We start from the raw sequence: 54,324 nt of genomic DNA, 5'->3' as shown, positions 1-54,324 counted from the left end.
CTGGGCCTGGTGCAGGAAGTGATGGCCAGCGAAGACTTGCTGCCCCGCGCCATTGAACTGGCCAGCCGTATTGCCCGCCAGGCGCCGCTGGGTGTGCAGGCGACGCTGATGTCGGCACGCCTGGCGCGCATGGAAGGCGAAGCCGTCGCGGCGCCAGGGTTGCAAGCGGTGGTGGAGAAGCTGCTCAACAGTGAAGATGCCAAAGAGGGCGTGCGGGCGATGGTTGAGAAGCGGCCGGGGGTGTTCAAAGGTATCTGACAGGCTGTGCGCACGGCAACTAAGTGGCCGGCCGAATAGCCTTGATCAACGCCTGCAACGAGTACCCCAACTGCGGCGCCAAGGCTTCTGCGCGCGCCGTTAGCGCCCCCAGGTCCAACTCCTGATCCAACTCCGAAGGCACCAACAAAATCACATTGCCCTCCTTCACCGGCAGCTCCCAGTAATGGCGGTGATACAACCCACGCAGCAGCGCCGCCCCCAGCGGTTTGCCATCGTCGGTGGCCCACTGGTTGATCACCAGCCAACCGCCGGGGTTGAGTTTCTTCTGGCAGTTTTCCAGGAAGGTCCAGGCCAGATGGCCGACGCCGGGGCCGACATCCGTATACAGGTCGACGAAAATCAGGTCGGCCGATTCAGCGCTGTCGAGCAATTGCAGCGCGTCGCCAATGCGGATGTACAAGCGGGGGTCGTCATCCAGCCCCAGGTATTCAATGGCCAGGCGCGGCACATCCGGGCGCAGTTCAATGGCTTCGACGTCTTCCAGCGGCAGGAACTTGAGGCACGCCTGGGTCAACGTTCCGGCGCCCAGGCCAAGGAACAGCGCGCTCTCCGGTTGCTCATGGCACAACGCGCCAACCAACATGGCGCGGGTGTAGTCGTATTCCAGCCAGCTCGGGTCGGCGGTAAATACGCAGCTTTGCTCGATGGCGTCGCCAAACTCGAGAAAGCGGTAATCCGCCACTTCGAGCACACGGATCATGCCGAAATCATCATGGACTTCAGCCAGCAGGCGCTCGACACGCTCCTCGGTCATCACTACTCCTAAAGGGTTTACCGTACGGCAAAGGCGCGATTGTCGGCCAACCAGCGGCAACAGGTCACGCACTAATTGCTGATAACATTGGCGCCCGACCGTCAATCAACCAATCGAGTTCATGATGAGCCAACCCTGGAGCCCCGACAGCTGGCGCGCCCTGCCGATCCAGCAACAACCCCAGTACCCGGACGCTGCACACTTGCTGCAAGTGGAGCAGAACCTGGCCAGCTACCCGCCGCTGGTGTTTGCTGGGGAAGCCCGCGAGTTGCGCCGTCAATTTGCCGAAGTGACCCAGGGCCGCGCGTTCCTGCTGCAAGGCGGTGACTGTGCCGAGAGCTTTGCCGAGTTCTCCGCCGCGAAAATCCGCGACACCTTCAAAGTGCTGTTGCAGATGGCGATCGTGATGACCTTCGCCGCCGGCTGCCCGGTGGTGAAAGTCGGGCGCATGGCCGGCCAGTTTGCCAAGCCGCGCTCGGCCAATGATGAAACCATCGACGGCATCACCCTGCCCGCCTACCGTGGCGACATCGTCAACGGCATTGGTTTCGACGAGAAAAGCCGCGTGCCGGACCCGGACCGCCTGCTGCAGTCCTATCACCAGTCCACGGCCACGCTCAATTTGCTGCGCGCGTTTGCCCAAGGCGGTTTCGCCGACCTGCACCAAGTGCACAAGTGGAACCTGGACTTCATCGCCAACTCCGCACTGGCCGAGAAATACAGCCAACTGGCCAACCGCATCGATGAAACCCTGGCGTTCATGCGCGCCTGCGGCATGGACAGCTCGCCGCAACTGCGCGAAACCAGCTTTTTCACCGCCCACGAAGCACTGCTGCTCAACTACGAGCAAGCCTTCGTGCGCCGCGACAGCCTGACCAACGATTACTACGACTGCTCCGCGCACATGCTCTGGATCGGCGACCGCACCCGTCAGCTGGACGGTGCCCACGTTGAATTCCTGCGCGGGGTGAACAACCCGATCGGCGTCAAGGTCGGCCCAAGCATGAACCCCGACGACCTGATCCGCTTGATCGACATCCTCAACCCGGACAACGACCCCGGCCGCCTCAACCTGATCGCACGCATGGGCGCCGGCAAGGTGGGCGACCACCTGCCCAACCTGATCCGCGCCGTGCAGCGTGAGGGCAAGCAGGTGCTGTGGAGCAGCGACCCGATGCATGGCAACACCATCAAGGCCAGCAGCGGCTACAAGACCCGCGACTTTGCGCAGATCCTTGGCGAGGTGAAGGAGTTCTTCCAGGTGCACCAGGCCGAGGGCAGCTATGCCGGCGGGATTCATATCGAGATGACCGGGCAGAACGTCACCGAATGCATCGGCGGCGCGCGGCCGATCACCGAAGACGGCTTGTCGGACCGCTACCACACCCACTGCGACCCACGGATGAATGCCGATCAGTCGCTGGAACTGGCGTTTCTGATTGCCGAGACCTTGAAACAGGTTAAACGCTGAGATTTTGTGGCGAGTGAGGTTCCCGTGGCGAGTGGGCTTGCCACGACAAGCCCGCTCGCCACAAAAAAGCTAAGCCGCTCGCCACAAAAAACCGCTACAACTCATGTTTGTAGCATTGCCACTCTTAACCGAGCAGCACTGGGCCGCTGGCAATTGAGCTGCACCTGTTCCAGCCCCAGCCAATCAGCCATCTGCCGCAGGTTCAGGGCCAACGCCTGCATGCCTTCCTCATCCAGCCCCGGCTCTTCTTCGTGCACCGCGTGCACCGCCAGGCGCCCGTTGGCGCGTTCGGCACGCAGGTCCACCCGTGCAGCGATTCGCTCGTTGTGCAAAAACGGCAGCACGTAGTAGCCGTACACCCGCTTGGCTTGCGGGGTGTAGATCTCCAGCCGGTAACGGAACGCGAACAACCGCTCAGTACGGCTGCGCTCCCAGATCAACGAATCGAAGGGCGACAGTAAGGCACTGGCCGGAACCTTTCGCGGCACTTTCGGCTCGGGCAGGCAGTACGCCGGTTGTTTCCAGCCTTGCACCTGGCACGCCAGCAACTGCCCATCCTCGACCAGTTCCGCCAGGCGGCTGCGGCTGTCGGCGGGGTCCAGGCGAAAGTAATCGCGCAGGTCTTTTTCAGTACCCACGCCCAACGCGGTTGCGCTGTGCAACAGCAAGCCGCGCTGGGCGCAGGCTTCGCTCAGGGGCGCTTGCTGAAGAATGTCAGCGGGAATCACCCGCTCGGGCAAATCATACAGCCGCTCAAACCCGCGCCGCCCCGCGACCGTGACCAGCCCCGCAGCGAACAGCCATTCCAGCGCGTGCTTTTCATCACTCCAATCCCACCATGGGCCGGCGCGCTCCTCACGGGTCGATAAACTGCCCGCACCCAGCGCGCCCTGCTGCTCGACGGTCTGCAGCACGCGCTGAATGGTGGCCTGCTGCTCGCGCCCAAAACGCGCCATCTGCGAATAGATCCCCTGCCCCAGCTTGGCCCGCTCCATGCGCCAGCGCATCAACGGGTACAGCGCCATGGGCAGCAAGGAGGCCTCATGGCCCCAGTATTCAAATAACGAGCGCCGTCGCCCCTGGCTCCAGGCGGCTTGCTCAAGCATCAAAGGGGAATAATTGCCCAGGCGAGAAAACAGCGGCAGGTAATGCGAGCGCACCACGGCATTGACCGAATCGATCTGCAGCACGCCCAACCGCTCAATCAAACGATTAAGGTGCGCGGCCTTGACCAGTGCCGGCGCCTGGCGCCCGGAAAAACCCTGGGCCGCCAGTGCTATGCGTCGAGCTTGCTTGAGTGAAAAAGACAGGTCGGCGGGCATAGGTTTCTCCGTGTGGGCTCGCCGACTACCCTACTGCATCCTGGGTTACTTTCGCAGCGGGTCTTGCCAGAAATGCAGGTGACGGTCCTGCTCGACATCGCCGCGATTGAGCCCGATGTCCTTGAGCGCGTCATCACTCAAGCTCGCCAATGTCTGACGCTCATGATGCAGCGCCTGCCAACGGGCCACCCGCTGAAACAGCCCGGAAAACGGACGTTTCGCCATCAACACATAACCGTTCTGACCTTTCATCTTCTCGCCCTCCAGTGGGGATGACGAGAGTGTGTGCCTGGCCTTATGATCAATCCAACGAATGTTTCTTATGCAATACATCTCGGAGATTGATCAATTGTCCGGCTACCCCAGCATCGACACCGAAGTACTGCGCACCTTCGTCGCCATCGCCGACCAAGGCGGTTTTACCCGCGCCGGCGAGCTGGTCAACCGCACGCAATCGGCGGTGAGCATGCAGATGAAACGCCTGGAAGAAGACGTGTTGCAGCGCAAGCTGTTCGAGCGCGATGGCCGCCAGGTGCGGCTGACGCCCGAAGGTCAGGTGCTACTGGGTTATGCGCGGCGCATCCTGAAGCTGCACAGCGAAGTGTTCAACACGCTGCGCGAACCGCACATGGTCGGGTTGGTGCGCATCGGTACGCCGGACGATTACGTGATGCGTTATCTGCCGGGCATCCTCAAACGGTTTTCCAAGGCGTACCCGCTGATCCAGATCGAGATGCACTGCGAGTCTTCCACGGTGCTGATGCAGCGGCGGGACTTGGCATTGACGGTTATCAGCCGTGAACCCGGCAGTGAAATCGGCGAGCTGTTGCGCACTGATCGTATGGTGTGGGTCGCCTCGTCGTGTTTCTGCGTGGACGAGCATGAGGCCTTGCCTCTGGCGATTTCCGGCGCTGACTGCCTGTACACGAATTGGGCGCGAACGGCTCTGGACGCGGCCGGGCGCGATTATCGCATGGCTTATCACAGCTCCAACGTGGCGGCGATTCAGGCGGTGGTCAACGCTGGACTTGCAGTCATGATCAGCATGGAAAGCCTGGTCACTGAAGAGCTGCGAATACTCGGCAGCGACGAGGGCTTTCCAGCGTTGCCGTCGATGAGCCTGCGGCTGCTGCGTAACCCGTCCATGAACTCCCCCATCACCGACTGCCTGGCGGAGTACATCCTCGAAGGCTTCAAACTTTAAAGGTCAGCATCAACGCACACACGACCAGAAAGCCACAGAACAGGCCGCGTAATACCCGTTCCGGCAGCGCATGAGCGACTTTCACGCCCCAACTGATACTCAGCAGCCCACCGACCGCAAGAGGCACGCCGATCATCCAGTCCACCTCGTGGTGCCAGGCATAGGTCACGAGGGTCACGCTGGTGCTGGGCAGCGCCAACGCCAGCGACAAGCCTTGGGCGACCACTTGGGAGGTGCCGAACAGGCTCGTCAACACCGGCGTGGCAACCACCGCGCCGCCCACGCCAAACAAACCGCCCATGGAGCCGGACGCAGCACCCAGCACGCCAAGCCATGGCCAGGAATAGCGCATCTGCGCAGTCGGCGGCGCATTGGGGGTGAACATACGCACCAAGTTGTACGCCGAGAGCGTCAGCAAGAACGCGATAAAACCAATGCGCATGGCGCCGGCATCCAGGCCGACCGCCCAGATCGAACCAAGCCAGGCAAAACTGAAACCCATGACCCCCAGCGGCAACGCGTGGCGCAGTTCGATGCGGTTGCGCTGGTGGTAACGCCACAGGGCCAGCATCACATTGGGCACCACCATCACCAGCGCAGTGCCTTGCGCGAGCTGCTGGTCCAGGCCGAACAACACCCCGAGCACCGGAATCGCGATCAGCCCGCCACCAATGCCAAACAGGCCACCGACCGTGCCCAGGGCCGCGCCCAATATCAGGTACATCGCTAAATCCAACACTGCGCATCACTCCAAAAGCCCAAGCCATGCATGCTACGCAGTCGGCTCTGGTGTGGAAACGCACAGCAACGCACAATGGCTGTGCCAATCTCGCATAAGCAAGCGCCCATGAACCCGAATACCCTGACCGACCAACTGAGCCTGTTTCTCGATGTGTTGGAAACCGGCAGTTTTTCCGCGGCCGCCCGCCGCCACCCGCTGACACCGTCGGCGGTGGCACGGCGTATCGACAGCCTGGAAAGCTCGGTGGGCAGCCGCTTGTTCCAGCGCAGCACCCATGCGGTGGTGCCGACACCGGCAGGCCTGGCCTTTGCCGAGCGGGCGCGGCGGATTGTCAGCGAGTTGCAGTTGGCCCGGGCCGAGGCGGTGTCTTTGAGCCATGCGCCAGAAGGTTTGATTCGGGTGGACGCGCCGGCGGCGTTTGGTCGACGGCACTTGGCGCCGGTGATTGCCGACTTTCTGAAGGTGTACCCGGGGCTGGATGTGCACCTGCATTTGATCGATAGCTTCGTCGACATGCAGGGCGCGCACCTGGGCAAGGTCGACCTGGTGCTGCGCGCCGGGCATATCGTCGACACCCGGCTGATCGCCACACACTTGGCCAGCATCGTGCGCATCGCCTGCGCCAGCCCGGCCTACCTGAAAAGCCGTGGCACGCCGACGCATCCGCGAGAACTGAGCGAACACGATGGCCTCGACTGGGACGGCCTGGCGCCGATGTTCGCCTGGCGCTTCGAATTGGATGGGCGCCGTGCCACCTATCGCCCGCAGCGCATCCGCATGAGTGCCAATAACGCCGAAGCCTTGCTCTCCGGCGCCCTGGCCGGGCTGGGCATCGCGCATTTACCCACCTGGCTGGCCAGTGAATACTTGGTGCGCGGCGAACTGCTGCCGCTGTTTTGCGAAAACGGCCTGCCCAGCCCGGAAACCAGCGGTATCTACGCGCTGCGCCTGGAACAACAAGCCAACGCCCGCAGCCGCCTCTTGCTGGAATACCTGAAGGCGCGCTTCAGCCCCATACCGCCGTGGGACCTGGCGTTGCAAAGCGGATTGGTCTGACCCTGCGGACAGAATTATCTGGCGCATTAAACATTTGAACGCTAGATTCCAGCCCAGACACGCTTTTTCGAGGCACCGCCATGAGCAAAAATCCCGCCCCCTGCGAAAACCTGATGCTGGACAACCAGTTGTGTTTCGCCCTGCACTCCACGTCGCTGCTGATGACCAAGGTCTACAAGCCGCTGCTGCAAGCCCTCGGCCTGACCTACCCGCAGTACCTGGCCATGATGGTGCTGTGGGAAGAGGATGGCTTGACCGTCGGCGAAATCAGCAGCCGCCTGCTGACCGATCCGGGTTCGCTGACGCCGCTGCTCAAGCGCCTGGAAGCCGAAGGCCTGCTCAGCCGCACCCGCAGCCGCGAAGATGAACGCGTGGTGGTGGTGGAATTGACCGAGGCAGGCCGTGCCTTGCAGGAAAAAGCCATGGGGGTTCCGCAGTGCATCCTCGGCGCCAGCGGGCTGCAGCTGGAGCAGTTGCGTACGTTGCAAAGCGATTTGATTGCCTTGCGTAGAAATCTGCAGGCTAGCGTCTGACGCCGTAGACCCAACGCCAAATACCCAATGTGGGAGCTGGCTTGCCTGCGATCGCGGTACATGAGTCATGAATACATCGGCTGACACACCGTAATCGCAGGCAAGCCAGCGCCCACATTTGTTGGTGTGGTGTGTCAGGAGATCACTCATCGCAGAATATTTTTGTACATTTACATTGCGCACTAAACATTAGCGCTATACATTCGCCTCACCAACTACTTAGCGCGCAACTATTTAGCGCTAAAATCAAGAGGACGACACCATGCAAACTCTCTACACCGCAGTAGCCACCGCCACCGGCGGCCGTGATGGTCGTGCTGTTTCCAGCGACAATATCCTCGATGTCAAACTCTCCACCCCCAAAGAACTCGGCGGTGCCGGCGGCCAGGCCACCAACCCTGAACAACTGTTCGCTGCCGGCTACTCGGCCTGCTTTATCGGCGCGCTGAAGTTTGTCGCCAGCCAGACCCAACGCAAAATCCCGGATGACGCTTCGATCACTGCCCACGTCGGCATCGGTCAAATCCCCGGTGGTTTCGGCCTGGATATCGACCTGCACGTGAGCCTGCCGGGCCTGGCCCAGGACGACGCGCAAAGCCTGGTCGACGCCGCTCACCAAGTCTGCCCGTACTCCAACGCCACCCGTGGCAACGTCGATGTACGCCTGCACGTGACCGTCTGATTAACAGACGCCCATAAAAAAGCCCGACGCTAGGTCGGGCTTTTTTTCGTATCGGCGGGGCCAGAATTACTTCTTGGCGCGACCTTTGTACGAACCACCTTCGCGGGTGTCGATCTCGATCAGGTCGTCGATTTCGATGAAGTCAGCCACTTGCAGCTCGGTACCGTTAGCCAGCTTGGCAGGCTTCATGACCTTGCCCGAAGTGTCGCCGCGAGCGGAACCTTCGGTGTAGGCAACCTTACGCACGATAGTGGTCGGCAGCTCTACGGAAACCAGGCGGTCTTCGAAGAAGATCGCTTCGCAGACGTCTTCCATACCTTCTTCAACGAACGGCAGAACGGCTTCGATATCTTCAGCGTTCAGCTCGTACATGGTGTAGTCGGTGGTGTCCATGAACGTGTAGGTGTCGCCGCTGATGAAGGACAGGGTCGCTTCTTTGCGGTCGAGGATCACGTCGTCCAGTTTGTCATCGGCGCTGTAGACGATCTCGGTCTTGTAACCGGTCAGCAGGTTCTTCAGCTTGGTCTTCATGATTGCGCTGTTACGACCAGACTTGGTGAACTCAGCTTTCTGAACCAGCCAAGGGTCGTTTTCGAGACGGATCACTGTACCGGGTTTCAGTTCTTTACCAGTTTTCATTGCATATATCCGAAATTTGGATGGGATTTACAAAAATCAAGGTGGCGTATCATATCCAACTTTCATAAAACTGTACCAGCGCCGTCGCAAGATCGGCCTGCAAGCCTTGTTCCAGACACCACGTCTGGGCGTTCTGACACACCTGCGGCCAGTGCTCCAGCAGCATTTTCCACGGTTGTGCCATATCGCCACCAACGTTCCAGGCTTGCCAAAGAGCAACCACGGCGGCCTTGGCGGCGGGCGACAAGGCCGCCGTGTACAGCTGCAGGAAGGCATCGAGCTTATCCAGGTGGATGTCTTCGTCCTGGCGATAGATGTGCCACAGCAACGGCCGCCCGGCCCATTGGGCGCGCACGAACGAGTCTTCGCCGCGCACGGCGTTGAAGTCGCAGCACCACAGCAGGCGGTCATATTGCTCCTGGCGCACGAACGGCAGCACCTGCACGGTCAAGGCGTCGCGCTGATGCACCGCTCCCGCCGCCAGCCCTTCTACACCGAGCCAGCGCTGCACATCGCCAAGGATGCGCCCTTCCGGCACCAACAGATGAGTGGCACGCCCGTCCGTCGCCAGCACGTCCAGCCAACTGGCGAGCCCGGCATTTTCGTAGGCGAACAACGACATCAAACGCGCACCCGCCGCCGGAAACACGCCCAGCGCTTGCAGGAATTGTTGCTGCGCAGCGCGATCCTGCTGAAAGGCCTGACGCTGCGCCAACAACCCGCGTTCGCGTAAAAGCCCACCTGTACCCGGGCGAAAGCCAGGAAAGAAGAAGTACTTCTGCACGCCCTTGAACTTCACCGACGGCAGGCGATGGCAACCCACTACCCAGTCTTCGGCGCTCAGATAATCCAGGTTCATCCACAACGGCGTGCGTTCGCACGCGGCCATGGCTTCCATGTATTCGGGCGGCAATTGGCAGGCAAACGCGGCGATAACCACGTCAGCAGAGGGTGTATCGCGCCACTGCGCCGGCCAGTGACGCACTTCCACGCCCTCCTGCCACTGCTGGTCGCGCTGCACATCAACCTCGGGGCACATGCGCTCGAAGGCCCGCAGGTCATCGACCCACAAGCGCACTTCACATGCGTGCTCCACCACCAGTTGCCGGGCCAGGCGCCAGGTCACGCCAATGTCGCCGTAGTTGTCGACGACGCTGCAAAAAATATCCCAGCGGGCTTTCATTCCGGGCTCCAACGCTCAAAAGCTCGATTGTCCGCATAAATGCGCCGATGCAGAAGGCTTGATCGCGATTATTCTGCACAGTGGCTGTGCGACAATCGCCACCACGCCGTAAATGCCGCCAGGAGGCCATCATGTCTGATCGTTCGTTGTCGCTGTTCAAGCTCAGTATTGCAGTGGCGTTCGGCCTTTGGCTGGGGTTTATCGCCATTGTGCTGACCACCTGGCTGGCGTCGCGCTATGTGTTCCCGCAAAGCCTGGCGCCGGTGGCGCAGGCCGTTCAGCAATTGGGCAAGCCCGCCACCGTTGTGGCGCCTGAGCCGCCGAACCGCATGTTCGAGCAGTACCAGGAAAACCTGCGTAAGCAGGAACAGCAGCAAACCCTGGACCAGGCGCGCAACAACGCGCGCAACCTGGCCAACCCCAAATGCCAGTTCTGGCTGCAACAGGACCAGAACGCGCCCAATGAAAAGAGCAAGGCGAATGTCCTGCAATTCTGCGATTGATGCCCATGAATAAGCACGCTGTCCTCCAGCTGATCCTGGAAAAACTCACTGTCGATCTCGACATCGCTCAACGTGCCGCACAGACCGCCTACGAGACCGCGACCCACGAAGAAAACATCGCCGAAAACAAGTACGACACGCTCGGGCTGGAGGCGTCCTACTTGGCGGCCGGGCAAGCCAAACGGGTCGAGGAAATCAAGCAGTCGCTGGCGCTGTGCCAGAACCTGCAGCTACGGGCTTACGATGAGCACCGCGGGATAGAGGTCGGCGCGCTGCTGGGCCTGGTAGACGAAAACGGTCGCCAGCAATGGCTGTTTCTGGCGCCGGACGCGGCGGGGCTGAAGGTCGATGTGGTTGGGCAACCGGTGACCGTCATCACCCCGCGCTCGCCCCTGGGCAAAAGCCTGTTGGGCAAGTTCGAAGGGGATGAGGTGGAGATTCTAGTGGCGGGCGCTCGGCAACACTTTACGGTTACCGAGGCCAGATAAACCACTCAGTGAACCGGCAGTTCTACGCCGTCGAATAACTCTTCCAGTTCCTGCTTGTTGTGGCACTGGATCGCCTTGGCCATGACTTCGCGGGTCAGGTGCGGCGCGAACTTCTCGATGAAGTCGCACATGAAGCCACGCAGGAACGTGCCACGGCGGAAGCCGATCTTGGTCACGCTGGACTCGAACAGTTCACTGGCGTCGAGCACGACCAGGTCCTTGTCGAGGGTGGTGTCGACCGCCATCTTGGCGACGATGCCCACGCCCAGGCCCAGGCGAACGTAAGTCTTGATCACGTCGGCGTCGGCAGCGGTGAACACCACTTTCGGTGTGAGGCCGCGATGGCTGAAGGCTTCGTCGAGCTTGGAACGGCCGGTAAACCCAAACACGTAAGTCACGATCGGGTATTCCGCCAGGGCTTCCAGGGTCAGTTTCGGCAGCTTGGCCAACGGGTGACCTTGTGGCACCACGACGCAACGGTTCCAGCGGTAGCACGGCATCATCACCAGGTCGCCGAACAGCTCGAGGGCTTCGGTGGCGATGGCGAAATCGACGGTGCCGTCAGCGGCCATCTCGGCGATCTGCATCGGCGAACCCTGGTGCATGTGCAGGGCGACGTCCGGGTACTGCTTGATGAAATCGCGGATCACCGGCGGCAGCGCATAACGCGCTTGGGTGTGGGTGGTGGCGATCGACAGGGTGCCTTTCTTCTCGTTGGAGAATTCCTGGGCGATCTGCTTGATGCTTTCGACTTTACGCAGGATCTCGCCGGCGGTGGTGATGATGCGCTCGCCAGCCGGGGTGACGCGGGTCAGGTGCTTGCCGCTGCGTGCGAACACTTCGACGCCCAGCTCGTCTTCGAGCAGGCGAATCTGCTTGCTGATACCGGGTTGCGAGGTGTAAAGGCTTTGAGCGGTAGCGGAAACGTTGAGGTCGTGGTGCGCCACTTCCCAGATGTAGCGCAGTTGTTGAAGCTTCATATGTATCCCTCAAAGCAGATAGACGCCACGGGTATCAGCGACGGTATATAACTATATTAAAGGTTAGACGGATAAATCTAGAACTTTTTTATCGTTTTTACCGCTCAGATGTCATCACTGCGTCGACGCTGTAACGACGGCACCAGATAAACCGGCACCGTAGACAGCTGCAACACCCGTGCAGCGGTGCGTCCAAGCGGTGTGGCCGCTGCGGTTGCGTGGCTATGACTACCTACGATCAACAGGTCGACGGAAAGTTTGCGCAGTTGGTCGAGAATCACTTCGCACGGGTCCCCCTGGATCACCCGCACCGAGCGAATCAATTCCAGGTCTTGCTCCCCTTCCCCCAACTCCTCGCGAAAACTGTCCAGCACCCGCTGCTCGATCGTCGCCATCACCGTGGTCAGCCCCTGGCTCTGCCATTCACTCAAGGCCTTCTCATCAAGGTAGCTCTGCAACACCGATTCGGCGAACAGCCCAATCGGCTCGACCACATGAATCACATACAAATCCGCCTTGAACGTTCGGGCCAGTGCCAGCGCATGTTGCATGACATAGGGCGCATACAGACCAAGATCCGTGGCGTACAGAATCGAACGAATCATAGAACCTCCTGGAGGGCCAGGATGGCGGGGATTGAATGAGCTTAGCAGCGCCTACGGGAGTTCGGCTTAGCTCTCAGTGTGGATTTTCAACTCATTACTGATGCCATGGGGCACATGCCCGGTGGCCACCACTTCCCTGGCTTTCTCGCAATGACCGGCTTGGTCATCGAAAAACACATCGGCGGCGAACGCCTCCAGAAACGCGGCCTTCTCCAGGCCGCCGAGGAACAGCGATTCGTCGAGGCGGATGTCCCATTCGCGCAACGTGCGAATCACCCGCTCATGGGACGGTGCCGAGCGCGCGGTGACCAGCGCGGTGCGGATCGGGCACGCCTCGTCGGCAAACTCACGCTGCAACAGGTTGAGGGCCGCCAGGAACCCCTTGAACGGACCACCGTGCAAAGGCTCGCGCGCCGACTCGCGCTCGCTGGCCTGGAACGCCGCCAGGCCGCCCGCCTGATAGACACGCTCAGACTCATCGGAAAACAGCACTGCATCGCCGTCGAAGGCAATCCGCAGTTCTTCACTCGAGGCCCGACGCGGGCCGCCCGAGAGAATGGTCGCCGCCGCAAACCCGGCATCCAACGCACTGCGCACATCTTCGGCGTGGGTCGACAGAAACAGGTGGCAACCAAAGGCGGCCAGATAAGGATAAGGGCTGCGCCCGCCGACAAACGCGGCGCGGGAAATGTCCAGGCCGTAATGCTGGATCGAGTTGAACACGCGCAAGCCGGTGTCGGCACTGTTGCGCGACACCAGCACCACCTCGACCCGGGCGCGGCCCAGGCTGGCGTTGAGGCTCAGGAGTTTCTTGACCAGCGGGAAGGCATCGCCGGGCTCGAGAATTTCCTCCTCATGTTCGATCTGGTATTGGCGGTAAGTCTCCACACCTTCGGCCAGGTATATCTTGTGGCTCTCGCTCAAGTCGAACAGTGCCCGCGACGAAATCGCCAGTACCAGCTTGTCGCCCAATCCCTTTGCCATGGTGTTTCCCCCGAATCAACGGTTGTGCCGATCAATAAAACTCAAGGCCTGATACAGCGCCTGCATACGTGGCAATTCGCACCCCGCCGCTTTCGCAGCGGCCAATGGCCGGGCGTAGATCGCCGCCAGTTCCAAGGGGCGTTTGTGCACATGGTCGTGGTACATGCTGGGCAGGTAGTCGTCCATGGTTTCGGTCATGGCGAACATCTGCTCGGCGTAACTGGCGGGTATTTCATGCCCGCAGGCACGCGCACCTTTGACCACTTCGGCCATTAATGCCTGGATCAGCTCGCGGCTGGATTCATCGGCCATCATCGCGGTGGTGCCGGTGCCCAGCAGCACGGAGAGGCCGTTGTACGGCACATTCCACACCAACTTGTGCCAGCGCGCCTGGTGCACATTGGCCATGGCTTGGGACTCGATACCAGCCTTGTGAAACAGCGCAGCGCCCTCTTCGACAATCGCCTTCTGACGCGTCTCATCGTTGGCCGCCGTGCCACTGTGATAGCCCAGATTCACCCGGCCCAAGGCCTGGTGCTCGACGACGCCCGGCCCGGAGCGGTGCACGCCGATATAGCACAGGCCGCCCAGCAGGTGCAGCGACGGCGGCAGGTGTTCGCGCAGGCTGTCTTCGACATCGAGGCCGTTTTGCAGCAGCACCACCTTGGCATCCGGCGCGGCAACCTGGGCGATGGTGGGCGCGAGGTCCACATTGCCGGTGGATTTGGTGCCTACCAGCAGCCAATCGCACGCTGGCATGTCCGCAGCGCGGGCATAGGCTTGCACCGGGTGCAGGTGCAACTTGCCATGCAGCGTGCTGTTGAGGTGCAGGCCGTGCTCGCTGACTGCCGCGTATTCGCTGCGCAACAGAAAGTGCACATCGAACCCGGCACGCGCCAGCATCACGCCGTAAAAACCACCGATGGCGCCGGTGCCAATAATGCCGATGCGGGGCGACTGTGCTGTCATGGCAGTTCCTCTGGAGTACGGGTAAGGGCTTGATTAATCGCTTCGGTAAGGTCGGTATGGGTAAGACGTGTCTGTAATTGCCCAAGAAATTGACCCTCGCACACGAGGAACAACGCGGGCAAATGAAAGATCTGGTAGCGCTCGACCGCACCGCCGTTGTGCCCGGCATCGACCCAGCACACGCGGTCCAGCGGCAAGCGCCAACCCGGCAACTGCTGACGTGCCCAGCGGCAACTGGAACAGCCGACACTGGTAAACACTACAAGAGAAATACCTGGCAATCCCAGCAACTGCTGGTCAATATCCAGGTCGGTCAATTCCAGTTCCTTCACTATACTGCTGCTGCTGCCGTCAATTGGACGGTGCTCGGAGTCCGTGTACATGGGTCGTTTTTTACCTCACCCTGATGATGTCGCTGTCGAGTTAATCCAACGTCCCGCTCCTGCCATTGCCCGCCAACGCCTGCACACTATCGGCCTGGGCGGCGTCGCCTGCAATTGCCCGCGTGCCTGGCGCCAGGGTACGGCGGTTGATCTGCGTATCCCTTCCTTGGGCCCCAGCGCCCGTTATCCGGGCTATGTAGCCTGGTGCCGCAAGGTCGAAAAGGGCTATCGCGTCGGTATCTCTTTTACCGATGAGCACGCCTTGTTCGGTGCGCGAATGGGTGAACAAGTGTGCCAGATCGAACGCTACTGCCGCCTGCACGACCACGCCGAGCCGTCGCCTGCAGAACTCGAAGCCATGGCCCGCGAGTGGGTCTCGCGCCATGCGGGTGAGTTCTCCCATGCGGCGGTTGTGGCGCCAGCGCTGGATTAAACCCGGCTTTGCCCATTGTCGCGGGCCCGTGTTACGCGCTAAGGTTCCTCCCCCTGCCCCTGCATTCAAATCATGCTGTGCTCCGCCGCACGGGGATGGCTGGCGGCCGGCACCCGTGACCCTGACGAGTAACACGATGGCTGATTTACCGATCAATGACCTAAACGTCGAATCCAACGAGACGCTGATCACACCCGATCAGCTCAAGCGCGAAATCCCCCTGAGTGACGCTGCCCTGCAGACCGTGACCAAGGGCCGCGAAGTCATCCGTGACATTCTCGACGGCACTGACCACCGCCTCTTTGTAGTGATCGGGCCTTGCTCGATCCACGACCTCAAGGCCGCCCACGAATACGCTGAGCGCCTCAAAGTGCTGGCGGCTGAAGTGTCCGACACCTTGTACCTGGTGATGCGCGTCTATTTCGAGAAGCCGCGTACCACCGTCGGCTGGAAAGGTTTGATCAACGACCCGTACCTGGACGACTCGTTCAAGATCCAGGACGGCTTGCACATCGGTCGTCAGTTGCTGCTGGACCTGGCCGAAATGGGCTTGCCCACCGCCACCGAAGCACTCGACCCGATCTCGCCGCAGTACCTGCAGGACCTGATCAGCTGGTCGGCCATCGGCGCGCGCACCACCGAATCCCAGACCCACCGCGAAATGGCGTCCGGCCTGTCCTCGGCCGTGGGCTTCAAGAACGGCACCGACGGCGGCCTGACGGTTGCGATCAACGCGCTGCAATCAGTGTCCAGCCCGCACCGTTTCCTGGGTATCAACCAGGAAGGTGGCGTGTCCATCGTCACCACCAAAGGCAACGCCTATGGCCACGTGGTATTGCGCGGCGGCAACGGCAAGCCCAACTATGATTCGGTCAGCGTTGCGCTCTGCGAGCAGGCATTGAGCAAGGCCAAGATCAAGCCGAACATCATGGTCGACTGCAGCCACGCCAACTCCAACAAGGACCCGGCCCTGCAGCCGCTGGTGATGGAAAACGTCGCCAACCAGATCCTCGAAGGCAACCAGTCGATTATCGGCTTGATGGTCGAGAGCCATCTGAACTGGGGCTGCCAGGCGATTCCAAAAGACCTGACTGACTTGCAGTACGGCGTGTCGATCACCGATGCCTGCATCGACTGGTCCGCCACCGAGACCACCCTGCGCAGCATGCACGCCAAGCTCAAGGACGTATTGCCCAAACGCAAACGCACTTGAATCACTGCTCCTGCATTTGAATCGAGCGCACACAAAAACGCCGGGCTTAGCCCGGCGTTTTTCATACTGCGTATCCTCGCGGCATGGCGCTGATGGCGCTCCATGTAGCGTTCGACATAGGAGCAGGACGGGATCACCGTGTAGCCAGCCTCTTCGGCGAACTTCAACGCTTCCTCGGTTAATGCCGCCGCAATACCACGGCCCCGCAGAGCGTTGGGCACGAAGGTGCGATAGATATCCAGGGTTTGCTTCCCGAGGTCCATATAGGTCAGATAGGCACGATGACCGTCCACATTGGTCTCGAACTGATGACCAGCCTGGTCATGGTGGATGGACAACGCCTCGCTCATCACTACTCCTCGCGGGTCTTGGATTTCGACCCCTACCTTACCGATGTTTTTCCGGCGAAGGAACATCTACGCCACCCCGTGCCGGTTTCGACAACGAGAAAACCTAAGCGCTCACAACCAGCACGTAGGGAATAGTAGGCACCAATCCTGAAATTGCTCAAGGCGCACTCGTCATCCCCTACCGCTGGCGGTTACAGAAAGGGCTCCGATCAATCAGAGATCGATAGCCTGAACATTGCCGGCAGTTGAAGCTTGAGACGAACTGGCGCTCTTAAAGTCACCTCTACATGCGCAAAAGATGCCGGGGGCGGTAAAGGCCAACTGAAAATAAGTGTCAACGTGGATATATAAATCTTTACCTGTTTAGCCGCACTGACACATGCGGGCCGGACCTTTCAGCTTGGACCCAGCTCCCGTCAGAATGAAAAAATCTGGATGGTTTTTATACAAACCGCCAAAAGATTAGCCAAAATAGAATCGGCACAAGAATTTTTTTTGCTTCTTGCGCTACGTCAGTTTACTTACTACAAGTAATGAGTAGTATGTACGCCGGCTATCAGCTCACTCTGAGAAAGTAGCCATTTAATAGAAAGTCCTTGAAGGGGAACACGATGAACAACGTTCTGAAATTCTCTGCTCTGGCTCTGGCCGCAGTTCTGGCTACCGGTTGCAGCAGCGTCTCCAAAGAAACCGAAGCTCGTCTGACTGCAACTGAAGACGCAGCAGCTCGCTCCCAGGCTCGTGCAGACGAAGCCTACCGTAAAGCTGATGAAGCTCTGGCTGCTGCTCAAAAAGCACAACAGACTGCTGACGAAGCTAACGAGCGCGCTCTGCGCATGCTTGAAAAAGCAAGCCGCAAGTAATAATCCCTCGGGGTTGTTATCAAGCCGACCCATTCTTGGGTCGGCTTTTTTATTGCCTGGATTTTGCCCTTTCCCCTGTACCCCGGCGCAAGTCCGGGACGGGTTATAGACCCTGCAGGCTTACTGCTGCAGGTCGACCGGCGTGCTGGACACCACTGGCGTGTTGGCACCGGGTACACCAATCTCCGTGGGCAGACCATCTTCGGCCGCCACCACGTCACGCACCTGATCCCAGTTGACCCGCAGGCTGTTGGCCAGGTCTTCGCGCTTGAGCAAGGCATTGATGACCGCGGTGTGCTTGTCGACCACAGAAGGCGTGCCATCGTCGTTCAGCGGCGTATGCGCTTCGAGGTAGACCTTGCCGCCACTGCTGCCGAACTTGTAGGCATCGTTGATGATGCGCACCGACGTACCGACCGGCACCATGCCGGCCATTTCCAGCACATTGTTGTTAAACATGCGGAAGCAGCCGTGGCTTGTACGCGTACCGATACCAAATTTCATGTTGGAACCGTGGATCAAGTAGCCCGGCGTGCCCAAGGTGAACTTGAACGGCCCCAGCGGGTTGTCCGGCCCGGCCGGCACCACGTTAGGCAGCGGGTCACCATTGGCGGCGTGCTCGGCCTTGATTGACGCAGGCGGCGTCCAGGTGGGGTTTGGCGTCTTCGCGATAATGCTGGTGTGGGCAATCGGCGAACCCCAGCCTTCTCGGCCAATGCCCAACGGGAACGTGTACACCACGTTCTGACCCTTGGGATAGTAGTAGAGCCGGTATTCCGCCAGGTTGATCACGATGCCTTCGCGGGGGCCAGGCGGCAGGATAAACCGCGTGGGCAGCACAATCTCGGTGCCTGCACCGGGCAGCCAGGCATCAACACCCGGGTTGGCCGCGACCATTTCCGAATAGCCCAGGTCATAGGTAGTGCCCAGGTCTGCAAAGGTATCTTCATACTTGGCCTTGATCACCTGGACCTGACCGACGATGTCTTCACCCGGCGGCGGCAGGGGCAACTGCAAGGCTGAAGCCGAACCGGCTGCACACAGGGCAGCGAGAGACAGGCAGCAAGTAACGACGGAGAGGCGCGAAAACATCCGGTAAATCCTTCGCAGAACGACGGGTAGGTTAAAAGCGAGCTGCAAGTTGCAAGCTTTCAGCAAGCTCAGCTCTTCCATTATTCGAAGCGCAGTTCCGGCCAGATCAGCGGCGTGCCGCGCTTTTGCGATTCAAGAATAGCCCGGCACAGCGGGCACAGCCGCTGGTCCTGGAAGATCGAGCGATCCACCGACGACCAGCGAGGTTGTGCCGGCAATAAAGTGCCGCACAGCGTACGGTCGATCGAGCCGCCCAACTCCAGTTGACGCGCGACCAGATGCACCCGGACTTCCTGGCAGGCGAACAGATCCAACTGCTCGTCAGGCTCGATCAGTTGGTAGTTGAACAGGGACCAGGCAGGGCGCGACATCGGGGGCTCCAGATCGGGGGGGCGCCACCTTAGCCGAAAGCCTGCCGGTAGAAAAGCGTCATAGCAGTGGTTTTAGCGTCGGCCAGACATTTTCCAGCAACTTGCCCTGGGCGCCGACCGCCGGATGCAACTGATCGGCCTGCATCAGTTCGGGATGGCCGCCTACGCCCTCAAGGAAAAACGGCACCAGTGGGATGCTTTTTTCCTTGGCCAGGGCGCCATACACCTCGGCAAACGCCGTGGTGTATTTCGGCCCGTAATTGGGCGGCAATTGCATGCCCAACAACAGCACCTTGGCGCCACCCGCCTTGGACTGATCGATCATCGACGCAAGATTTTGTTTCAATTGCGCTGGCGGCTGCCCGCGCAGGCCATCGTTGCCACCCAGCTCAAGGATCACCAGGTCCGGCTTATGCTCTGCAAGCGCCGCCGGCAGCCGCGCGAGGCCTCCAGCGCTGGTATCGCCACTGATGGAAGCGTTGACCACTTTATCGTCAAACCCTTCCTGCTTGAGCCGTTGCTCCAGCAGCGCCACCCACCCTTTGCTGGTATCCAGGCCGAAACCGGCACTGATACTATCGCCAACGATCAGGACTGTACCCGCCGCTGCGTTCTGGGCCATGCACATCAAGGCCAGGCCAGCACTCAAAAACCACATTCGCATCGGATTCTCCATGGGCGCAAGCATTCTCACCGCGCGGAACCTTAGCAAAGTGGTTCCCAGCGCGGAAGGTGAACTGACTATCCTGCACGAACTGAGCCTGGAACTGAACAAGGGCGATAGCCTGGCTATCGTCGGCAGCTCCGGTTCCGGCAAATCCACCCTCCTCGGCCTGCTGGCGGGCCTCGACCTGCCCAGCAGCGGTGAAGTCACGCTCGCCGGGCAAGCCTTGAGCACCCTCGACGAAGACCAGCGCGCGCGCATCCGCGCCGAGCACGTGGGGTTCGTCTTCCAATCCTTCCAGTTGCTCGACAGCCTCAACGCCCTGGAAAACGTCATGCTGCCGCTGGAGCTGGACGGCCGTAAAGACGCCCGCGCGCGCGCCAAGCACCTGCTGGAGCGCGTCGGCCTGGGCCAACGGCTGACCCATTCGCCCCGACAATTGTCCGGTGGCGAGCAGCAACGGGTCGCCATCGCCCGAGCCTTCGCCGCCGAGCCGGACGTGCTGTTTGCCGATGAACCCACTGGCAACCTCGACAGCCACACCGGCGAGCGCATCAGCGACCTGCTGTTCGAACTCAATAAAGAGAGCGGCACGACCCTGGTGCTGGTCACCCATGACGAGCGCCTGGCCCACCGTTGCCGACGCCTGATCCGCCTTGAAGCCGGCCTGATGGTCGCGCCCCTGGAGCCTTGATGGCACGTTTGCCGCTGTTGCGCCTGTTCAGCCTTGCCATGCGTCAATTGCTGCGCGATGCCCGCGCCGGCGAACTGCGCGTGCTGTTCTTCGCCTTGGTGGTGGCCGTGGCCGCCAGTACTGCCATCGGCTACTTCGGCGCGCGCCTCAATGGCGCCATGCTGTTGCGTGCCACCGAGTTCCTCGGGGCCGACCTGGTGCTCGAAGGCAGCTCGCCGGCCCGCCCCGAGCAAATCAAATCCGGCATTGAGTTAGGCCTGGATCACGCACGCATCGTCGAGTTCTCCAGCGTTATCGCCACGGATAACGGCATTCAGCTCTCCAGCATCAAGGCGGTCAACGAGCAGTACCCGCTGCGTGGCGAGTTGAAAAGTGCGGCCGAGCCCTTTGGTGCTCAAACCCCAGGCGGCGGCCCCAAGCCCGGTGAAGCCTGGGTGGAAGCACGGCTACTGACGGCGCTGGACCTGAAAGTCGGCGACAGTATCGATGTGGGCATGAAGCCCCTGCGCCTGACCCGCCTACTGACTTACGAGCCCGATCGCGCCGGCAACTTCTACAGTCTCACGCCACGGGTGATGATCAACTTGGCAGACCTGGACGCGACCGGCGTGGTGCAACCCGGCAGCCGTGTGAGTTACCGCGAACTGTGGCGCGCGCCCCAAGGCAGTACGGCGCTGCAAACCTATCGCGACCTGGTCAAGCCGGGCCTCGCCGCCAACCAGCGCTTGCAGGATTCGCGCGACGGCAACCAGCAGATCGGCGGCGCCCTGGGCAAGGCCGAGCGCTACCTGAACATGGCCAGCCTGGTGGCAGTGCTGCTGGCTGGCGTGGCCGTGGCGTTGTCGGCCAACCGCTTTGCCAGCCGCCGGTTCGACGCCAGTGCGCTGCTGCGCTGCCTCGGTTTGTCACGACGCGAAGCAATGCTGCTGTTCAGCCTGCAACTGAGCGTGCTGGGCCTGGCGGCGAGCCTGGCCGGTGCCCTGCTGGGCTGGGTGGCGCAGTTTGGCCTGTTCTATTTCCTGCACGACCTGCTGCCCGCGGACGTGCCTGCTGGTGGGCTGCTGCCGGCGGTTGCAGGCATCGGCACCGGGTTGGTCGCCCTCGCGGGCTTCGCCCTGCCGCCCTTGGCAGCGCTTGGCCGTGTGCCACCGCTGCGGGTATTGCGACGTGACCTGCTGCCTATCCCTTCCAGCACCTGGATGGTGTATGGCGCTGCGCTGTTCGCACTTGGCCTGATCATGTGGCGCCTGAGCCTCGACCTGGTGCTGACTTTCGCCTTGCTGGGCGGCGGTGTAGTCGCTGCGTTGATCCTCGGCGGCTTGCTGCTGTTGCTGCTGCAAAGCCTGCGGCGCTTGTTGGCGCGCGCCTCCCTGCCCTGGCGCCTGGGCCTGGGCCAATTACTGCGCCACCCGTTGGCGGCGGCTGGGCAGTCACTGGCGTTTGGCTTGATCCTGTTGTCCATGGGTTTGATCGCCCTGCTACGTGGTGAGCTACTGGACACTTGGCAAAACCAACTGCCCAAGGATGCACCCAATTATTTCGCCCTGAACATCCTGCCGGCCGACAAGGATGCCTTTGGTGCCCGCCTGCTGGACGTGCAGGCCCAAGCGGCGCCGCTGTACCCGGTGGTGCCGGGCCGGTTGATCAGCATCAATGGCGAGCCGGTGCAGCAGATCGTCAGCAAAGACTCCAGCGGCGACCGCGCCGTACAGCGCGACTTGAGCCTGACCTGGGCGGCGGATTTGCCGCCGGGCAACGTGCTGACCGCAGGTTCCTGGTGGACGCAGCAACCGAGTGATGAAATCCCCGGGGTGTCAGTGGAAGCCAAGGTCGCGCAAAGCCTGAAGCTCAAGCTCGACGATCATCTGGTGTTCACCATCGGCGGGGAGAATCGCGAAGCGCGCGTCACCAGCTTGCGTACTATCAACTGGGATAACTTCCAACCCAACTTCTTCATGATCTTCCAACCGGGCACCTTGAAAGACCTGCCCGCGACCTACCTGACCAGCTTCTACCTGGCGCCAGGGCATGACCAGCAGATCGTCGACCTGTCCCGGGCGTTTCCAGCCGTCACCATCCTGCAGGTCGAAGCCTTGCTGGAGCAGCTACGCAGCATCCTCGCCCAAGTAACCCTGGCGGTGGAATACGTGCTGTTGTTCGTGCTGGCGGCAGGCATGGCGGTGCTGTTTTCGGGCTTACAGGCCACCCTGGATGAGCGCATTCGCCAAGGGGCGCTGTTGCGTGCCCTGGGTGCAGAGCGCAAGTTGCTGGTCAAGGCACGGCGCATCGAGTTTGGCTTGCTGGGCGCGGTCAGCGGCCTGCTCGCGGCACTGGGCACGGAGCTGGTCACATGGGTGTTGTACCGCTATGCGTTTGACCTGGCCTGGCACCCTCACCCGTGGCTGTTACTGCTACCGGTGATCGGTGCCGTGCTGATCGGGGGTGCTGGGGTATTTGGTACGCGCCGCGCGTTGAATGCCAGCCCGTTGACGGTGCTGCGCGAAGGCTGAAACGACCGATGGCCAGCACGCGCCCCAGCGTGCCGGCCATCGTCTACTTCACATACTCGATAGCGGTAATCCACCAGCATACGTCGCCGCTCGGGGTCTGCACGATAGCCTCATCGTCAACTTCCTTACGCAGCAACGCGCGGGCCATCGGTGAGTCGATGGAAATGTAGTCCATGCGCTCATAAATCTCGTCATAGCCGACAATACGAAAACGCTTGGTCTCGCCCTGCTCATTTTCGATATCGACCCAGGCACCGAAGAACACCTTGCCCTCCTGCTCGGGCATGTACTCCACCACCCGCATGTCTTCAAGCCGCTTGCGCAAATAGCGCACGCGCCGATCTATCTCACGCAGCAGCTTCTTGTTGTACTGGTAATCCGCGTTCTCGCTGCGATCCCCCAGGGAAGCAGCCCAGGTCACCTTGCGGGTGGTGTCCGGGCGTTTTTCGCGCCACAAATAATCCAACTCTTTTTTCAGCGCTTCATGACCTTCTTTGGTAATCAGCTTGGTACTCAAACGCTTGCATCCCCAGGCAGTGTCCAATGGTGCCGATACGCCATGGCCTCATGCTCTGGCGTCGACTGGCAGGGGTTGATGATAAATGAACCCTGGAAAGTAGCCAGGCCAGAGCACACATGGATTCACGCCTAGCCACCCAAGGTTTGATCCAACTCAAGGAGCACGCCATGCAGGCGCTGCCGCATAGCCACCAAGTGCGACATCGCCTGCGTCAGCCTTTCGGCCTCTTGGTCAAACTCTATTCGTTGGTTCTGCAAGTGCGAATCGCGCTGCTCCAACTCACGGCTCTTTTCGTCGAGGTCGCCCTGCGCCTGCTGCAGTCGAGCGTGCCACTGCTCAAGCTCCTCCTCGCGCTCAATGACCACGCGTTTTTGTTGCGTCAGTTCCTGGGCGACCTTGGCAAGGCTGGTCAGCGTGCTGTCAACCTCAAGCATCGATGCGTGTTCCATCGGAACCGGCAGTTTTGTCGGCGCAGGTTCCCTTAGCTCAAATTGAGCAGGCGACGCACTGAGCTCAGGGGGCTCCACTACGTGCGCACTAACAATGGAGGAGGCCAGCTGTTCTGCAACAACAGGCTCTGCAACAACAGGCTCATGTACCGGCCGCTCGATGGGTTTTGGAGCAGGCGGGTTCTTGGGCGGCGAGACCATTTGCGACGAAAAGCGAATGGACGGCACGATCAACGAAGCACTTTCTATCGCAGGCAACGAGGGCGCAGACATGCCCAAGGTGATCACCTTCATCACCAAGGCCTTCTTGATGATCATTGAATGGTGATCTTCAGGCCTGGCAGGCGGCAACTTGCAGCCTTTCAAATCAATGAAATGAAAGGGAATCGCGGTCTCGATAACAGCCCCTGTCTTAGTGCCGGAGGCTGCGGCCGCCATCAAAACTTGCTTAAAGACCTGCATGGCCACTTGCAAGTCCTCCTTGGACTCAACACCACCCAGAAAATACCGGTCGAGCTTCTTACGTAACGCGGCGATATAGACCCTGGAGTTACCGGGCTCGGTCTCTTCATCCAGGCTATAGACCAGAAAGTTGGAGTCGGTTTGCGCGACAGCAAACCCACAGAGCAATGCACCGTTGACCGGCGCGTCCTCACCGCTGCGTTCAAGCACGAGAGTACGTAGAAGCATCATGATAATCAGGCCTCATATCAAAAAAGTAAGACTCACATAAAGAGCCGATAAACATCCGCCCATTAGTAGCCTCGAAACAACGCAATTGTTTCAGCAAGTTATCCATTTTGACGTAGGAACTATCTGATAAACATGTCCCCACGTTCCCAATTCAAATGATTGAACGTAACCTTTCGCCGCTCAACCGCTCATGGCGGACGTATTTTCATACGCTCTGCAAAACTTATTCGGTAAAAAGATGCTCGAGATAAGCAGCCTGACAAAGTACCAGGGAAAAATGAAAGTCATCACTGACCTTTCGTTTAGTGCCCAACGCCAGGAATGCATAGGCCTTTTAGGGGAGGACGGAGCAGGTAAAACGACGCTGCTGAATTTAATATCCGGTTTGGTAAAACCCTCCAGCGGGCATATCAACATCCAGGGGTTCAGTACCCAGACTCATCCACTTGAAGCTCGCAAAGCCCTCGGCTATCAACCCCAAGGGGGGCTCAGTCATCACACGATGTCCGTCAAAAACGTGCTCAATTTCATTGCTGCCACTCGAGGCTTCAGCGGAGCCGAAAAACGCAGTCGGGTGGATCGGGCCGCCATGCGCCTGGAGTTATCACGCGTACTCAACGCCCCCATCCATACACTCTCCATCGGTTTAAAGCGCAAAGTCGCTATCGCCCAGGCGATCCTGCATACCCCCAGCCTGCTCTTACTGGATGAACCGACTGAGGGGCTGGCGACTGACCAACTGCTTAAATTCAGGACACTTATCCAGTCCTTGACCGAAGACATGACGGTCATCATTGCGTCCCGTCACTGTAATGAGCTTTCCAGTATCTGCAAACGCGCTCTGGTTATCGCCGCAGGCCGCCTGATGGCTGACACCTCACTGCCCGATTTGCAGCGTAACTCCCGACATTTCCGAGCCGTAACCCTGGCCGCAGAAACGCCTCTGGATCTACTGGCCCTGGCCGTATTACCCGGCGTTGCAGGTATCGAAGAAGACCGGCACACGCCTGGCAGGGTGACGGTTCTGGCCATGCCGGGGCATAACATCTATCCCCCTATTAACGCACTCATCGCCAGCCGCGGCTGGAGCATAACGTCACTGAATCTGGAGCCAGGGCGCCTGAACGAAGTTGTTCACCATCTGAGCCAAGAGGTATCACTTTGAAGCTGCTGCCCGTCATATTCAAACGTCAGATCGCCAGCTATGCCTGCACGCCAAGCACATACCTGAGTGTTGCTGCATTTCTGGTGCTGTGCACAACAATGGGGCTGTATACAAGCCAGTGGATGGATCAAAACAGCGGTAACTTGCAGGTCTTTTTCCAGTTACACCCCTGGCTCTATTTGCTGCTGATCCCCACCTTATCAACGCAACTCTGGTCGGACGAACGCGACGCAGGCTTGCGCGATATTATGCAAACGCTGCCCATTACTACGTTCGAACGTGTGATCGGGAAATTTCTAGCCGCATGGGTCGTGTGTGGTGTTGCCCTGACCTTGACGTTTCCTGTAGTGATCGTCGCCAACTACTTGGGCGCCGCGGACAATATCGTTATCACTTCACAATTTCTAGCCAGCGGATTGCTGGCAGGAAGTTACCTATCTGTCGGCTGCTTTATCTGCGCACTGACGCACCGGCGCATCGTTATTTTTATAGTGACGCTGGGCTTGCTGTTTATCGCCAGCGCGCTTTCTTCGGTCTTGGATGCACTTGATCATCAGGCACCTATCTGGGTGATCGATAGCTTGATTGCGCTTAATCCGATCGCGCGTTTCAGCGCTATCGACAATGGCAAGTTTACACTCCATGACAGTTTGTACTTCATCAGCATGATCGTTGCCTTCCTGTCGGCAACGATTGTCACCCTCAACCACAAAACCAGTTGAAAAGGAAAGCAACGTATGCGGTCAGTTCTTCGTACGGGTATGACACTTATGGTCATACTGCTACTATTCCTGGCCTTTAATCTGACTTGGGTAAGCAATCTCCCCGATGTCCGCTGGGATCTCTCACAGCATAAAATCCACACGTTATCGCCCGGGGCATTGGTCCTTGAGACCGCCGACCCACTGGACCTGTATTACTTCAACTCAAGCAACAGCCCGAAGAAAAGCCAAGCTTTAAAACGCTATGGCGAGCGTGTGGAAGACCTACTGAAGGAGTACGAAAAAGCGGCAAAAGGCATGATTAACCTGCACATTATTGATCCCTCACCTTATTCAGAGGATGCCTACAAAGCCGGCTTATTCGGCCTTGACGGTACACACGGTTTTCTTGGCCTTATAGGTACGCGAGCAGGCCAGGCAGCACAACGTATCGACCTATTCGACCTCGACGACGAGCCATTGCTTGAGTATGAAATCAGCCACCTGATCTACAAGTTGATGCACCCCGAGCGCGCTACTGTCGGGCTTCTGTCCGGGCTTCTGTCCGGGCTGCCATTGAATAAGCCTGCTGGAATAGTTTTGGAGCAGATGCAGCGGCACTTCAACCTTGTCGAGTTGGCATTCAACACCGAACGCATCCCTGAATCGATCACAACGCTGATGGTGGTGCATCCTCGCGCGCTGCCAGAGCAAACCCTGTATGCGATTGAACAGTTTGTATTGAGTGGCGGCAAGCTGATGATGTTTATCGACCCCATGAGCGAGATGGCTGCCAGCACAGTACCGGCAGACTCCAGGCTGGATGGGTTGCTGACCGCATGGGGCATACAGATGCCGACGGACAAGCTACTGGTCGATAATCTCTACGCCTCATCGGCCTCATTCGGCCCGGGAGAACAGACGGTCCTGCATCCTGCCAGGTTAAGCCTGCCACGGCAGGCGATGACGGTGAATGACGTCAGCGCCTGGAAATTGAACTCAGTGATCGTCTCGAGCAGCGGCGCACTTTCTCGACTGAGAAAAAGCCGTACGACCCTCACCCCTCTGCTGCAAAGCTCCAGGCAGTCTGCGCTAGTGGATACCAGGCGCTTTGCATCAGCTACCAGCCCCGACTCACTGCTCGATGAGACGGCCACTCCCGGCCAACGCCAGCTGATAGCCGCTCGTCTCGAGGGGCCGGCCTATTCCGCATTTCCCGACGGCATGAAGGGGAATCCGTCCGGTTTGCAAAAAACCGCAAACATCCAAGTGGTGGTGGTCGCCGACACGGACTTACTCATGGACGCGGCCATCAAGTCTGCGCCCAACAGCAACGTGCCGTTTCTACTGAATACACTGGATAACCTGGCGGCTCCCGATGTTCTCGCCGGCATCCTCCCTCGCGCAACAGCCGGCCAACCTCAGAACCCTCTGGAGCACATGCGCGACGCCGCAGCACAAACCTACACACAAAAGGCGAGTGAACTTGAACGACGGCTTCAACGAACAGAGCAGGAGTGGCAACGATTGAACCCGCCAAACGCAACCCTTGGCACCCAGGCGGTAAATGGCAATACCCAGTTGCAGGCGCTCAATAAGGAACGCCTGCGACTGCCCATGGAGCTGCATGCCCTCAAGGTCGAGGCTTACGCGCAAGCACACCGAACGGAACGCAACCTGAAGCTGCTCATGATTGCCGCAGTGCCGCTGCTGTTGTGCCTGATCGCCTGGGCAGTGTTTGTGTACCAACGTCGCCGTCGATCACATGCTGGCGCTTTACTTCGCTGAGAACTCAACAGCAAAGCGTCAACGACGAGCAATCAGCCCTTGCCGGGCGATACGCGTCAGTTGACGGATAACCGCCTCGGCGTCACTGGCGCTGGGCGCCTGGATAACCGCGAGGTCGAAGCTGTTGCTGGCAAAGCGGGCCAGGGAATCGCCGTCTTCCACAAATTGGATCAGGAACGCCGAAGGCCGCCCCGTACGACGCGGCCAGCCGTCCAGGTAACGCAACAGTGTCGGTTGGTGCTTGCCGCCCAGTAGAATTTTAGGGTTGCGTTGGGTCAGGTCCGCGGTAATCGGGGCCAGGTGTATGAGGGGGCGTAGTGCATTCATCGTGTCGTGTCTCTGCCTCAAAAGTCTGCGGGCAGGTGAGAGGCAACACCGAACCAGCGCTTTAGCGGTATTTCGAAGCCTCACTCTGAATGAGTGCATCTTCTGTCGGGCTACATTGAGCCCAGTGGCGCCCCGCAATTAGCTGTTTAAATCGGCGCATGAACAGCATCCTAGAGAAGCCGGTGGGGCAGTGTCAAGAATCCCGAGCAACGAAAAAGCCCGCCGATGGCGGGCTTTTTCCGAGTTTTATATAGGGTTCAGTTGGCGATGGCGCGGTCGGCAGACAATTTGCCCGCCCCTTCCAGCAGCACCGCCAGCGAGCCGCCGAGCAAGGCCAGTGCGAACTCATAACCATTGTTAGCCATAAACAGCCCGTTATGGATATGCACCGAGAAGATCGCTACCAGCGACAGGAAGGTCAGGCCCAGTGCTGCAGGGCGCGCCAGCAAACCGATGATCAGTGCCAAGCCTGCGAAGAACTCCGTACCGCCCGACAGCACCGCCATCAAGGTGCCCGGTGTCAGGCCCAGGCTTTCCATATATTGCGCAGTGCCCGCCAAGCCGCCACCACCAAACCAGCCAAAGAGTTTTTGCGAGCCATGGGCCGCGAAGATGATGCCGACAAAAATTCGCAGGATGGTCAGACCGTAACCGGCGCGGGTGGACAGGATGCGGTTGATCAGTGGGCTCATGGGGCTAATCCTTTTCAAAGTAGGGGTTGGTTGGCCGCTATATTAATCGGATAAGACAATGATAAAAGCGCAAAAAATGCTTAATACTTATCGATAAAACCGATTATTTGCGTGAGGCGACTTTTGGCGCCACCGGTTCCAGGGACTCCCGCTCCCGATCAAACGCCAGATAATACTTGTTCACGCTATTAACATAGCTGACGCCACCCATTCCCACCTGCTCCATGGCAATGCGTTCGACCTGGAAGAACCACTGATTAGGATTAAGCCCCCGGCGGCGAGCCTCCGCGCGCATGCCCTGCACCCGCTCCGGCCCCATGTTGTAGGCCGCCAGCACAAAGGCCATGCGTTCACGCTCGTTCAGCTTGGGGCTGGCGAAGAACTTGCGACGGATCATCGCCAGGTATCGCGCGCCCGCCTGCACATTGCGGTCCAGACTCTCGATATTGTTGACGCCCACCCGCTGCGCCGCCGACGGCGTGATCTGCATCAGCCCGGTAGGCCCGCCGCTGTTGCGTGCGCCAGGGTCAAGGGCCGATTCCTTGAATGCCAGCGCCGCCAGGTTCAACCAATCCATGCCCTGCTCGCGGGCATGCTTTTGCAGCACCGGGCGCAGTTTCTCCAAGCGCTGTCGGTCGGCGCGAGCCAGTGGGTTGCGCACTTGATAGAGGCGTCGATAGATACGCTGGAACGCCACGTCCTGGTCGGACGGGGTTCGGTAGGTCTTGAGGAAACGGTCAATACTGGCCCGCAGCATCGAGGCATCCTGGCGCACGAACCAGAATTCATCGCCCGGTTCGCTGATCGCCACTTGCCGATCAAAGCGCAACTTAGGCAGGATTTTCGACCAGCGCTCGGCAATCGGTTTTTCGACGATGGTGAGGTGGAAGATCCCGGCCTGGACCATCTCCAAGACATCTTCCACGGCCAACGTCGGGTCGACCCATTCCACCTTCACCGGCGGCCGCTTGTGCAGGGCCAACTGCTGGTTGACTTGGTTGATCGCATCCGCCGCCGCACTGCCGGTGGTCAGCGCCAGGGTACGCCCGGACAGTTGCTCAAGCTTGGTAAAGCGTCGTTCGCCCTTGACGCCCACCAGCCACAACGGCACGTCGCTGGCAATCGGGTCACTGGTGCTGATCCTGTGCGCGGCCTTCACATCGAGCAATTCACCGGGCGCGACCAGATCGCCTTCTCCGCGGGCCAGTGCGCCAAGCAGTTGATCCTTGGCCTTGGGAATAATCTTGAGGTTGATCTCTTCACCGTCACGGGCGTGACCATTGAGGTACTGTTCGAAGGCGCGCAGGCGGTGGTATTCGACACCAATGGCCTGGCCTTGGACCTCACCGGAGCTGTTACGGCTCTGGTTGACCAGCACGCGCAGGGTGCGACTGGCGCGTATCTGCGCCAGATCACGGACCTTGCCAGGCTTGGTCACTTCCAGCGGCCCGTCCAAACGTGCGACCGCCGCCATGGGCAGCAGTAACGTCAGGCACAACATAAGCAACGCCGAGGGTCGGATCATCCGCTCTCCGGAAAGAATACTGGCCAGCGCCTTCGTGAAAGACGAGGGGCTGGGGGTCAGAAACAGAGCGCTTTATGCGCTGGCAAGGCACGCAACGGCGGCACCGCGGCGGGCGCGTAGCCAACCACAATGTCACTTGCGACGTTCAAAGACAGCTATAACTCGTTGTAGTTCTTCGTTTTTCTTATAAATCTACAGCTCTGATATGCTTTCCGGCCGCAGGCGGAGATAGCACCATGCAACTCATTGATATCGGCGTCAACCTGACCAACCCCAGTTTCGACGAGAGGCACCAGGCCGTTCTCGATCGCGCCTACGCCGCCGGCGTGCAGCAATTGGTGCTCACCGGCACCAGTGTCGAGGGCAGCGAACAGGCCCTGGAATTGTGTGTAAAACTCGATGAAAACGGCCAACGCCTGTTCAGCACCGCCGGCATCCACCCCCACTCCGCCAGCGACTGGAACGGCGACAGCGCGCGGCAATTGCGCGGTTTGCTCAGCGAAAGCCGTGTGCGTGCGGTGGGCGAATGTGGGCTGGATTTCAACCGGGATTTTTCCCCGCGCCCACAGCAGGAAAAAGTCCTCGAAGAACACCTGGCCCTGGCCGTTGAACTGAAATTGCCAGTGTTTCTCCACGAACGTGACGCTAACCAACGCCTGCTGGAAATCCTCAAAGACTACCGCGACCACCTGAGCGCCGCGGTGGTGCATTGCTTTACCGGCGAACAACAGGCGCTGTTCAGCTACCTCGACCTCGACTTGCATATCGGCATCACCGGTTGGATTTGCGATGAGCGCCGTGGGACGCACCTGCATCCGCTGGTCAAAGAAATTCCCCGTGGCCGCCTGATGCTGGAAAGCGATGCGCCCTACCTGCTGCCGCGCACGCTGCGGCCCAAGCCGAAAAATGGCCGCAATGAACCAGCCTATCTGCCGGAAGTGCTGCGCGAGGTCGCCTTGCACCGCAACGAAACGGTGGAAGACTTGGCTGAGCACAGCACTGCCTGCTCGCGCGCGTTTTTTGGTTTGCCTCAAGTGGATTGATGCGGCGCATTGACCCACGTCAAAACCGTTTTCCCGAGTAGCGGCACAATAATGGCACCTTGCCAATGCTGTTTCCGCTATCAGAGAAAACCTTCCATGGGTGCCTGGCTTAGCAACATCTCGCTGAAATACAAATTCTGGGCCGTCAACGCGGTCGCCTTCATCACCACCCTGCTGCTCGTGCTCTACGCCGTGCAGCTCGAACAACAGGCACGCAGCGATGCCACCCAGGCCTCGGCACAGGCGCAGGCGCGGTTGCTCGGTACCTGGCCGGCCGACAAGGCGTTGCCCAAGGGCGAGCAGTGGCTGACGTTTGCCCGTGGTCAAGTCCCACAGCTGGCCGATCACGATCTGTCAGCCCTGAGCAATGCCAACGGTTGGGTCGAACTCAATCACCAGCCGTTTTTCGGTGAAAACCCATTGATCGGTGCCGACGTCGTCGCGCGCGCCGACGGGCAGCAGATCGCCGTACTGGCCTACGGACGCAGCCTGAGCCAGGTGTTCGGCGATCGCTTCACCAACTACGCCGTGGCGGTGCTAATCCTGATGCTGGCGATGCTCGGGGCCTCGCAGCTGCTGATCCGCTTCCTGCTCAGCCAACTCAATACCCTCAAGGACGTAATGCTGCACGTGGAGAAGACCGGCGACCTGTCGGCCCGCGTGCCGCTGGCCTGCAAGGATGAAGTCGGCCAGATGGCCAGTGCCTTCAACGCCATGCAAGCCGGCTACCAACGGGTGGTCAGCACGGTGGCGCGCACCGCCCAGCAACTGGACGATGGCGCCGCGCGCCTGGCCAGCAGCATGAACGAAGTGCAACACGGCATGCTCGGCCAGCAAAGCGAAACCGACCAGGCCGCCACTGCGATCAACGAGATGACCGCCACCGTCCACCACATCGCCCAACACGCCGGCGCCACCCGCGACCTGTCGCAGACCGCCGACACCCTCGCCGGCAGCGGCCAGGAAGTGGTCGGCCGGGTACAGCGCTCGATTGCCGGCCTGTCCAGCGGCGTGCAACAGACCGCCGAAATGATCCAGAAACTCGCCGAAGACAGCCAGAAAATCAACGGTGTGGTCGGCGTGATCCACAGCATCGCCGAACAGACCAACCTGCTCGCCCTCAACGCCGCCATCGAAGCCGCGCGTGCCGGCGAAATGGGCCGTGGTTTTGCCGTGGTCGCCGACGAAGTACGCAACCTGGCCAAGCGTGTACAAAGCTCCACCGACGAAATCACCCGCATGGTCTCAGCACTTCAGGCCGGCACCCGTGACGCGGTGGACTTCATGCAGGAAAGCTCCTTCAAAGCCGACGACTGCGTACAGCAAGCCCAGGAAGCCGGCGCGGCCCTCGCCGAAATCACCGGCGCCGTGGCACAGATGCGCGAGAGCAACACCCAGATTGCCGTGGCTGCCGAACAGCAAAGCCATGTCGCCGAAGAGATGAACCGCGCAGTGGTGAGCATTCGTGACGTGACCGAGAACACGGTGCAGCAGACCGTGGATTCGGCCACTACCAGCAATGAATTGGCGACCTTGGCTGGGGAGTTGAGTAAGGCGATTGGGCAGTTGAAGCTGTAGGGTTTCACATCCCATAGCCAACTCCAATTCGCCACCCCACCACCCCCAACCTAAACTCTGTCCAAGTTATTTAAACGGACAGAGGATTCACCATCATGGGCAAACGTCATCCCAATCTCCCCGCCTGGCAATGGCGTAACGCCCCACAAAACCATCAGCACCCTACCAACCTGGGGCTGCAGTTGATTGCCGTACCGCTGCTGATCATCGGGTTTCTGTTGATCGCATCCGGGGTGTTCAGCCTCAGCCTGGCCAGCTTCGCCGTCGGTGTAGTCGGTGTGTTGGCAGGCGTGGCGCTGCAGCGCCACGGGCGCAAGCTGGAAACTCAGGGCAGCCAGCGGTTCTGAGGCTCAGGCGAAGACCACCACGGTCTGGCGGCTGATGGCGATCAGCTCGCCGGTCGGGCTCCACAGCGCAGCGGCGGCGTGGCCGTAGCCGTCGCGGGCGTGCTCGATGTTGACGTGGTACTGGCACCAGTCGAGGGTGGTCAGGTCTTGCAGCGGCTGGATAAATTCGATGGTCCAGGTCAGCGTGCTGCCCGGAGCCGGTTTGGTCAGGTGTGGCAGTAAGGCCGGTGGCCAAGCATCGACCAGGGCGAGGATATGCGCCTCGGTCAGCGGTTCTTCCTTCACGTCCCCGCGCAGGCGTACCCAACCGCCCATGTCGCGGGATTTATTGCCGGTGAACGGCAAGCCGCCGACGCTCCAGCGCATCGCCAGGTGGCGCATGAACTCCGGCGTGACGCCCTTGATGTAGGGCAGTTCCTGGCATTCGTCCCAGTGTTTGAACGTAGGCGGCGCCTCGCTCGCCACATCAATCACTGACTCACGCGGCGCACCGAAACTGGCCTGCACCAGCGTCGCCACTTCACCTTTCTGCGTCACGCGGCCAAGCAACTGGCTGACGGCCTTGCCTTCGCGCAGCACTTCAACCTGGTAACTGGCCGGTACATCCGGCGCAACCGGACCGACAAAGGTGATGGCCAATGAGCGCAAAGGGCGATCTGCCGGCACTTTGGCGCGCAGCGCTTCATATTGCAGCGCGGCAACCAAGCCACCAAAGGTTGCACGGCCCTGGGCCCACTCGGCGGGGATGGTGACATCCAATGGGTTGCTACGGGCAGCGTCGAGCAAATCACTAAAGCGCATGGCGACCTCACATCTAGAAAACCGATGGGGCGATCTTAACCATCGAGCTGGCTAGGTACAGCGCCCATTCCGGCCAAAAACCGGACCGGGCTAAAAACAATCTGCGCGGAGTTTGTCCAGTACCCGATCTGCCTGGCCTTCCGCCTTGGCCATGGTGCGATGCCATACAGGAACGCACGGCTGCAAATCCGGCTGGTGCCCGGCCTGCGCCAGCCATTGCCAGCAGTCATGCCAGTCACCGAGGGCGCCTTGGGCTAGTTTGAGGCGCGACATGGCTTTGGCAGGCAGCTTGTCCAGCTCTGGGTAGGCTTCAGCGGCGTAGCGCACGCGCTTGATCAGCAAGCGCAGGCGGTGGCGATCATGGTTTGGGTCTTTGAGGGCTTCATCGAGCTTCTGCCATTGCTTGGCCAGTCGCTTTTGAATACGCGGGCGAAGGCCCTTGAGTAATTTCTGGTGTTGGGAGGCGCGGATAAAACGTGGGAATGCATCGAGGATCAGCAGCAGGTGCGCCACTTCCGGGCTTTGCGCCACGTGGTGATAGGCGTCGGGTTGCAGGCGCAGGCGCCGATCCGCCGCTTCGTGGTAGCCGTGCTGATGCAGATACGCCGCCAGGACCTCGCGGTCGCGTAGCGGCGTCGTCAGTTGGCCGACCGTGCTGGCGGCCAATTCAACGTGTTCCACACCCGGCAACCCACGCAAGGGCCGCAACAAACTGCGCAGGCGCCGCACGGTGGTGCGCAAGTCGTGCAAGGCTTCATCGTCGGTGACAGCGGCGAGGCGAGCTTGGCAGCTCAGTAACCCTACTTCCAGGCCAATGACCTGAGCGACTAACTGATCGACCAAAGCTGACATCCGTTCCTCCATTGACGATGAATAATCCTGGTTGACGCGACCGATCAACGCCCGGCGCGCGACTCACGAATATAGAACCGCGCTTTTTCGGCTTTGTTGGAGCAGCCTTCAAACGCTTCAAATTGCTGCTGGGTCTTGGCGCCCGTCAACAAGGACAAGGCTTTAGAGTAGCTCACGGTGCCGGCAAAACCTTCGGCCTTGGCCAGGTCCAGCTCATGCCACGCCGCATCCAGTTGCGTGCCACAGCTATCGCGGTACGCGGTTTTCCCGGCACAACCGGCCAGGGCCAACACGATCACAGGCACACACATCCAGGCTTTCATCAAAGACACCTCAAAAAAAGAAAAACAGTCGTACGGTGTAGACGTTGCCCACAAGGAAAAGTGCCTTGTTCGCCGCCTGAAATCAGAAGCACCTATCGCCAGAGCATACCCGAGCCTGCTCGCTATCCTCGAAAAATATTACAAGGCTCAGCGAAGATTGAAGCCGCCCCCTCAATGGGTGCATTGTGGGCACCTGCTTTGGTAAGGACATGGACAATGAAGAAGCGTGTTGCCTTGGTGCTGGGCTCCGGCGGGGCCAGGGGCTACGCCCATATCGGCGTGATCGAGGAAATCGAACGCCGCGGCTACGACATCGCCTGTATTGCCGGCTGCTCCATGGGCGCCGTGGTAGGTGGGATTTATGCCGCCGGCAAGCTTGACGAGTATCGAAACTGGATCGAAAGCCTCGACTACCTGGATGTACTGCGCCTGGTCGACGTGAGTTTTCGCCTGGGGGCAATTCGCGGCGAGAAAGTCTTCGGCCAAATCCGCAAGATCGTTGGCGAGATCAATATCGAAGAACTGCGCATTCCCTACACCGCCGTGGCCACTGACCTGACCAACCAGCAGGAAATCTGGTTTCAGGAAGGCTGCCTGCACCAGGCCATGCGCGCCTCAGCCGCGATTCCCAGCCTGTTCACCCCCGTGATGCAGGGCAACCGCATGTTGGTGGACGGCGGCCTGCTCAACCCGCTGCCGATCGTGCCGGTGGTGTCCAGCCATTGCGACTTGATCATCGCGGTCAACCTCAACGCCACCAATCAAAAACATTACCAACTGCCGGTGATCCAACGCCCGCCGGCGTTCAAGAGCCGCTTCAACAGCTTGGCCCGGTCGTTAGGGTCGCACCTGCCGTTTCGACGCAAACAAGCCGAGCAGTTAATGAAGCTCGAGCAGGAAGCGCTCCAGCACGCCCACGCAGCCGAGATCAACCCGTGGCTGGAGTCGGCCGAGCCCGAATCCCAACAACCTGCCGCCGCGCCGGAAAAAGCTGGGGCGCCGAAATCGGCGACCGGTTCGTTCATCATCGACAACGTCGGCCCGGCATCACTGCTGGACCTGATCAACCAGAGCTTTGAGGTGATGCAAACGTCACTGGCGCAGTACAAGATCGCCGGTTACCCGCCGGATGTGCTGATCAACGTGCCGAAGCGGGTGTGTCGGTTTTTCGAGTTCTACAAGGCGCCGGAGTTGATCGCCTTGGGGCGGGAAATTGCCAGGGATACATTGGACAAGTATGAGAGTGAGCAGGGCTGAAATTTGTGCTGTGGCTAATGGCCCTATCGCGGGCAAGCCCGCTCCCACAGTGTGATCTGTGAACACATTCAAAGGTGGGAGCGGGCTTGCCTGCGATGAGGCTTGCGCGGGCGCCGCCAGACTCAGGCATTCAACAACCGATACCCCACCCCCGCCTCGGTCACAATAAACCGTGGCTGAGTCGGGTCATCCGCCAGCTTCTGGCGCAGATGCCCCACCACAATACGCAGGTAGTGGCTGTCTTCAGTGTGGGTCGGCCCCCAGATATCCTTGAGCAATTGCTGCTGGGTAATCACTCGGCCCGGATGCCGCGCCAGTTGCGCCAGCACCGCGTACTCCTTGCGGGTCAACGCCACCTCGACACCGTCCAGCAGCACGCGGCGATAAGCCAGGTCCACCGTCAGCGGGCCAAAACTCAAGGCGGCCTCCTGAGCCTCCCCCGCCGGGGCCTGGCGCAGTAACGCGCGAACGCGGGCGAGAAATTCCTGGATACCGAACGGTTTGGTCACGTAGTCGTTGGCGCCGCTGTCCAGGGCTTCGACCTTCTGCACCTCGCTGGCGCGCACCGACAGCACCAGCACCGGCACCGTCGACCACTCGCGAAACTCGCGCAGCACCTGCTGGCCATCCATGTCGGGCAAGCCGAGGTCGAGCACCAGCAAGTCCGGTTTGCTCAATGCCGCTTGTGCCAGGCCCTCGTTGCCGGTGCCGGCCTCGATTACCTTGTAGCCTTGGGAGGCCAGGCTGATACGCAGGAATTTGCGGATCTGCGGTTCGTCATCAATGACTAAAATCGTCGCGGTCTGGCTCATGGTGTCCAATCAAAATCCGTGGAGAAAAGAGGGTAGCTCAAGCCTCGCGTTCCAGGCCAGGCTGAGTCGGCAATGGCAGGAACAAGGTGATGCAGGTGCCCCGCCCTTCAATGCCGTCGGCGACACTGATGCGCCCACCGTGAGCGCCGACCATGCCCTGGCAGATCGCCAGGCCCAGGCCCGTGCCCTGCCCGCCGCGATCACCGCGGGCGGCGGTGTAGAACATGTCGAAAATTTTCGCGCGCTCGTCTTCGGGAATCCCCGGCCCCTCATCGGCCACGGCAAAAAACAGCTGGTCATCCGCCACGCCCGCACTGACCTCCAAACGGCCTTGGGCGGGGGAAAAACGCGCGGCGTTTTCCAGCACATTGACCAGCGCTTGCTCGATCAAGGCGGCGTGCACATACAGCAAAGGCAACTCCGCCGGCACGTCGATCTTCACCTGCAGCGGCGCCAGCACTGCACGCAAACGGCCCAGGGCGCTACCGACGATATCGCCCGGCGAGACCCAATCGCGCGCCAGCTTCAGCGCGCCGTGCCCCAGGCGGGTCATGTCGAGCAGGTTCTGGATATAGCGGTCGAGGCGCTCGGCTTCATCACGCGTGCCTTCGAGCAATTCGCGGCGATCCTCCAGAGGAATGGCTTCGCCGAGAGCCAACAGGCTGTCGATGCTGCCGCGCATCGAGGTCAGCGGCGTGCGCAAATCATGGGACACCGACGCGAGCAAGGCGCTGCGCAGTTGCTCGGTCTCGCCGTGCAAACGCGCGGATTCCAATTCCTGCGCCAATTGCGCTCGCGCCAACGCCTGCGCCAGCGGCTGGCTCAATGCGGTGAGCAGACGACGGCGCTGGCCGCTTAATTCCAGACCTGGTTTGGGGCTGACACCGAGCAAGCCCAATGGCCCCTCTTCGCCCGACAACGGCCACCACCACCAGCGCCCAAACGGCAAGGTGCCGGTGCCCATGCCCGCCGGTTGGTCGTGCTGCCAGGCCCAATCGGCGGCGGCGCGTTCAGATTCAGTGAGGTTCAGCGGCGAACCGGTCTCGACCTTCCAGTCGCCCTGGCTGTCACGATTGACCAAGCACAAGTCCAAATCACTCCAGCCTTCCAGGTGATGCGCCGCCGCGCTGATCACCGCCTGGCGATCGGTGGCGGCGGTGAGTTTGCGCGACAGGTCGAGCAGTTCGCTGGTTTCTTGCTGGGTATCGCGCAGGGCCTGCAACTGCCGACGCTGGCGCGCAGCCAGGTTGCCGGTCAACGCCGCCATCAGCAGGAAAAACAGCAGGGTCAGCACATCTTCTTCGCGCTGGATGGCAAAGGAGAAATTCGGTGGGATAAACAGAAAGTCGTAGGTCAGGAACGACAGCGCCGCACACAGCAGCGACGGCCCCAGGCTGCTGCGCACGCCGACCAGCAATACCGCCGCGAGAAACACCAGGGAGATATTCGGCAGCGGCAACACGCTGGCCACCGCCCAAGCCAGTGCCGCCGCCACGAGGGTCGCGACCACCGCCAAGCCGTAGTCGAACCACACCAAGCCGCGTACATCCGGCAGGCGCGGCGGCGCGGGCATGTCGTCGCTGTCGAGGACGTTGATTTCCAAACCGCGTGCATTGCGCAGCAAGCGCGCCGCCAGCCCACCGCCGAACAACCGCCGCCGCCAACGCATGCGCGACTGCCCCACCAACACAAGGCTGGCGCGGCGTTCGGCGGCGTGCTGGATCAGCGTCTTCGCCACCTCCCCGGCCCGCAGCAACACCACTTCACCGCCCAGCCGCTCGGCCAGTTGCTGGGCATTTTGCAGGCGCAGGCGCGATTGCTCATCGCGCGCGCGGCCGTTATCGATATGCACCAGGCTCCAGGGCAAATGCCGACGCTGGGCCACGCGGCTGGCGTGGCGCACCAGGCGTTCGGCCTGCGCATCGCCATCCACGCCCACCAGCAACCGCCCACGTACCGCCGGCGCGGCCTGGCCGAGTTGGCGATAGCCTTGGGCCAAATCGTCATCGACGTGGGCGGCGGCGGTCTGCATCGCCAGCTCGCGCAGGGCCATGAGGTTGGTCTGGGTGAAAAACGCGTCGATGGCCGCCCGGGCCTGCTCCGGCACGTACACCTTGCCGTCGCGCAGGCGCTCGAGCAGCTCGCGCGATGGCAGGTCGATCAGCAGCAGTTCGTCAGCCTCTTGCAGCACCCAGTCCGGCAGGGTTTCGCGCACTTGCACGCCGGTGATACCGCGCACTTGATCGTTGAGGCTTTCGAGGTGCTGGACGTTGACCGTGGTGAACACGTTGATGCCGGCGGCCAGCAGTTCCTGGATGTCTTGCCAGCGCTTTTCATGGCGGCTGCCGGGGGCGTTGCTGTGGGCCAGTTCGTCGACCAGCACCAGCTTGGGCTTGGCAGCGAGCAGGCCGTCGAGGTCCATTTCTTCGAGCATCACACCGCGGTATTCGGTGCGCACCAACGGTTGTTGCGGCAGGCCGCTGAGCAAGGCCTCGGTCTCGGCGCGGCCGTGGGTTTCGACTACCCCGGCGACCAGCCGCACACCCTGGCGCAGCTGGGTGTGGGCGGCCTGGAGCATGGCGTAGGTCTTGCCCACGCCCGGCGCGGCGCCGAGGAAGACTTTGAGCCGGCCACGGCCGTCCCGTGGCAGATCGGCTAACAGGGCATCGGCGCGGCCGGAGTCGCTCATGCTTTGCGGTTCCTTCAGGTGTTTATTTGGGGCCCTTCAGGCCGCCATCGCGGGCAAGCCCGCGCCCACAGTTGGAATACATTCCCCTGTGGGAGCGGGCTTGCCCGCAATAACGGCACCACGGCTTACAACTTTTCCAGCGCCATGTTCAGCGCCAGCACATTCACCACCGGCGGCCCCACCAGCGGGCTTTCGATGTGCTCATCGAGCAAGCGCTGCAGTGTAGACACCGGCACATTCCGGGCCGCCGCCACTCGCGCCAGTTGATAGGCAATCGCTTGCGGTGGCAAGTGTGGATCAAGACCGCTGCCAGAGGTAGTCAGTGATGCCAAAGGCACGGGGCCCTGGCCTGGCACCAACTGCTTGTTGGCATCATCAAAGATGCGCGTGGCCAACGCCGGGTTGCTTGGGCCCAGGTTACTCGCGCCGCTGGACACCGTCGCAAACGCGCCGGCCGAGGGGCGCGGATGGAACCAGCTGTCACCGGTAAAATCTTGGGCGATCAGGCTGGAGCCGCGCACTTTGCCGTCGGCATCACGCACCAGGCTGCCATTAGCCTGGTCAGGAAAGGCGACTTGCGCCACGCCAGTCACGACCAGTGGATAGGCGACGCCGGTGATCAGGGTCATGAGTACCAGCAGGCTCAGGGCCGGGCGGATCATGGTGGACATTTCAAATTCCTCAATTGTCGGCGGATTCCCACGCAGAGCGTGGGAACGATCCGGGTTACACCAGGTGCAGCGCAGTCAGCAGCATGTCGATCGCCTTGATGCCCACGAACGGCACCAGGATCCCACCGAGCCCGTAGATCAGCAGGTTGCGACGCAGCAATGCCGCCGCACTCGCCGCCTGCACGCGCACACCGCGCAGCGCCAGGGGAATCAGCACCACGATGATCAACGCGTTGAACACGATGGCCGAGAGGATCGCGCTCTGCGGGCTCTGCAAGTGCATCACGTTGAGCACGCCGAGTTGCGGGTAGATCGAGGCGAACAACGCCGGCAGGATCGCGAAGTATTTGGCCACGTCGTTGGCGATGGAGAACGTGGTCAGCGCCCCGCGGGTCACCAGCAATTCCTTGCCGATCTGCACCACGTCCAGCAGCTTGGTCGGGTCGCTGTCGAGGTCGACCATGTTGGCCGCTTCACGGGCCGCTTGGGTGCCGTCGTTCATCGCCATGCCAACGTCAGCCTGGGCCAGTGCCGGGGCGTCGTTAGCGCCGTCGCCGCACATCGCAACCAGGCGACCGTCGTTTTGTTCGTGGCGAATGCGCGCGAGTTTTTTCTCCGGCGTGGCTTCGGCCAACACGTCATCCACACCGGCTTCAGCAGCAATCGCAGCAGCGGTCAGTGGGTTATCGCCCGTCACCATCACGGTGCGAATCCCCAGTTTGCGCAGCTCGGCGAAACGTTCGCGGATGCCAGGTTTGACCACGTCTTTGAGGTGGATCGCCCCCAGCAGTTTGCCATCGGCGCACACCAGCAACGGTGTGCCGCCGCTTTGGGCGATCTTGTCGATTTCCCGCGAGAGTGCCGGCTGCAGGTCGCGACGTTGTTGGCCGATAAACGCCAGCAGCGAGTCGACCGCGCCTTTGCGGAACACACGGCCCTGGTAGTCGACACCCGACAAACGCGTTTCAGCACTGAAGGGCACCGAGGTCAGTTGATCCAGGCTCGGCTCTGCCTGAGGGTGCAAGGCCCGCAGGTACTCGACGATGGATTTACCTTCCGCCGTGTCATCCGCCAGGGAGGCCAGCAGCGCACCTTCAGCCAGGTCACGACCGCTGACGCCAGGCGCGGCGATCACCGCAGCACAGCGACGGTTGCCGAAGGTGATGGTGCCGGTTTTGTCCAGCAGCAACACATGCACGTCACCCGCCGCTTCCACGGCGCGGCCGGACTTGGCGATCACATTGAGGCGCACCAGGCGGTCCATACCGGCGATACCGATGGCCGACAACAGGCCGCCGATGGTGGTAGGGATCAGCGTCACCAGCAGTGCGACCAGGAACACCAGCGGCAGGCTGCCATTGGCGAAGTGGGCGAACGGCTGCAAGGTGACCACCACCAGCAGGAAGATCAGGGTCAGGCCGATCAGCAAGATATCCAGCGCGACTTCGTTGGGGGTTTTCTGGCGCTTGGCGCCTTCTACCAGGGCGATCATCCGGTCCAGCGTGGACTCGCCCGGGTTGACGGTGATGCGAATCAGCAGCCAGTCCGACACCAACCGAGTGTTGCCAGTGACGGCCGAACGGTCGCCGCCGGACTCGCGGATCACCGGCGCGGATTCGCCGGTAATCGCCGCTTCGTTAACCGCCGCAATGCCTTCGATGACCTCGCCGTCACCGGGGATCATTTCCCCGGCGGTGACGCGTACCACGTCGCCTTTACGCAGGCTGGTGGCCGGCACGACTTTGAAGCTGCCGTCGGCCTCTTTGCGGCGCGCGCTGAGGCCTTCGCTACCGGCTTTAAGGCTGTCGGCGCGGGCCTTGCCGCGACCTTCGGCCAAGGCTTCGGCGAAGTTGGCGAACAGCACGGTGAACCACAGCCAAACGGCGATCTGCACGGCGACAAACGTCGGCACGTTGACGTCGGGTACAAAGCACAACACGGTGGTGAGGATGGCGGTCAGTTCGACCACCAGCATCACCGGCGAGCGTTGCAGTTGGCGCGGGTCCAGCTTGACGAACGCCTGGATCAGCGCCGGGCGCCACAGGGCGGAGATGGCGGTTTTGGCGGGTTCCTGGGTTGTCACAGGGGCCGCATTTTTTGCAGGCATATTCATTTTCATATCCCTCAGAAGCCCATGCTCAAATGTTCAGCGATTGGGCCCAGTGCCAGTGTCGGCAGGAAAGTCAGGCCGCCCACCAGCAAAATGGTCACGGTCAACAGGGTCACGAACAGCGGACCATGGGTGGGGAAGCTGTTCTGGCCAATCGGTGCGGTCTTTTTCATCGCCAGGCTGCCGGCCAGGGCCAGTACCGGGAGGATGTAGCCGAAGCGGCCGATCAACATGCCCAGGCCCATCATCAGGTTATGAAACGTGGTGTTGCCACTGAAGCCGCCGAACGCCGAACCGTTGTTGGCACTGGCCGAGGTGTAGGCGTACAGCAACTGGCTGAAACCGTGAGGGCCGGGGTTGCTGATGGCACCCGCCGGGCCAGGCAGGCTGGCGGCGATGGCGCCCAGTACCAGCGTGCCCACCGGCATGACCAGCAAGGTCACCACCAGCAATTGCACTTCCTTGGCCTGCAGCTTCTTGCCCAGGTATTCCGGGGTGCGGCCGATCATCAGGCCGGCGAGGAACACCGCGATCAACACGTTGAGCAACATGCCGTACATACCGGCGCCGACGCCGCCGAAGATCACTTCGCCGACCATCATGTTGACCAGCGCCACCATGCCGCTCAGCGGGTTGAGGCTGTCGTGCATGCCGTTGACCGAACCATTGGACGCCGCCGTGGTGGTGACCGACCACAACACAGTGGCGGTGGTACCGAAGCGCACTTCTTTACCTTCCAGCGGCGCGGCTTGCTCAACGGCTGGATTGTTCAGGGTCGGGTTGGGCTGGTATTCGGCCCCCAACGAGGTCGCGCCGCCGATCAGGAACAGGGCCAGCATGCAGCCGAGGATCGCCCGGCTCTGACGCAGGTCTTTCACGTAATGGCCGAAGGTAAACACCAGCGCCACCGGGATCAGGATGATCGCCGACAACTCGAACAGGTTGGCCCAAGCGGTCGGGTTCTCAAACGGGTGCGCCGAGTTGACGCCGAAGAAACCACCACCGTTGGTGCCCAGTTGCTTGATTGCAATCTGGCTCGCAGCCGGGCCCAGTGGGATCACCTGGTCAACGCCCTGCATCGTCACGGCGCTCACATAGTGAGCGAAGGTTTGCGGTACGCCCTGCCACACCAGGAACAGCGCAAACACCAGGCACATCGGCAGCAGGCCGTAGAGGGTAGCGCGGGTCATGTCGACCCAGAAGTTACCCAAGGTCTTGGTGGATTTGCGACCGATACCGCGGCAAAGGGCGACCAGCACGGCCAGGCCGGTGGCGGCACTGACGAAGTTCTGCACGGTCAGGCCGACCATCTGGATGAGGTAGCTCAGGGACGCCTCACCGCTGTAGTTCTGCCAGTTGGTGTTGGTCATGAAACTGACCGCGGTGTTGAAGGCCAGGGTCCATTCCTGGCCCGGCAATTTCTGCGGGTTCAGTGGGAGGTAGTCCTGGAACAGCAGGATCGCGAACAGCAACACAAAACCTGCCAGGTTGAACGCCAGCAACGCCAGCATGTACTTCTGCCAGCTCTGTTCCTGATGTTCATCCACGCCCGACAAGCGATAACACGCGCGCTCGACGGGGCCGAGCACTGGCGTGAGCCAAGTGCGCTGACCTTCCATCACCTTGTAGTAGAACCGCCCCAGGAACGGTGCCGGCACCAGCACCACGGCAAAGAAGGCGATGATCAGCCAATAGTCATAACTGTGCATAGCCTGCTCCTAGTTCCGATCCGCGCGTAACAGCGCAACCAGCAGATAAATGAACAGCGCCACGGCCAATAGCAGTGACACCCCGTCCAGAACGCTCATGGAAGTCTCTCCGTTTTGCGGCGATTGCCGCGTGTGGGGCAATTGTCCGCAGGAGTGGCGTAAAGGAACGAGAGCGACGGCAGGGGCGGGGCGTAAAGACGGCGTAAAGAGTGGGTTTATGCGGGGTTTACAGGAGGGTTTTCGACGACTGGGTGGGCCTCATCGCGGGCAAGCCCGGCTCCCACACGGACCGCAGTGGGGCGGGCTTGCCCGCGATGGCGGCGGCGAGGTCGCCACCGCCCCCATCTGGTGCGACGCTGGCAATTTTCAAACGCCAAACCATTCCCTTGACGACAGTTCGGCGCCTTTACGACACCGCATCGCGCAGTGGCATGGCCGCTGCAACACCCTGAATCATTCCAAACCGTTCAGGGAGCGCAACACGATGAACACACAACTCAAACCCACCTTGGGCACCCTGCATTTGTGGGGCATCGCCGTCGGGCTGGTGATATCCGGCGAATACTTTGGCTGGAGCTACGGCTGGGGCGTGGCCGGTACGCTGGGCTTTTTGGTGACCTCACTGATGGTCGCCGCCATGTACACCTGCTTTATATTCAGTTTCACCGAGCTGACTACCGCGATTCCTCACGCTGGCGGGCCGTTTGCCTACAGTCGTCGCGCCTTTGGTGAGAAAGGCGGCTTGATCGCCGGCCTTGCGACGTTGATCGAATTCGTCTTCGCACCGCCCGCTATTGCCCTGGCGATCGGGGCGTATCTGAATGTGCAGTTTCCGGCCCTGGACCCCAAACACGCGGCCGTGGGTGCCTACATCGTGTTCATGGGCCTGAATATTCTCGGCGTGAAGCTCGCGGCCACCTTCGAGCTGGTGGTGTGCGTGCTCGCCGTCGCTGAATTGCTGGTGTTCATGGGCGTGGTCGCGCCGGCTTTCAGCTTCAGCAACTTCGCCCTGAATGGCTGGGCCGGTTCCGATACCTTCGGCGCGCCAGCCATTGCCGGGATGTTTGCGGCGATTCCCTTCGCCATCTGGTTCTTCCTCGCCATCGAAGGCGCGGCCATGGCCACCGAGGAAGCCATAGACCCCAAGCGCACCATTCCAAAAGCCTACATCAGCGGCATCCTGACGTTGGTGATCCTGGCCATGGGTGTGATGTTCTTCGCGGGCGGCGTGGGCGACTGGCGCACCCTGTCGAACATCAACGATCCGTTGCCGCAAGCGATGAAAACCGTGGTGGGCGACAGCTCCGGCTGGCTGCACATGCTGGTGTGGATCGGCCTGTTCGGCCTGGTGGCGAGTTTCCACGGCATCATCCTCGGTTACTCGCGCCAGTTCTTCGCCCTGGCCCGTGCCGGTTACTTGCCGTCGTTCCTGGCCAAACTGTCGCGTTTTCAGACTCCGCACCGGGCAATCATCGCCGGTGGCGTGGTCGGCATCGCGGCGATCTACAGCGACGGCCTGATCAACCTGGGCGGCATGACCTTGACCGCCGCCATGATCACCATGGCAGTGTTCGGGGCCATCGTGATGTACATCATGAGCATGCTCAGCCTGTTCAAACTGCGTAAGACCGAACCGCTGCTGGAGCGCACCTTCCGTGCGCCGGGCTACCCAATCGTGCCGGGCATCGCTTTGGTACTGGCGGTGGTGTGCCTGGTGGCAATGGCCTGGTTCAACGCACTGATCGGGCTGATATTCCTCGGTTTCATGCTGGTGGGGTTCATCTACTTCCAGCTGACCGCGCAAGACCGTGCCGATGCACCGGCGGATGCGATGTTGACTGGCCTTTAAGACCTTGAGCAGGAACGGGCCTACAATGAACTACTAAGAACGCCCGTTACTCAAAGCAGCAATGACCGTGGGAAATTTACCCACGGTTTGCTGCCTCAAGGAGAGCCCTATGCCGTGGTATGCCTGGTTGATTTTAGTGGTCGCGATCGGTTCGATCGTCGGTGGTTTGTTGATGCTGCGTGACAGCGCCAACAAGGTGGAACTCACCGACGAACAGCGCAAGCGCGTGGCCGAGCGCAACGCACAAGCGGACTCAAAAGACGCACAAGACCGCTGAACCTGCCGCTACTCCCAATCCGCCTTGGCGATATGCAACCCGTGCTGGCCTTTATAGGCCGCACGCTCGGGCTGGCTCCAGCCTTTGAGCAACTCATCCTCCAACCGATAGATCTCCACCCCCAGCGGGCGACACACCGTCAGCGGGTCTTGCGCGTCTGGCCCCCACATCGGCAACGACAGATCCCCGCCCGGGCAAGTCGACAGTGCGCAGAGCACATCAATCTCGGCAAAAAACTCCAAGTAGTCGCCCTTCTGCGCCGGGCAGGCTTTCATGAAGTACATGTCGTCGTGATTGAGGCCGGTGCACTGGAAGATATTCAGCACGTCGTGCACATCAAATTCGGTCAGGCCGTAGGGAAGCACGGCGCGCGTCAGGTTTGAATGGCAATGGTGATGAAAGTCTTCGCCGGTGAGCATGCGGTTCACATACGGGTCGCAGCGCGTACCGAGCAAGTCGTGCAGGCGCCCGCCATGTTCATCGATGCCGTAGCTCGCCAGGCTGTCATCGGTGATGGTCACCAACGGCCGCAGAAACGGCAGGTTCGACCACAGCCGGTCATGGGTGCTGACATGCGCGCCTTGCAACTGGCGGGTGCGCGCCGCCCACAAGCGTTCGCGCGGGTCGTTGGCGTTCCACACATTGAAGTCGCCGACCTGCGGCCCCACCGGCGTGGTGACACGGAACACATGCCCGGCCGGCACCTTCCATGCCCTGCCCGTGCGAATCGGCACTTCAAACTGCTCGATTAACGTGCGTTTATCCGCCTGGTCACGAATGCGTTCGTAGAACGCCGTGTCCACCTGCAGCGCCGACCCCTTACTGACCTGGTAAGCGGCGGGATAGTCTTTGTACATGGTGAAGATCCTCGATCAGGGTTAGGTAAACAGGCTTAATGTCAGACGCTGCGAATCATCCAGGTACAGGCTCATCGCTTGGCCTGCCGCCGGTTTATCCGCTTGGGCCAATAATTCGTAAATTTCGCGATCGCGCTCCAACCAGGGCGCCTGGAAACGCTGCTCATCGGGTGCCGCGCAAAACACCAGCCGCAGTTGGGCAATGACTTGGGCGAAAAACTCATCAAACAATGGGCTGCGCATCAGCCCAACAACCTGCTGGTGGAACACCAGGCTGTGCGTCGCCACGGCGCGCCAATCTTCACGCTCCCGGGCCAGGGTGGTGGCCTCAATGGCGTTTTGCATGCGCTCGGCCTGATCAAAGGTCAACGCTGCGCTCTGGGCGATGGCCTGCAATTCAAGGGTTCGGCGCACGACGAACAGATCACGCACTTCGTCGCGCTCCAGCCGCCGCACCATCACACCTTTGTTGCGCACGTAGCGAGTGAGCCCCTCCTGCCCCAGACGATGCAGCGCCTCGCGGATCGTATTGCGCGAGGCGTTGTAGGCCTTGACCAGATCAACCTCGACCAACGCCATCCCTGGTAACAGCCGCCCAGCAATGATGTCGGCACGCAGTTCCAGGGCAATCTGATCGGCTAAAGACAAACTGAGCGTCATGACCACCTCATGATTGTTGAACAATCCCTGCTGAAGGCATAAACACTTTTCATGCCAAGATCGCCGAGGGTTGCTTGGGTGTGTAAAACGGTTTAACCCGTTAAAATGCACACTGGTTCACGAGGCAGTCCTATGCGTTATTCAGCAGACCATAAAGCCCAGACCCATCAACGCATCATCAAGGAAGCCTCCGTGCGCTTTCGCCGCGACGGTATCGGCGCCACCGGCCTGCAGCCGTTGATGAAAGCGTTGAACCTGACGCACGGCGGGTTTTATTCACATTTCAAATCCAGTGGAAAAAGCCCTGCAGGCTGCTGCTGCGCAATTGGATGCCCATTGCGAAATGCTGTTCAGCCAGGAGCGGCCGTTGGAGGCGTTCATCGACAGCTACCTGCCTGAATGGCACAAGGCCTCACCGGCAGAAGGCTGCCCGCTGCCAACCATGTCTTCGGAACTGGGCCTCAGAGGCCAACATAGCTCGACCACCGATGCGGTACTGGGTGCTCGGTTGAAGCAGGTCGAAGCGGCCCTGGGCAACGCGAATGCCGATGAACAAAGCCTGGTGATGATGTCGACGCTGGTAGGTGCTCTGGTACTGTCCAGGAGTGTCGAGAGCCCGCAATTGGCGACGCAGATCATGAATGTAGTACGCGCCAGTTTGAAAGCGCAGGTTGCAGAGGATGAAAAGGCCGGTCAGTGACCGGCCTCCTTAGCTGCTTTCACATCCTCAATTGATCACCAGCCTGTCGCGATTTTTCTCCAGCAACGCCTTGCCGATGCCCTTTACTTCCAACAACTCATCCACGGCCGTAAACGGGCCGTTGCTTTCGCGGTAGGCGATGATCGCCTTGGCCTTGGCCGCGCCGATGCCGAAGAGGTCACGTCGCAGGGTCTCGGCGTCGGCCGCGTTCAGGTTGACCTGGGCAGACTGCTCGGCCTTGGGCATCTGCGCGGTGATGGGGGTCGGGGCTTCGGGCTTGATAGAAGGGGCTGCGTTGACGGCAACCGAAAGCGTGGTGAGTAAAGCGAAGATCAGCGAAGAGATGTAAGTGTTTTGCATTGGTGACGCTCCATGACATCGGTAGAAGAAAAGCAGCTTTCCGAAGCTGCTTCTCAAACTTAGGTCATGTTGGGCGTTCGTCAAAAACGCTTGAGTAACAGCGTGTTAAATCAAGGTTCCAGACGGCGCTGCTGGAAGATCAGGTCGACGATGCGTCAAAAACGCTTGAGTAACAGCGTGTTAAATCAAGGTTCCAGACGGCGCTGCTGGAAGATCAGGTCGACGATTTCGCCGTCCGGTGAGTAGCCGCTGACCGTATCGCGCAGCAGCTGTCGAACGCGGGAATAATCGTCCTGATCCACCGCCACCAGCAGTTCACTCAGCTTGCCCTTGAGCAGATCCCAGGCCAGATGGTCTTCATTGGCACTCATGATCATCGGGTGCTGGGTGGCAACGACGTTGTCGCCAATCAGTAACTCTTCGTAAAGTTTTTCACCCGGGCGCAGTCCAGAAAACTCGATGGCGATATCGCCGTGCGGGTTTCTATCGGAGCGCACACTCAGGCCCGACAGGTGAATCATCTTCTCCGCGAGTTCGACAATTTTTACCGGTTCGCCCATGTCCAACACGAATACATCACCGCCCAGTCCCATGGAACCGGCCTGAATCACCAGTTGCGCAGCTTCCGGGATGGTCATGAAGTAGCGGGTTATTTTCGGGTGAGTGACCGTCACCGGCCCACCCGACTTGATCTGCTTGTGAAACAGCGGAATCACCGAACCAGACGAGCCGAGCACATTGCCGAAGCGCACCATGGTGAATCGGGTTTTGTTAACGCGCGAGACGTTTGAATTGTCGCTGAACAACACAGGCGCTATCTCACGACTGAGGGCTTGCAGGGTCATCTCGGCGAGGCGTTTGGTACTGCCCATGACATTGGTCGGACGGACCGCTTTGTCGGTGGAGATCAGCACAAAATTGGCCACACCTGCCTGCAATGCAGCTTGGGCCGTGTTCAGGGTGCCAATGACATTATTCAACACACCTTCGGCAATATTGTGCTCGACCATCGGCACATGTTTGTACGCGGCAGCATGATAAACGGTGCTGACGTGCCAGGCTTTCATCACATCAAGCAACTTGGACTGATTGCGTACCGAACCCAGGATCGGCAACACCTTGACCGGCAACGACTCGCGATTGATGCGTTCTTCCAGTTCACACAGAATGCTGTAGAGATTGAACTCACTGTGTTCGAACAAAACCAAAGCCCTCAAACAGCGCGTGCTTCACAAGAGGATTAACGAAAAGGAATAGCCTCCCCTACCCAACCCACAAGGGCGAGCAGTAGCGAAGAGGACATTATCCGCGCGCAGCAGACGCTCGCTTATTACGACGGCCACTGGCGGCCAAAAGGCAAAATAACGGACCTATCAACAACCCGACGATCAGCGCAGCCACAACATACACCGCCACCGGCAATTGCATGGTGGTCCACCCCAGGAACGAAAGAGAGACGCCTTGTTGGTTTTCCAACACAAAGCCCAACACCACCAGCGCGACAGCCAGCACTGCCAGCACCAGAACAACGCGTTTAATCCCACGCATAACTTACTCCTACCCCAAAACCACTCAGACGCCTTCTTCCTCGTCTTCGTTCACTCGATCCCGCAACTCCTTGCCCGGCTTGAAGTGCGGCACAAACTTGCCGTCGAGGCTGACGGACTGCCCGGTTTTCGGGTTACGGCCCACACGCGGTGCGCGGTAGTGCAAGGAAAAGCTACCAAAGCCCCGGATCTCGATTCGATCCCCAGTGGCCAAGCATTGGGACATTTGCTCAAGCATGGTCTTGATAGCCAGTTCTACATCCTTGGATGAAAGCAGCCCTTGATGGGTGACAATTCGTTCGATTAACTCCGACTTCGTCATATTTTTCCCTTCTTTTTCAAGCAGCTAGGAAAAGCGCTTCAGAGGTTTTAGCATGACTTGGTGAATTTGAACAGCCCACACCCTAACTTATCTGCAGGTTCGTTTTACGCCCATAAAAAGTGCCAGCGCCCTCATTTGCAGATCACCAGCATCGTACGGGTCACCGCGCCAGCCGGGTTCCAGCCAAACAGATAGTCACCCTCTTCATCCTTGGCGTCGCTGGAACGAGCTACAACCTTGTAGCCCTGCATCTTGCACTCGCGGGCAGCACGCTTCTCACACTTCTCCCAATTGGAGCCAAGCCCTGAACAGTCAATCTCGATGCCGCTGACGCCGTGCCTGGCGTGAGTCTTGGCACTGGTGGAGCAGCCAGCAAGCAGCATCATTGAGAAAACGACAATAAACCTGTTCATTCAAATCCTTATTGAAGCAACAACACGAAATAGCGCGTATGAAAACTATAGTCAGTTCTGACACCCCGCTGTAAGACTTGGTTCGAGGTTGTTGATTCAACAAATTTCAGGCACAAAAAAGGGCGACCGAAGTCGCCCTTTTTCTATGGTCTGACAGAACTTAGTTCTGTTTTTCCATCTGTGCACGCAGCAGGTCGCCCAGAGTGGTAGGACCAGCAGAAGGCTCAGACGAAGCTGGCTTATCGCGCAGGCTTTGAATGGCTTCTTTCTCTTCGATCTCGTCTTTCGACTTGATGGAGAGCTGGATTACGCGGCTCTTGCGGTCAACGCTGATGATCTTGGCTTCTACTTCCTGGCCTTCTTTCAGAACGTTACGCGCGTCTTCAACGCGGTCACGGCTGATTTCGGAGGCTTTCAGAGTCGCTTCGATATCGTCGGCCAGAGTGATGATGGCGCCTTTGGCGTCAACTTCTTTCACGATGCCTTTAACGATTGCGCCTTTGTCGTTCTCTTGAACGTACTCGGAGAACGGATCGCTTTCCAGTTGCTTGATACCCAGGGAGATGCGCTCGCGCTCTGGGTCAACCGACAGGATAACGGTGTCCAGCTCGTCGCCCTTCTTGAAACGACGAACAGCTTCTTCGCCAACTTCGTTCCAGGAGATGTCGGACAGGTGAACCAGGCCGTCGATGCCGCCGTCCAGACCAATGAAGATACCGAAATCGGTGATCGACTTGATGGTGCCGGAGATTTTATCGCCCTTGTTGAACTGGCCAGAGAAATCTTCCCATGGGTTAGATTTGCACTGCTTGATGCCCAGGGAGATACGACGACGCTCTTCGTCGATGTCCAGAACCATAACTTCCACTTCGTCGCCGACTTGTACGACTTTCGAAGGGTGGATGTTTTTGTTGGTCCAGTCCATTTCGGAAACGTGTACCAGGCCTTCCACGCCTTCTTCCAGCTCTGCGAAGCAGCCGTAGTCGGTCAGGTTGGTAACACGCGCGGTTACGCGAGTGCTTTCTGGGTAACGAGCTTTGATAGCAACCCATGGATCTTCGCCCAGCTGCTTCAAGCCCAGGGAAACGCGGTTACGCTCACGATCGTACTTCAGAACCTTGACATCGATCTCGTCGCCAACGTTGACGATTTCGGAAGGATGCTTGATACGCTTCCAAGCCATGTCGGTAATGTGCAGCAGGCCATCGACGCCACCCAGATCGACGAATGCGCCGTAATCGGTGAGGTTCTTGACGATACCTTTGACTTGTTGGCCTTCCTGCAGGGATTCCAGCAGAGCTTCACGCTCGGCGGAGTTCTCTGCTTCCAGCACGCTGCGACGGGAAACGACAACGTTGTTGCGCTTCTGGTCGAGCTTGATGACCTTGAATTCGAGTTCTTTGCCTTCCAAGTGCGTGGTGTCGCGCACTGGACGAACGTCGACCAAAGAACCTGGCAGGAACGCACGGATGCCGTTAACGTCGACAGTGAAGCCGCCTTTAACCTTACCGTTGATAACGCCCTTGACCACTTCTTCAGCTGCGAAGGCTGCTTCGAGAACAATCCAGCATTCAGCGCGCTTGGCTTTTTCACGGGACAGCTTGGTTTCACCGAAACCGTCTTCAACCGAGTCCAGAGCAACGTGAACTTCGTCACCGACATTGATAGTCAGGTCGCCAGCATCGTTGTAGAACTGTTCCAGCGGGATCAGAGCTTCAGACTTCAGACCAGCGTGAACGGTTACCCAGCGAGCTTGGTAATCGATATCAACGATAACACCGGTGATGATGGAGCCAGCCTGAAGGTTCAGGGTTTTTAGGCTTTCTTCAAAGAGTTCCGCAAAGCTTTCGCTCATTTTAATTCCTGTTGATAAGGGCGAAGAATACGCCCATCTCCACACCCCAGACGGTGTGGGTTAGTTTCAATTAGAAGAAGCACCGCAGGACTATGACTGGTCCCCTGCAGCCTTCTTGGTCACCCGGCGATATCGCGAATGGCGATTTCACTCAAGATGCGTTCCAGCACCTGCTCGATGGACAACTCCGTGGAATCCAGCTGTATGGCGTCAGCCGCCGGCTTAAGCGGGGCTACCGCACGCTGGGTATCACGCTCATCGCGTGCACGGATCTCATCTAGCAGACTCGACAGACTAACACCATCGACTTTTTCCTTCAACTGCAAGTAACGGCGGCGAGCCCGTTCCTCGGCGCTGGCGGTCAGGAAAATCTTCAGCGGCGCTTCCGGAAACACCACGGTGCCCATGTCACGACCATCGGCGACAAGACCCGGCGGCTCCTGAAAAGCCCGCTGACGCTGCAGC

General features: G+C 60.1%; 57 protein-coding genes and 4 pseudogenes (2 of these 61 only partly in view). 23 read left to right on the top strand and 38 right to left on the bottom strand.

All coding sequences use genetic code 11. The annotated features are described in order from the left end of the window. A protein-coding gene (locus GJU48_RS08015; protein ID WP_094952432.1) for a crotonase/enoyl-CoA hydratase family protein crosses the window boundary here: on the top strand, nt 1-258 show its final stretch. Its footprint begins 534 nt before the window's first position; 258 of the gene's 792 nt are visible here — the last part of the coding sequence; its start codon lies beyond the left edge, outside the window; the stop codon is at nt 256-258. 19 nt (nt 259-277) lie between these two features. On the opposite strand, the gene GJU48_RS08010 is transcribed toward GJU48_RS08015, so the two are convergent. Next, the gene (locus GJU48_RS08010; RefSeq protein ID WP_094952433.1) at nt 278-1,033 is read right to left on the bottom strand and encodes a spermidine synthase; all 756 of its coding nucleotides are present in this window, start codon (nt 1,031-1,033) and stop codon (nt 278-280) included. Nucleotides 1,034-1,157: 124 nt separating this feature from the next. Between GJU48_RS08010 and GJU48_RS08005 the strand changes: the two genes are divergently transcribed. After that, the gene (locus GJU48_RS08005; protein WP_094952434.1) at nt 1,158-2,504 is read left to right on the top strand and encodes a class II 3-deoxy-7-phosphoheptulonate synthase; all 1,347 of its coding nucleotides are present in this window, start codon (nt 1,158-1,160) and stop codon (nt 2,502-2,504) included. Between the two features lie 101 nt (nt 2,505-2,605). On the opposite strand, the gene GJU48_RS08000 is transcribed toward GJU48_RS08005, so the two are convergent. Both GJU48_RS08000 and GJU48_RS07995 read right to left on the bottom strand, forming a co-directional pair. Then, nucleotides 2,606-3,826, bottom strand: a complete 1,221-nt coding sequence (locus GJU48_RS08000; protein WP_094952435.1) for a winged helix-turn-helix domain-containing protein — start codon at nt 3,824-3,826, stop codon at nt 2,606-2,608. 45 nt (nt 3,827-3,871) lie between these two features. Beyond that, nucleotides 3,872-4,078 (bottom strand): DUF1127 domain-containing protein, encoded by a 207-nt coding sequence (locus GJU48_RS07995; protein WP_256589289.1) that lies wholly within the window; start codon nt 4,076-4,078, stop codon nt 3,872-3,874. A gap of 70 nt (nt 4,079-4,148) precedes the next feature. On the opposite strand from GJU48_RS07995, the gene GJU48_RS07990 reads away from it, so the two are divergent. Next, the gene (locus GJU48_RS07990; RefSeq protein ID WP_094952437.1) at nt 4,149-5,030 is read left to right on the top strand and encodes a LysR family transcriptional regulator; all 882 of its coding nucleotides are present in this window, start codon (nt 4,149-4,151) and stop codon (nt 5,028-5,030) included. Here GJU48_RS07990 and GJU48_RS07985 read toward each other — a convergent pair. Then, nucleotides 5,020-5,769, bottom strand: a complete 750-nt coding sequence (locus GJU48_RS07985) for a sulfite exporter TauE/SafE family protein (protein ID WP_094952438.1) — start codon at nt 5,767-5,769, stop codon at nt 5,020-5,022. The two genes, GJU48_RS07990 and GJU48_RS07985, sit on opposite strands and share 11 nt — an antisense overlap. A gap of 108 nt (nt 5,770-5,877) precedes the next feature. On the opposite strand from GJU48_RS07985, the gene GJU48_RS07980 reads away from it, so the two are divergent. From GJU48_RS07980 to GJU48_RS07970, 3 genes are all read left to right on the top strand, one after another. Then, a complete protein-coding gene (locus GJU48_RS07980; RefSeq protein ID WP_094952439.1) occupies nt 5,878-6,828 on the top strand; it encodes a LysR family transcriptional regulator in 951 nt (316 codons plus the stop codon). 80 nt (nt 6,829-6,908) lie between these two features. After that, a complete protein-coding gene (locus tag GJU48_RS07975; protein WP_094952440.1) occupies nt 6,909-7,361 on the top strand; it encodes a MarR family winged helix-turn-helix transcriptional regulator in 453 nt (150 codons plus the stop codon). A gap of 262 nt (nt 7,362-7,623) precedes the next feature. Then, nucleotides 7,624-8,043 (top strand): organic hydroperoxide resistance protein, encoded by a 420-nt coding sequence (locus tag GJU48_RS07970; protein ID WP_094952441.1) that lies wholly within the window; start codon nt 7,624-7,626, stop codon nt 8,041-8,043. A gap of 66 nt (nt 8,044-8,109) precedes the next feature. On the opposite strand, the gene GJU48_RS07965 is transcribed toward GJU48_RS07970, so the two are convergent. Together GJU48_RS07965 and earP are read right to left on the bottom strand one after the other, a co-directional pair. Continuing rightward, complete coding sequence (locus GJU48_RS07965) at nt 8,110-8,682, bottom strand: elongation factor P (protein WP_003218698.1); 573 nt, start codon at nt 8,680-8,682, stop codon at nt 8,110-8,112. Nucleotides 8,683-8,731: 49 nt separating this feature from the next. Further along, nucleotides 8,732-9,865, bottom strand: coding sequence for an elongation factor P maturation arginine rhamnosyltransferase EarP (gene earP, locus GJU48_RS07960; protein WP_094952442.1), 1,134 nt, complete (start codon nt 9,863-9,865; stop codon nt 8,732-8,734). A 131-nt stretch (nt 9,866-9,996) separates the two neighbouring features. Here earP and GJU48_RS07955 point away from each other — a divergent pair, with 131 nt between their 5' ends. Further along, nucleotides 9,997-10,368 (top strand): hypothetical protein, encoded by a 372-nt coding sequence (locus GJU48_RS07955; protein ID WP_094952443.1) that lies wholly within the window; start codon nt 9,997-9,999, stop codon nt 10,366-10,368. A gap of 5 nt (nt 10,369-10,373) precedes the next feature. After that, nucleotides 10,374-10,856 carry a GreA/GreB family elongation factor gene (locus tag GJU48_RS07950; protein WP_094952459.1) on the top strand — a complete coding sequence of 161 codons (483 nt, stop codon included), beginning with the start codon at nt 10,374-10,376 and terminating at the stop codon, nt 10,854-10,856. A 5-nt stretch (nt 10,857-10,861) separates the two neighbouring features. Here GJU48_RS07950 and cysB read toward each other — a convergent pair whose 3' ends face one another. The 5 genes from cysB to GJU48_RS07925 all read right to left on the bottom strand — a co-directional run bounded on the left by cysB (nt 10,862) and on the right by GJU48_RS07925 (nt 14,777). Next, nucleotides 10,862-11,836, bottom strand: coding sequence for an HTH-type transcriptional regulator CysB (cysB, locus tag GJU48_RS07945; protein ID WP_094952444.1), 975 nt, complete (start codon nt 11,834-11,836; stop codon nt 10,862-10,864). Between the two features lie 104 nt (nt 11,837-11,940). Continuing rightward, nucleotides 11,941-12,441 carry a universal stress protein gene (locus GJU48_RS07940; protein ID WP_094952445.1) on the bottom strand — a complete coding sequence of 167 codons (501 nt, stop codon included), beginning with the start codon at nt 12,439-12,441 and terminating at the stop codon, nt 11,941-11,943. A 66-nt stretch (nt 12,442-12,507) separates the two neighbouring features. Continuing rightward, on the bottom strand, nt 12,508-13,425 hold the full coding sequence (locus tag GJU48_RS07935) for a 5'-nucleotidase (RefSeq protein WP_094952446.1): 918 nt from the start codon (nt 13,423-13,425) through the stop codon (nt 12,508-12,510). A gap of 15 nt (nt 13,426-13,440) precedes the next feature. Next, the gene (locus tag GJU48_RS07930; protein WP_094952447.1) at nt 13,441-14,394 is read right to left on the bottom strand and encodes a putative 2-dehydropantoate 2-reductase; all 954 of its coding nucleotides are present in this window, start codon (nt 14,392-14,394) and stop codon (nt 13,441-13,443) included. Continuing rightward, nucleotides 14,391-14,777 (bottom strand): YbbN family protein, encoded by a 387-nt coding sequence (locus GJU48_RS07925; RefSeq protein ID WP_094952448.1) that lies wholly within the window; start codon nt 14,775-14,777, stop codon nt 14,391-14,393. Before GJU48_RS07925 ends, GJU48_RS07930 begins: the two co-directional genes overlap by 4 nt. Here GJU48_RS07925 and GJU48_RS07920 point away from each other — a divergent pair. Beyond that, a complete protein-coding gene (locus GJU48_RS07920) occupies nt 14,776-15,210 on the top strand; it encodes a PilZ domain-containing protein (RefSeq protein ID WP_094952449.1) in 435 nt (144 codons plus the stop codon). The genes GJU48_RS07925 and GJU48_RS07920 overlap by 2 nt on opposite strands. A gap of 136 nt (nt 15,211-15,346) precedes the next feature. Continuing rightward, on the top strand, nt 15,347-16,423 hold the full coding sequence (locus GJU48_RS07915; protein WP_094952450.1) for a 3-deoxy-7-phosphoheptulonate synthase: 1,077 nt from the start codon (nt 15,347-15,349) through the stop codon (nt 16,421-16,423). Nucleotides 16,424-16,494: 71 nt separating this feature from the next. Here the strand turns inward: GJU48_RS07915 and GJU48_RS07910 are convergent. After that, nucleotides 16,495-16,773: pseudogene (locus tag GJU48_RS07910) on the bottom strand (GNAT family N-acetyltransferase); the annotation flags it as partial. Between the two features lie 611 nt (nt 16,774-17,384). Here GJU48_RS07910 and oprI point away from each other — a divergent pair. Then, nucleotides 17,385-17,636, top strand: coding sequence for an outer membrane lipoprotei OprI (gene oprI / locus GJU48_RS07905; RefSeq protein WP_003172710.1), 252 nt, complete (start codon nt 17,385-17,387; stop codon nt 17,634-17,636). A 120-nt stretch (nt 17,637-17,756) separates the two neighbouring features. Here the strand turns inward: oprI and GJU48_RS07900 are convergent, their stop codons facing one another. From GJU48_RS07900 to GJU48_RS07890, 3 genes are all read right to left on the bottom strand, one after another. Further along, nucleotides 17,757-18,728, bottom strand: coding sequence for a L,D-transpeptidase family protein (locus GJU48_RS07900; RefSeq protein WP_094952451.1), 972 nt, complete (start codon nt 18,726-18,728; stop codon nt 17,757-17,759). Nucleotides 18,729-18,808: 80 nt separating this feature from the next. Further along, complete coding sequence (locus tag GJU48_RS07895; protein ID WP_058414681.1) at nt 18,809-19,099, bottom strand: hypothetical protein; 291 nt, start codon at nt 19,097-19,099, stop codon at nt 18,809-18,811. Between the two features lie 58 nt (nt 19,100-19,157). Next, entirely contained in the window at nt 19,158-19,763 is a 606-nt protein-coding gene (locus GJU48_RS07890; protein ID WP_164487917.1) for an arylesterase, read from the bottom strand. Nucleotides 19,764-19,773: 10 nt separating this feature from the next. Here GJU48_RS07890 and GJU48_RS07885 point away from each other — a divergent pair, with 10 nt between their 5' ends. Next, complete coding sequence (locus tag GJU48_RS07885) at nt 19,774-20,457, top strand: ABC transporter ATP-binding protein (RefSeq protein WP_094952453.1); 684 nt, start codon at nt 19,774-19,776, stop codon at nt 20,455-20,457. Next, nucleotides 20,457-22,967 carry an ABC transporter permease gene (locus GJU48_RS07880; protein ID WP_094952454.1) on the top strand — a complete coding sequence of 837 codons (2,511 nt, stop codon included), beginning with the start codon at nt 20,457-20,459 and terminating at the stop codon, nt 22,965-22,967. Before GJU48_RS07885 ends, GJU48_RS07880 begins: the two co-directional genes overlap by 1 nt. 43 nt (nt 22,968-23,010) lie before the next feature. Here the strand turns inward: GJU48_RS07880 and greB are convergent, their stop codons facing one another. Beyond that, nucleotides 23,011-23,484 (bottom strand): transcription elongation factor GreB, encoded by a 474-nt coding sequence (gene greB / locus GJU48_RS07875; RefSeq protein ID WP_094952455.1) that lies wholly within the window; start codon nt 23,482-23,484, stop codon nt 23,011-23,013. Between the two features lie 131 nt (nt 23,485-23,615). After that, nucleotides 23,616-24,629, bottom strand: a complete 1,014-nt coding sequence (locus tag GJU48_RS07870) for a hypothetical protein (protein WP_094952456.1) — start codon at nt 24,627-24,629, stop codon at nt 23,616-23,618. A gap of 238 nt (nt 24,630-24,867) precedes the next feature. Between GJU48_RS07870 and GJU48_RS07865 the strand changes: the two genes are divergently transcribed. The 3 genes from GJU48_RS07865 to GJU48_RS07855 are packed head-to-tail and all read left to right on the top strand — an operon-like array spanning nt 24,868 to nt 28,283. Continuing rightward, nucleotides 24,868-25,794, top strand: a complete 927-nt coding sequence (locus GJU48_RS07865) for an ABC transporter ATP-binding protein (protein WP_094952460.1) — start codon at nt 24,868-24,870, stop codon at nt 25,792-25,794. After that, nucleotides 25,791-26,516 carry an ABC-2 transporter permease gene (locus tag GJU48_RS07860; protein WP_094952457.1) on the top strand — a complete coding sequence of 242 codons (726 nt, stop codon included), beginning with the start codon at nt 25,791-25,793 and terminating at the stop codon, nt 26,514-26,516. Before GJU48_RS07865 ends, GJU48_RS07860 begins: the two co-directional genes overlap by 4 nt. Before the next feature lie 15 nt (nt 26,517-26,531). Then, nucleotides 26,532-28,283, top strand: coding sequence for a Gldg family protein (locus GJU48_RS07855; RefSeq protein WP_155295957.1), 1,752 nt, complete (start codon nt 26,532-26,534; stop codon nt 28,281-28,283). Between the two features lie 18 nt (nt 28,284-28,301). Here GJU48_RS07855 and GJU48_RS07850 read toward each other — a convergent pair whose 3' ends face one another. The 3 genes from GJU48_RS07850 to GJU48_RS07840 form a co-directional block, all read right to left on the bottom strand. Then, a complete protein-coding gene (locus tag GJU48_RS07850) occupies nt 28,302-28,610 on the bottom strand; it encodes a hypothetical protein (RefSeq protein WP_094953742.1) in 309 nt (102 codons plus the stop codon). A 257-nt stretch (nt 28,611-28,867) separates the two neighbouring features. Continuing rightward, nucleotides 28,868-29,302: a DoxX family protein gene (locus GJU48_RS07845; protein WP_094953743.1), complete on the bottom strand. Its 435-nt coding sequence runs from the start codon at nt 29,300-29,302 to the stop codon at nt 28,868-28,870. 103 nt (nt 29,303-29,405) lie between these two features. After that, nucleotides 29,406-30,827: an MltF family protein gene (locus tag GJU48_RS07840; RefSeq protein ID WP_094953744.1), complete on the bottom strand. Its 1,422-nt coding sequence runs from the start codon at nt 30,825-30,827 to the stop codon at nt 29,406-29,408. Between the two features lie 236 nt (nt 30,828-31,063). Between GJU48_RS07840 and GJU48_RS07835 the strand changes: the two genes are divergently transcribed. From GJU48_RS07835 to GJU48_RS07825, 3 genes and pseudogenes are all read left to right on the top strand, one after another. Beyond that, nucleotides 31,064-31,870, top strand: coding sequence for a TatD family hydrolase (locus GJU48_RS07835; protein ID WP_094953745.1), 807 nt, complete (start codon nt 31,064-31,066; stop codon nt 31,868-31,870). Nucleotides 31,871-31,966: 96 nt separating this feature from the next. Further along, nucleotides 31,967-33,448 carry a methyl-accepting chemotaxis protein gene (locus GJU48_RS07830; protein ID WP_094953746.1) on the top strand — a complete coding sequence of 494 codons (1,482 nt, stop codon included), beginning with the start codon at nt 31,967-31,969 and terminating at the stop codon, nt 33,446-33,448. A gap of 95 nt (nt 33,449-33,543) precedes the next feature. After that, nucleotides 33,544-33,792, top strand: a pseudogene (locus GJU48_RS07825) (terminase); the annotation flags it as partial. Between the two features lie 6 nt (nt 33,793-33,798). Here the strand turns inward: GJU48_RS07825 and GJU48_RS07820 are convergent. From GJU48_RS07820 to GJU48_RS07810, 3 genes are all read right to left on the bottom strand, one after another. Continuing rightward, nucleotides 33,799-34,596, bottom strand: coding sequence for an acyl-CoA thioesterase (locus tag GJU48_RS07820; protein WP_094952378.1), 798 nt, complete (start codon nt 34,594-34,596; stop codon nt 33,799-33,801). A 90-nt stretch (nt 34,597-34,686) separates the two neighbouring features. Then, nucleotides 34,687-35,448, bottom strand: coding sequence for a CHAD domain-containing protein (locus tag GJU48_RS07815; protein WP_094952377.1), 762 nt, complete (start codon nt 35,446-35,448; stop codon nt 34,687-34,689). Between the two features lie 44 nt (nt 35,449-35,492). Next, nucleotides 35,493-35,771 carry a hypothetical protein gene (locus GJU48_RS07810; protein WP_010176194.1) on the bottom strand — a complete coding sequence of 93 codons (279 nt, stop codon included), beginning with the start codon at nt 35,769-35,771 and terminating at the stop codon, nt 35,493-35,495. 216 nt (nt 35,772-35,987) lie between these two features. Here GJU48_RS07810 and GJU48_RS07805 point away from each other — a divergent pair, with 216 nt between their 5' ends. Further along, on the top strand, nt 35,988-37,028 hold the full coding sequence (locus GJU48_RS07805) for a patatin-like phospholipase family protein (RefSeq protein ID WP_094952376.1): 1,041 nt from the start codon (nt 35,988-35,990) through the stop codon (nt 37,026-37,028). Between the two features lie 122 nt (nt 37,029-37,150). Here the strand turns inward: GJU48_RS07805 and GJU48_RS07800 are convergent, their stop codons facing one another. From GJU48_RS07800 to kdpF, 6 genes are all read right to left on the bottom strand, one after another. Beyond that, nucleotides 37,151-37,840 carry a response regulator gene (locus GJU48_RS07800; RefSeq protein WP_053255124.1) on the bottom strand — a complete coding sequence of 230 codons (690 nt, stop codon included), beginning with the start codon at nt 37,838-37,840 and terminating at the stop codon, nt 37,151-37,153. A gap of 37 nt (nt 37,841-37,877) precedes the next feature. After that, nucleotides 37,878-40,529 carry a sensor histidine kinase gene (locus GJU48_RS07795; protein WP_094952375.1) on the bottom strand — a complete coding sequence of 884 codons (2,652 nt, stop codon included), beginning with the start codon at nt 40,527-40,529 and terminating at the stop codon, nt 37,878-37,880. A 125-nt stretch (nt 40,530-40,654) separates the two neighbouring features. Beyond that, the gene (gene kdpC, locus GJU48_RS07790) at nt 40,655-41,200 is read right to left on the bottom strand and encodes a potassium-transporting ATPase subunit KdpC (protein ID WP_094952374.1); all 546 of its coding nucleotides are present in this window, start codon (nt 41,198-41,200) and stop codon (nt 40,655-40,657) included. Between the two features lie 55 nt (nt 41,201-41,255). After that, entirely contained in the window at nt 41,256-43,313 is a 2,058-nt protein-coding gene (kdpB, locus tag GJU48_RS07785; RefSeq protein WP_371917701.1) for a potassium-transporting ATPase subunit KdpB, read from the bottom strand. A gap of 11 nt (nt 43,314-43,324) precedes the next feature. Beyond that, nucleotides 43,325-45,019, bottom strand: coding sequence for a potassium-transporting ATPase subunit KdpA (gene kdpA, locus GJU48_RS07780; protein WP_094952372.1), 1,695 nt, complete (start codon nt 45,017-45,019; stop codon nt 43,325-43,327). A 9-nt stretch (nt 45,020-45,028) separates the two neighbouring features. After that, nucleotides 45,029-45,118: a K(+)-transporting ATPase subunit F gene (gene kdpF, locus GJU48_RS07775; RefSeq protein WP_003218754.1), complete on the bottom strand. Its 90-nt coding sequence runs from the start codon at nt 45,116-45,118 to the stop codon at nt 45,029-45,031. A 385-nt stretch (nt 45,119-45,503) separates the two neighbouring features. On the opposite strand from kdpF, the gene eat reads away from it, so the two are divergent. Together eat and GJU48_RS07765 are read left to right on the top strand one after the other, a co-directional pair. Further along, on the top strand, nt 45,504-46,868 hold the full coding sequence (gene eat / locus GJU48_RS07770) for an ethanolamine permease (RefSeq protein ID WP_094952371.1): 1,365 nt from the start codon (nt 45,504-45,506) through the stop codon (nt 46,866-46,868). 109 nt (nt 46,869-46,977) lie between these two features. Beyond that, nucleotides 46,978-47,145: a DUF2897 family protein gene (locus GJU48_RS07765; protein WP_083359476.1), complete on the top strand. Its 168-nt coding sequence runs from the start codon at nt 46,978-46,980 to the stop codon at nt 47,143-47,145. An 8-nt stretch (nt 47,146-47,153) separates the two neighbouring features. Here GJU48_RS07765 and GJU48_RS07760 read toward each other — a convergent pair whose 3' ends face one another. Further along, nucleotides 47,154-48,002: an urea carboxylase-associated family protein gene (locus GJU48_RS07760; protein WP_094952370.1), complete on the bottom strand. Its 849-nt coding sequence runs from the start codon at nt 48,000-48,002 to the stop codon at nt 47,154-47,156. Nucleotides 48,003-48,023: 21 nt separating this feature from the next. Next, nucleotides 48,024-48,662, bottom strand: a complete 639-nt coding sequence (locus GJU48_RS07755) for a GntR family transcriptional regulator (RefSeq protein WP_094952369.1) — start codon at nt 48,660-48,662, stop codon at nt 48,024-48,026. Between the two features lie 132 nt (nt 48,663-48,794). Between GJU48_RS07755 and GJU48_RS07750 the strand changes: the two are divergent. Next, nucleotides 48,795-49,362 (top strand): annotated as a pseudogene (locus GJU48_RS07750) (TetR/AcrR family transcriptional regulator). A 27-nt stretch (nt 49,363-49,389) separates the two neighbouring features. On the opposite strand, the gene GJU48_RS07745 reads toward GJU48_RS07750, so the two are convergent. The 7 genes and pseudogenes from GJU48_RS07745 to cmk all read right to left on the bottom strand — a co-directional run. Next, nucleotides 49,390-49,722 (bottom strand): ComEA family DNA-binding protein, encoded by a 333-nt coding sequence (locus GJU48_RS07745; RefSeq protein ID WP_094952368.1) that lies wholly within the window; start codon nt 49,720-49,722, stop codon nt 49,390-49,392. A gap of 185 nt (nt 49,723-49,907) precedes the next feature. After that, nucleotides 49,908-50,930 (bottom strand): annotated as a pseudogene (locus GJU48_RS07740) (UDP-N-acetylglucosamine 4,6-dehydratase family protein); the annotation flags it as partial. A 94-nt stretch (nt 50,931-51,024) separates the two neighbouring features. Further along, nucleotides 51,025-51,270 (bottom strand): LapA family protein, encoded by a 246-nt coding sequence (locus GJU48_RS07735; RefSeq protein WP_094952933.1) that lies wholly within the window; start codon nt 51,268-51,270, stop codon nt 51,025-51,027. Nucleotides 51,271-51,294: 24 nt separating this feature from the next. After that, a complete protein-coding gene (gene ihfB, locus GJU48_RS07730; protein ID WP_003218804.1) occupies nt 51,295-51,591 on the bottom strand; it encodes an integration host factor subunit beta in 297 nt (98 codons plus the stop codon). 131 nt (nt 51,592-51,722) lie between these two features. After that, on the bottom strand, nt 51,723-52,004 hold the full coding sequence (locus GJU48_RS07725) for a hypothetical protein (protein WP_094952932.1): 282 nt from the start codon (nt 52,002-52,004) through the stop codon (nt 51,723-51,725). Nucleotides 52,005-52,164: 160 nt separating this feature from the next. Further along, nucleotides 52,165-53,859, bottom strand: a complete 1,695-nt coding sequence (rpsA, locus tag GJU48_RS07720; protein WP_094952931.1) for a 30S ribosomal protein S1 — start codon at nt 53,857-53,859, stop codon at nt 52,165-52,167. Nucleotides 53,860-53,978: 119 nt separating this feature from the next. Continuing rightward, nucleotides 53,979-54,324 carry the 3' portion of a (d)CMP kinase gene (gene cmk / locus GJU48_RS07715; RefSeq protein ID WP_094952930.1) on the bottom strand. The gene runs 344 nt beyond the window's last position, so 346 of the gene's 690 nt are visible here — the last part of the coding sequence; its start codon lies off the right edge, out of view; its stop codon occupies nt 53,979-53,981.

Source organism: Pseudomonas sp. IB20, assembly GCF_009707325.1.
Classification (GTDB): Bacteria; Pseudomonadota; Gammaproteobacteria; order Pseudomonadales; family Pseudomonadaceae; genus Aquipseudomonas.
This window is presented reverse-complemented; position numbering and strand designations above follow the sequence as displayed.

What these genes read in the sequence shown, in the direction of transcription:
- GJU48_RS08010 (WP_094952433.1), bottom strand. Translation starts at nt 1,033, where the DNA reads ATGACCGAGGAGCGTGTCGAGCGCCTGCTGGCTGAAGTCCATGATGAT.
- GJU48_RS08005 (WP_094952434.1), top strand. Translation starts at nt 1,158, where the DNA reads ATGAGCCAACCCTGGAGCCCCGACAGCTGGCGCGCCCTGCCGATCCAG.
- GJU48_RS08000 (WP_094952435.1), bottom strand. Translation starts at nt 3,826, where the DNA reads ATGCCCGCCGACCTGTCTTTTTCACTCAAGCAAGCTCGACGCATAGCA.
- GJU48_RS07995 (WP_256589289.1), bottom strand. Translation starts at nt 4,078, where the DNA reads ATGAAAGGTCAGAACGGTTATGTGTTGATGGCGAAACGTCCGTTTTCC.
- GJU48_RS07990 (WP_094952437.1), top strand. Translation starts at nt 4,149, where the DNA reads ATGCAATACATCTCGGAGATTGATCAATTGTCCGGCTACCCCAGCATC.
- GJU48_RS07980 (WP_094952439.1), top strand. Translation starts at nt 5,878, where the DNA reads ATGAACCCGAATACCCTGACCGACCAACTGAGCCTGTTTCTCGATGTG.
- GJU48_RS07975 (WP_094952440.1), top strand. Translation starts at nt 6,909, where the DNA reads ATGAGCAAAAATCCCGCCCCCTGCGAAAACCTGATGCTGGACAACCAG.
- GJU48_RS07970 (WP_094952441.1), top strand. Translation starts at nt 7,624, where the DNA reads ATGCAAACTCTCTACACCGCAGTAGCCACCGCCACCGGCGGCCGTGAT.
- GJU48_RS07965 (WP_003218698.1), bottom strand. Translation starts at nt 8,682, where the DNA reads ATGAAAACTGGTAAAGAACTGAAACCCGGTACAGTGATCCGTCTCGAA.
- earP (WP_094952442.1), bottom strand. Translation starts at nt 9,865, where the DNA reads ATGAAAGCCCGCTGGGATATTTTTTGCAGCGTCGTCGACAACTACGGC.
- GJU48_RS07955 (WP_094952443.1), top strand. Translation starts at nt 9,997, where the DNA reads ATGTCTGATCGTTCGTTGTCGCTGTTCAAGCTCAGTATTGCAGTGGCG.
- GJU48_RS07950 (WP_094952459.1), top strand. Translation starts at nt 10,374, where the DNA reads ATGAATAAGCACGCTGTCCTCCAGCTGATCCTGGAAAAACTCACTGTC.
- cysB (WP_094952444.1), bottom strand. Translation starts at nt 11,836, where the DNA reads ATGAAGCTTCAACAACTGCGCTACATCTGGGAAGTGGCGCACCACGAC.
- GJU48_RS07940 (WP_094952445.1), bottom strand. Translation starts at nt 12,441, where the DNA reads ATGATTCGTTCGATTCTGTACGCCACGGATCTTGGTCTGTATGCGCCC.
- GJU48_RS07935 (WP_094952446.1), bottom strand. Translation starts at nt 13,425, where the DNA reads ATGGCAAAGGGATTGGGCGACAAGCTGGTACTGGCGATTTCGTCGCGG.
- GJU48_RS07930 (WP_094952447.1), bottom strand. Translation starts at nt 14,394, where the DNA reads ATGACAGCACAGTCGCCCCGCATCGGCATTATTGGCACCGGCGCCATC.
- GJU48_RS07920 (WP_094952449.1), top strand. Translation starts at nt 14,776, where the DNA reads ATGGGTCGTTTTTTACCTCACCCTGATGATGTCGCTGTCGAGTTAATC.
- GJU48_RS07925 (WP_094952448.1), bottom strand. Translation starts at nt 14,777, where the DNA reads ATGTACACGGACTCCGAGCACCGTCCAATTGACGGCAGCAGCAGCAGT.
- GJU48_RS07915 (WP_094952450.1), top strand. Translation starts at nt 15,347, where the DNA reads ATGGCTGATTTACCGATCAATGACCTAAACGTCGAATCCAACGAGACG.
- oprI (WP_003172710.1), top strand. Translation starts at nt 17,385, where the DNA reads ATGAACAACGTTCTGAAATTCTCTGCTCTGGCTCTGGCCGCAGTTCTG.
- GJU48_RS07900 (WP_094952451.1), bottom strand. Translation starts at nt 18,728, where the DNA reads ATGTTTTCGCGCCTCTCCGTCGTTACTTGCTGCCTGTCTCTCGCTGCC.
- GJU48_RS07895 (WP_058414681.1), bottom strand. Translation starts at nt 19,099, where the DNA reads ATGTCGCGCCCTGCCTGGTCCCTGTTCAACTACCAACTGATCGAGCCT.
- GJU48_RS07890 (WP_164487917.1), bottom strand. Translation starts at nt 19,763, where the DNA reads ATGCGAATGTGGTTTTTGAGTGCTGGCCTGGCCTTGATGTGCATGGCC.
- GJU48_RS07885 (WP_094952453.1), top strand. Translation starts at nt 19,774, where the DNA reads ATGGGCGCAAGCATTCTCACCGCGCGGAACCTTAGCAAAGTGGTTCCC.
- GJU48_RS07880 (WP_094952454.1), top strand. Translation starts at nt 20,457, where the DNA reads ATGGCACGTTTGCCGCTGTTGCGCCTGTTCAGCCTTGCCATGCGTCAA.
- GJU48_RS07870 (WP_094952456.1), bottom strand. Translation starts at nt 24,629, where the DNA reads ATGATGCTTCTACGTACTCTCGTGCTTGAACGCAGCGGTGAGGACGCG.
- GJU48_RS07865 (WP_094952460.1), top strand. Translation starts at nt 24,868, where the DNA reads ATGCTCGAGATAAGCAGCCTGACAAAGTACCAGGGAAAAATGAAAGTC.
- GJU48_RS07855 (WP_155295957.1), top strand. Translation starts at nt 26,532, where the DNA reads ATGCGGTCAGTTCTTCGTACGGGTATGACACTTATGGTCATACTGCTA.
- GJU48_RS07850 (WP_094953742.1), bottom strand. Translation starts at nt 28,610, where the DNA reads ATGAATGCACTACGCCCCCTCATACACCTGGCCCCGATTACCGCGGAC.
- GJU48_RS07845 (WP_094953743.1), bottom strand. Translation starts at nt 29,302, where the DNA reads ATGAGCCCACTGATCAACCGCATCCTGTCCACCCGCGCCGGTTACGGT.
- GJU48_RS07840 (WP_094953744.1), bottom strand. Translation starts at nt 30,827, where the DNA reads ATGATCCGACCCTCGGCGTTGCTTATGTTGTGCCTGACGTTACTGCTG.
- GJU48_RS07835 (WP_094953745.1), top strand. Translation starts at nt 31,064, where the DNA reads ATGCAACTCATTGATATCGGCGTCAACCTGACCAACCCCAGTTTCGAC.
- GJU48_RS07830 (WP_094953746.1), top strand. Translation starts at nt 31,967, where the DNA reads ATGGGTGCCTGGCTTAGCAACATCTCGCTGAAATACAAATTCTGGGCC.
- GJU48_RS07820 (WP_094952378.1), bottom strand. Translation starts at nt 34,596, where the DNA reads ATGCGCTTTAGTGATTTGCTCGACGCTGCCCGTAGCAACCCATTGGAT.
- GJU48_RS07815 (WP_094952377.1), bottom strand. Translation starts at nt 35,448, where the DNA reads ATGTCAGCTTTGGTCGATCAGTTAGTCGCTCAGGTCATTGGCCTGGAA.
- GJU48_RS07810 (WP_010176194.1), bottom strand. Translation starts at nt 35,771, where the DNA reads ATGAAAGCCTGGATGTGTGTGCCTGTGATCGTGTTGGCCCTGGCCGGT.
- GJU48_RS07805 (WP_094952376.1), top strand. Translation starts at nt 35,988, where the DNA reads ATGAAGAAGCGTGTTGCCTTGGTGCTGGGCTCCGGCGGGGCCAGGGGC.
- GJU48_RS07800 (WP_053255124.1), bottom strand. Translation starts at nt 37,840, where the DNA reads ATGAGCCAGACCGCGACGATTTTAGTCATTGATGACGAACCGCAGATC.
- GJU48_RS07795 (WP_094952375.1), bottom strand. Translation starts at nt 40,529, where the DNA reads ATGAGCGACTCCGGCCGCGCCGATGCCCTGTTAGCCGATCTGCCACGG.
- kdpC (WP_094952374.1), bottom strand. Translation starts at nt 41,200, where the DNA reads ATGTCCACCATGATCCGCCCGGCCCTGAGCCTGCTGGTACTCATGACC.
- kdpB (WP_371917701.1), bottom strand. Translation starts at nt 43,313, where the DNA reads ATGAATATGCCTGCAAAAAATGCGGCCCCTGTGACAACCCAGGAACCC.
- kdpA (WP_094952372.1), bottom strand. Translation starts at nt 45,019, where the DNA reads ATGCACAGTTATGACTATTGGCTGATCATCGCCTTCTTTGCCGTGGTG.
- kdpF (WP_003218754.1), bottom strand. Translation starts at nt 45,118, where the DNA reads ATGAGCGTTCTGGACGGGGTGTCACTGCTATTGGCCGTGGCGCTGTTC.
- eat (WP_094952371.1), top strand. Translation starts at nt 45,504, where the DNA reads ATGAACACACAACTCAAACCCACCTTGGGCACCCTGCATTTGTGGGGC.
- GJU48_RS07765 (WP_083359476.1), top strand. Translation starts at nt 46,978, where the DNA reads ATGCCGTGGTATGCCTGGTTGATTTTAGTGGTCGCGATCGGTTCGATC.
- GJU48_RS07760 (WP_094952370.1), bottom strand. Translation starts at nt 48,002, where the DNA reads ATGTACAAAGACTATCCCGCCGCTTACCAGGTCAGTAAGGGGTCGGCG.
- GJU48_RS07755 (WP_094952369.1), bottom strand. Translation starts at nt 48,662, where the DNA reads ATGACGCTCAGTTTGTCTTTAGCCGATCAGATTGCCCTGGAACTGCGT.
- GJU48_RS07745 (WP_094952368.1), bottom strand. Translation starts at nt 49,722, where the DNA reads ATGCAAAACACTTACATCTCTTCGCTGATCTTCGCTTTACTCACCACG.
- GJU48_RS07735 (WP_094952933.1), bottom strand. Translation starts at nt 51,270, where the DNA reads ATGCGTGGGATTAAACGCGTTGTTCTGGTGCTGGCAGTGCTGGCTGTC.
- ihfB (WP_003218804.1), bottom strand. Translation starts at nt 51,591, where the DNA reads ATGACGAAGTCGGAGTTAATCGAACGAATTGTCACCCATCAAGGGCTG.
- GJU48_RS07725 (WP_094952932.1), bottom strand. Translation starts at nt 52,004, where the DNA reads ATGAACAGGTTTATTGTCGTTTTCTCAATGATGCTGCTTGCTGGCTGC.
- rpsA (WP_094952931.1), bottom strand. Translation starts at nt 53,859, where the DNA reads ATGAGCGAAAGCTTTGCGGAACTCTTTGAAGAAAGCCTAAAAACCCTG.